This is a genomic window from Microbacterium sp. NPDC076768, assembly GCF_040687205.1.
GTDB lineage: Bacteria > Actinomycetota > Actinomycetes > Actinomycetales > Microbacteriaceae > Microbacterium.
Window position 1 is genome coordinate 172,011 of the sequence record NZ_JBFBMU010000003.1, and the last position, 56,523, is coordinate 228,533.

The window sequence follows — 56,523 nt, forward strand, 5'->3', positions numbered from 1 at the left end:
TGAGATCCATGTTTCTCAACGTTCCATTCCGCTAGTGGGGTAGCCGTGTTGTGCATCCGATTTGAGATTCATCGCGATGTCGGAATCTGCTCCGAACAGTTCCGCGCTTCGCTCTGCGAGCGTCGACATCGCTTTGTGTTGCGCTTCTGCGATTGTTTCGAGCGTGATCCGTGCCAGCACCGGTAGTGCGATACCTTCGGAGGCAGGGCCGAAATCGAGGCCAACGAGTGTGCCCCCAACCTTGGCGCGCACAATAACCTCGCCGCGCGGGCTGCGTACCGACTCGACGATCGATTCGACGTCGGTGGTGAGCGCTTGCGCTCGCTCCCGATTCTGTTGCGCCTGGCGATTGACGTTGTCGAGCAGGTTGCGAGCTGCGGCGAAGCCCTCGTCGATACCGAAGGTGTCATCGTTCACGGTGTTCTCTTTCACTTACTGGCGGTTACGCCGGTGGGTATCTCTGGGGCATCTCCCGGCCAGGGACCGAGCCGATCACGGTTGTGAGCGCCCCATTCTTTGTCTGCCGTCAATACGATCGCCACGTCGCTGAAATCCTGCGGGTTCGGCTCGCGGCTGGCGACCCAACCGGCCTCTGCGGCCGCAGCGACCACGTCGTAGCCCTCGGGTGAGGACGTGGAGACGCTTATCGAAATTTGGGAGTTAGGCATGTATCCGTCGCGTACCGACCAGACAGACTCGACGACGAAGTCAACGAAGGCCGCACCATCGACGATCGTACGATCTGGGTCGACGTCAAAGGTGAGGGAATATCCAGTATTGCCTTTGAGGTTCGGTCCATCGCTGGAACTCAGGCGAGACACATGCACGCCAGGGAAAGCTTCTACCAAAGAGGCGTTCATCTCGTCGAGGGTTTGGCCGCCGGATTCCGCATCGTGAGGGACGACGTCCCTCGAATCGCTTTTCTCGAACGAGCACCCTACGAACACGAGCAGGCTCACTGCGACGAGGGAGACAGTAAACCAACGTTTAGCGGCCATGGTGCATTATATCTTCCCGTCGATATTGCATGTCGGACCAGATGCTGACATCGGAAACGCCAGCGTACTTGCGCAGTCGCGTATCTCTAAGGTGAAGAAAGGACTCTCCGATGCAGAGTCTTTTGCTCGCCAGGGCAACGACTTCGACTTCGACTTCCTCATAGGTTAAACGGGGTGCCTTTGACGTTGTCGAGCAGGTTGCGAGCTGCGGCGAAGCCCTCGTCGATACCGAAGGTGTCATCGTTCACGGTGTTCTCTTTCACTTACTGGCGGTTACGCCGGTGGGTATCTCTGGGGCATCTCCCGGCCAGGGACCGAGCCGATCACGGTTGTGAGCGCCCCATTCTTTGTCTGCCGTCAATACGATCACAACGACGCTGAAATCCTGCGGAGACGGTTCGCGGCTGGCGACCCAACCGGCCTCTGCGGCCGCAGCGTCCACGTCGTAGCCCTCGGGTGAGGACGTGGAGACGCTTATCGAAATTTGGGAGTTAGGCATGTATCCGTCGCGTACCGACCAGACAGACTCGACGACGAAGTCAACGAAGGCCGCACCATCGACGATCGTACGATCTGGGTCGACGTCAAAGGTGAGGGAATATCCAGTATTGCCTTTGAGGTTCGGTCCATCGCTGGAGCTCAGGCGAGACACATGCACGCCAGGGAAAGCTTCTACCAAAGAGGCGTTCATCTCGTCGAGGGTTTGGCCGCCGGTTTCCGCGTCGTGAGGGATGTCGTACCTCGGACCGGGGTCCTCGAATGAGCACCCTACGAAGACGAGCAGGCTCACAGCTGCGATCGGGAGAGTAAACCAGCGTCTAGCGGCCATAGCGCATCATATCTTCCAGTCGATATTGCATGTCGGACCAGATGCTGACATCGGAAATACCGGCGTACTCCGGGTTCGTATCACCGGAAAATCCCATGCGGGAGAGGATCGTCTCGTCGTAGGCACCCGTGACCTCGAGAACTCCTCGGCCATCAACATTGCGCAGTCGAAATGCGACTTCGCCTGGGTACTCCGGATGCCCTTCCTCCGCGGCGATCACGAAGCCATCGTCTGTCACCTGCTGCACGACGATGGCACCGGACGTAACCTCGGGTATTCCTAACCCGAACAGTGACGTATCTATGACCTGACCCTTACCCGTGAGCCGCGTGTTGAGTTGTGAGTTATCACCTACGCGAGAGGGGAGGAAGATATGGCCGAATTCCCCCTGAAGCATCTTATTTAGCTCCTCTGTTGTCATATCGGTAAAACCCAAATCGTATTCATGGGAGTAACCAAGATCGTATGTGCTCTCAAATATGTGCTCGGAACCCTCGTAGGGGCGCGAATTTGGTTTGTAGGTTTCCCCCATGTCTTCGGGCAGAAACTTGCTCACTTGCTCCGCCAGAGCGTCGAGACCCTCTCCGGGAGGATATTGGTTGAGAAGTGAACCGAGTGCATTTTCAAGCGCCTGGTGGAAAGGGACAATTGCGCGGTAAAGATCGGTCATGAGCCGCACCATCTCGCGCAGTGCCTGTAAAGCGCGGTCGATGTTCGCGGTGACTTCGGCGATGACCTGAGCGCAGTTTTCAGCGAAGTCCTGGATTACCTGGGCCTTCTTTTCGAGTTCCCACGGCCAGCCCTCGAAGATGATGTCTCGGATGCTGCCACCTATCGTGGGTAAGAGCTCAAATGCCGCGCACACAAGCGATCGCATCACCTCGACGGCCCGCACGCACAGCTGTAGCGCCTGGCTCTGCACCTTGCACCAATTTGCGATCGAGTGCGTAGCGTCAATGAAAATTCTCAGGGAGAGCAGTGTCGTTTCACCGGTCATACCTTGCACTTTGCCGTCGAGCTGTGTGTGCGCCCGCTGAAGGAAATCCGAGACCGATTGCACGTCGCCGGCGTATGACTGCCAGGCATGCGACGCCTGATACAGTCCCGCAGGATCTCCCACAACCTGTTCATATAGTTGCTCCAGCGGGCGGAGGAACTGCATTAGTTCGGCGGCAAAGCCGTTTAGGCCGCTGCCGCAACCGTCGCCGGAAGACCCGCCCGCAGGGAGCTGCCTGCTCCATCCCCCTGCTGCGAGAGCGGAGGCCGCCGAGTCAGCCTCCGCGAGAAATGCAGTAGACACGTCAGCCGTCGACAGAAATGCGCTCGAGGTCGGCACGGGCGTTCTCTTCGATCGTCTCAAATCGATCCACGGCCTTTTGTACACCGTCAGCGGTACGCTGCGAGATGGTCGCGACGGAGCTGGAAGCGCCTTCTACGGCACCTCCAACTGCGTTGAGAACCGGGGGGATAAAAGCACCGATCTGGCCGAAAGCCATGCCAGGCACTGCCGAGGAGATTTTGTTTTGCGCAGATGAGAGCTGGTCTGCCGCCTCTGTAAGCGCGCTACGCGCCGCGGCGTACGCCCCGCTGTCAACCTCAATCTCTGCCATGTGATTGATTTCCTCGTGATGAACGCAGCGAGTCTGCACTATCTACGCGCTGACTTCAACAGGATGTGCTGAATGGCCCGATGGTAATCCGGCGCTGGAGCGATATCAACTCGCGCACAGACCGGTCAGGAGCGGGTGGCGTCTGCTGCTTCGGCGTGTCGCTGTGTCGGCAGTGACGCATAGACTCAGAGAGCCATGACCGAAGCTCCTCTCATCGTTCCAGGAAACGACAACCCTCGTCCCTCGGGGGCAAATAATCTCCTCGCCGGATTGAACCCTCAGCAGCTCGAAGCTGTCACCTACCGCGGGCCTGCTCTGCTGATCGTTGCAGGCGCTGGGTCGGGCAAAACCAGCGTGCTCACACGGCGGATCGCGTCGTTGCTGCGAAGCCACGAAGCATGGCCTAGCCAGATTCTTGCGATTACGTTCACGAACAAGGCCGCTGGCGAGATGCGTGAGCGCGTCGCTGGTTTGATCGGTGATGCTGCTCGGGGCATGTGGATCTCGACCTTCCACTCCGCGTGCGTCCGAATTCTGCGCCGCGAAGCTGATCAGTTTGGCTACACCAAGTCGTTCACGATCTACGACTCCGGCGACTCGCGTGCGCTGCTTAAGAGGTTGGTCAAAGACCACCAGGCAGACGCGTACGGGCTCACGCCAGCAGCGGTGCAGTCGCGCATCTCCAAACTGAAGAATGAGCTCTCAGACGCCGAGTCGTTCGCGCGTCAGGCCAACATGAGTGATCCGGCAGAGCGAGTGTTCGTCGAGGTTTTTGCCGACTACCAACGGCAGTTGCAGAAAGCTAATGCGTTTGACTTCGATGACCTCATCGGACAGACCGTGTACTTGTTCCGAGCATTCCCCCAGGTCGCCGATGCCTACCGTCGCCGGTTCCGGCATATTTTGGTCGATGAGTATCAGGACACCAACCATGCGCAGTATGCGCTGATCCACGAGCTGACGCGTCCTGTCTCGAACGCCGCTGGCGCGGCACCAGAGCCATATGCCTCCAACGGCATGATGATCTTCGAGCCTGACCCTTCGACAAGCTCAGGGACCCAGGGTGGCTCAGGGGCCCAGGGTAGCTCGACGGACGACGGGGGAGCATCGCTCACCGTCGTGGGTGACTCTGACCAGTCCATCTACGCCTTCCGGGGCGCCGACATTCGTAACATCAGCGAGTTCGAGCGTGACTTTCCCGGCGCACGCGTGGTGATGCTCGAGCAGAACTACCGCTCCACGCAGAACATCCTCTCGGCTGCCAACGCGGTGATCGGCAACAACTTCGATCGCAAAGAGAAAAAGCTCTGGAGCGATAAAGGCGACGGCGACAAGATCATCGGCTTCACCGGCTACTCGCAACACGACGAAGCGCAGTTCGTGGCGGATGAAGTCGAAGCATTACACCGCGCGGGTATGGCCTATTCAGAGATGGCGGTTTTCTACCGCACCAACTCGCAGTCTCGTGCGCTTGAAGAGATCTTCATCCGCTCGGCAGTGCCATACAAGATCATGGGCGGGACGAAGTTCTACGACCGCGCCGAGATCAAAGACGCACTCGCATACCTCGTTGCCGTCGCGAATCCGGCAGACGATATGGCTGTGCGGCGCATTCTGAATAAGCCGCGACGGGGGATCGGCGACGTCACAGAGACGGCCATTGCACGCTTTGCCGAGACGAATGACCTCAGCTTCCGCGACGCGTTGTCGATGCCAGGTCAGCTGGGTGTCGGGCCCAAGATCCAGGCAGCTATCGCACAGCTCGATGCGGTTCTTACCGAGGCAGCCTCGATCATGACCCCGGCAACGGGTGAGCTGCCGCCGCCCACAGCGGTCGCTGATGGTCTGAGCGTGCTGCTGTCGAAGAGCGGTTACCTCGATACGCTGCGTGCTAGTCGCGACCCGCAAGATGAAGCGCGCGTAGAGAACTTAGACGAATTTGTTGCCGTTGCCAGAGACTTCGCGCGCAACAATCCCGAGGGCACGATTGTCGACTTCTTGACCGAGGTGGCATTGGTCTCGGACGCCGATGATCTCGATGACGAATCCGGCTCGGTGTCGATGATGACGATGCACACCGCTAAGGGGCTCGAATACGACGCGGTTTTCGTTACCGGTGTCGAAGAAGACCTCATCCCGCACCGCATCTCGGCGGGCGAGCCTGGGGGACCACAGGAGGAACGTCGACTCTTCTATGTCGGCATCACTCGTGCCCGCAAGCGCCTGCACCTGTCTCTCGCGATGACACGGGCACAGTTTGGCGAGGTGACGGTGGCGATGCCGAGCCGTTTCCTGCAAGAGATTCCGGCAGGCCTCATCGACTGGCGCCAGTCTCCCGGCGACGTGAATTCGCGAGGCGGCATGCAGTCTCGCGCGCTGAACGCACGACGGCAGGGCGGCTTCGGCGGTTCGGGGAATGGTGCGAATGATCGGTTCGCGGTTAAAGCTCTCCCGGGGCGCGACAACCTCAAGCCGCTCTCGACCGCTATGGATAAGTTCCCCAACCGTGTCACCGCCAAGATGCGAGACAACGGCGACCTCGAACTGGCCACAGGAGACCGCATCCGTCACGTCGACTTTGGGGAGGGACGCGTCGATGCGGTGACCGGTGAAGGTGCCAAGCGCATCGCTCACGTGCGGTTTGACTCCGCTGGGCAGAAGAAGCTCCTCATCAAAGTTGCACCGATCGAGAAGATCTAACGACTCAGAAAACGTTGCGTCTGCGGCGGAACCTGCGCCGGATTGCCGGTTAGGCTGGCTGATATGGCCCTCTTCTCTCGCCGCAAGAAGTCCGATGACGACGCCACCGCCCCGGAAGCAGACACAAGTGTCGTAGCCGACCAGGGTGTTACCCCCGATGTTTCGTCGCAGGTCGCCGCACCGTCGATTGGCATCTCGGTGCAGGCGTTTCGTGGTGTGGGGGAAGCAGCAGGTCCAGAAGTGACCTTGCCAGACCCCGACGCACCGGCGACCACCGCGCCTCGTCAGGCACAGCAACAGCAGCCACAAGCTCAGCAGCAACCGAAAAACCCGCCAGTGCAACCAGCCGCACCTCAGGAGCGTCGTCTGCCGCTCGCGCCCGTTCTTCCGCCTGAGCAGACAGAAACTGTCGCGGGGATGAAAGACAATGTCTTGCTGCGCGAGGCGCTCACGGAGATTGAAGCGGGCGCGACGAACGACCAACTTCTCGGTGTGATGCGACAGGCATTGCAAGGGCACATGTACATCCGCGTGAACGGTGACGCGCGCGCCCAGATCAGCGAGGGCAAGCCGCTATCGGTCGCCGTCGTGCGCGACAACGACGACCGTCAGTTCATGCTCGCCTTCAGCTCTGCCCGCGCCGTGCGCGACTCTGTTCAGCAAGAGGCCGACCCCGCAGCGACTTCCGCCGTCGCGCAGCCGGTGACTTCGGTACTCCAGCAAGTAGTCTCTGGGGACTTCGCCGGTCTGATCGTTGACAATGCGTCGGCACCGAATCGTGTTGTTTTCCCGACGGAGCTGTTGCAGAAGACGCTCGAGCAGGCCGATGTCGACATGACTGTGAAGACACTTCTGGCGACTCCACGTGAGCAAGACACCGCAGCGAAGGTAGGCGAAGCGCTCGCTGTGAAGCGCATGTGGGTCGCGGTAAACGACGGCTCCGGCAGCGGTCAGGTGGGCATTGCCGAGGCGCAGACCCCCGATGGACGGCGCTTCCTCCAGCTGTTCTCGCACCCGCTGGAGGTCATTGCTCTCGGGCGCGGCGATCGTCCGCTTCCGTTCGAGCCAGACCAGCTGGCAAAGGTGCTCACCAGCCATGCCGAGATGGCTGGCGTGATCATCGACTCCGCTGGTCCGTCGATCATCGTTGAGCGGGATGCTCTCACGCCAGTGTTGGTGCTCGCCGTCGACCTCGGCGACTGACGAGAGCTGGCAGGGAACCTGGGGCGCGCGGGGGTTCCGTCTGTCCCAGGTGCGCTCTAGGGTCAGAGCATGGCTTCAGAACGGGTGACTCTCACAGTCGTTGATGCAGACGAAGAACGCGACGTGGTGCTCTCCAGCCCGAACAAAGTTGTGTGGCCAGATCTTGGCATCACCAAGGCCGAGCTCGCCGAGTACTCCCAAATCGTGGCCCCCGCCTTTCTCGCGTCAAATGGCAACAGGCCGGTGTCGCTTGAGCGGTTCCGGGATGGGGTGGGATCCGCCGAGGGGTTCTTTTCGAAGAACCCGCCTAAAGGCACGCCTGGCTACGTGGATGCGGTCACGGTGACCTACAACAGTGGGCGTAAGCATCCGCAGATCGTGCTCAATCGCACAAGTGCGATCGTTTGGGCAGTGCAGATGAACACGATCGTGTTCCACCCGTGGGCTTCGCTTGCGACCGACGTCGACAACCCGGTTGAGTTGCGAATCGATCTTGATCCGCAACCAGGAACCGACTTCGCGGATGCGGTCGTCGCCGCAAACACACTGCGAGAGGTACTGCGGGAAGCAGGGCTCGAAGCGTTCGCCAAGACCAGCGGAAACCGGGGGTTGCACGTCTTTGCGCCCATCGCGCCGACGCATGAGTTCTTAGATGTGCGGCATGCGGTAGTTGCGGCAGGGCGCGAGCTGGAACGACGAATGCCCCATCAGGTCACCACCAATTGGTGGAAAGAAGAGCGAGGCGAGCGCATCTTCGTCGACTTCAATCAGGCCAATCGAGACCGCACCATGGCCGGGGCGTATAGTCCCCGGGCGATTCCTGGCGCGACAGTTTCGACGCCGGTGCACTGGGAAGAGCTCGAAGATTTGGATCCGCACGCGTTCACGGTGCGTAGTGTTCCCGACCGCCTGCGAGACATCGGCGATCCGTGGGCCCAGATGCACGCCGAGAGTGGGCGAATCGACACTCTGCTGGAGTGGTGGGAACGCGATAAAGAGAACGGCCTGGGAGAGCTTCCTTTTCCTCCAGACTTTCCGAAGATGCCGGGGGAGCCGCCCCGAGTGCAGCCCAGCAAGAAGGTTGCCGCGCACTGGGAAGCCGATGGAACAGCTACGGGCAAGAAGTAGGCGACATCAGCGCAACACGTCGGCGAGATCGTATCCGGCGACCGTGTCTAGCTGCTCGTACGTGCATGATCTCGCATCACGGTCGGGGCGCCAGCGCTCGAACTGCACGGTGTGGCGAAAGCGGGTGCCCTCGAGTTGGTCGTACCGCACTTCTAACACGAGTTCTGGCCGAAGGGGAACGAACGAGACATCCTTCGATCCGCTGAAGCGGGACCGCTCGCCCTCTGCGGTGGCGATCTCGCCTTCTGCGTTTCGCTCCACCAGCGGTGCGAGTTCGTCGATCAGCTCCTGGCGGCGTGCATTGCTCCACGCCGCTACTCCGCCGACCTGACGCAGCACGCCTTCGTGATCGAAGAGCCCCACAAGCAGTGATCCGACGCCTGATCCGGACTTGTGGACGCGGTAGCCGAGCGCGACCACATCGGCCGTGCGTGCATGTTTGATCTTGAACAACGTGCGCTTGCCGGGAGAGTACGGCTGATCCAGCGGCTTCGCGACGACCCCATCAAGACCTGCACCCTCGAACTCAGCTAGCCAGCGCGCGGCCGTGTCGCGGTCGCGGGTCGTGCGGGTGAGGTGAAGCGGGTGGTCAACGCCCGCCATCATCGTCTCGAGTCGCGCGCGTCTCGCTTCGAAGGGGTGCGCGAGCAGGTATTCGTCATCCACCGCCAGAAGGTCGAAGGCAATGAACATGGCTGGTGTTTCGGTAGCCAGCTTTGCGATGCGTGTTGCTGCGGGGTGGATGCGCTGGCTCAGGGCCTCCCAGTCCAATCGTTCGGAGCCGGATGAGCCGCGTGCGACAACAATCTCTCCGTCGAGAAGGCATGGTCCTGGTAGGAGCTCAGGAATAGCCTCCACCAGCTCTGGGAAGTACCGGGTGAGGGGCTTCGCCCCTCGGGAGCCGATCTCAACATTCTCACCGTCCCACGCGATGAGCCCGCGAAAGCCGTCCCACTTCGGCTCATAGAGCAGGCCACCCGGGGTTTTTGTCGGGTCTGGAACCGCCGGAACCGATTTTGCGAGCATTGGCGCAGGGATTTCGTACCGCATGTTCCCATCCTGGTCGTCGGACCAGGCCGAAGGAACCCCGGCGTCGGCGTTCATATCTCAGGAAAACCCCGAGGCCGCCAGGCTGCGGAGCCGGTATCCGGCCGGTTTCCGCCGCTCCGGCAACAGAATTCCTGAGTTGTGAACCGGGGGAGATGCACACCAGCACGGATGAGCGCAGGTCAGCCGAACAGGTTCTCCAGGGTGACGGATTCTCCGGCGTCGCGCAGGGCGGTGCGGGCAGCGTGCCAGCCTGCCATCCCATTCACAGAAGGACCGGGAGGGGCCGATGCCGAGGCCAGGTAGACGCCGCGCATGGGCATTCGCCACGGGGCGGGGGAGACCACGGGGCGTCGCAAAGCCTGACGAATGTCGAAAACTCCGCCCGAAATGTCGCCTCCGATCTCCGCGGGGTTGATCGCCTCGCGTGAAGAGGCCGGTATTGCCCTGTGCGCCAGGATGAGGTCGCGGAAGCCCGGCGCGAATCGCTCGACCTGTGCGGTGATGAGTTCGGTGGGATCAAGCGTCGACCCTGCAGGCACATGGATGTAGGCCCACAGCACGGCTTTGCCGGCAGGCGCACGGGAGTCGTCCAAAACCGATGGTTGTACGGCGAGCACGTATGGGTTCTCGCTCACTCGGCCAGCAGTGACAGCGTTTTCGCTGGCCCACACCTCGGCGCGGGTGCCGCCAAGATGCACCGTCGGTGCCTTCGCAACCTCGGGGTTAGTCCAGGGCACAGGTCCGTCGAGTGCGAAATCGACCTTCGCGACCCCAGGGCCATACCGGTAGCTGTCCAGTGCACTGGCGTAGTGGGTGGGCACATCTGGATGCGTGAGGGCCAAGCGCGGCGAGGTGTTCAAGAACAGCAGATCGCCTCGACCAGGATCGCCCCAGTCCAGCGTGCTCAGATTGGAGACGGGCGTGCGCGTCTCCAGAGTGCCTCCGTGCGCCTCGATGTCGGCGACCAGAGCGTCGGCGATGCGCTGCGCACCGCCTCGGGGATACGGCCAACCGCCCGCATGTCCATACGCTGCGAGGAGGAGTCCTGCTGCAGCTCCGGCGAGAGACGGCTGCGGCGAGTTGGCATGAGCCACCACACCAGACATGAGTGCTGCCGCCTCCGCAGTGCGGAATGTGCGCGCGGCGAGTGGAGTGCCCTGATCCAACATTCTGATCGCGTAGCGCACAGCCGTCATCGGATCGCGAGGCATTCGAAGAAGCTGGTTGGTGGTGAAATCGACAACGCCGTCGATATGGACACTCAGCGGGCGCAGACGTGAAAGCCAGGCCGCCCCGTCGACCCCCAGATCGGCCGCGGTGCGATCGATATCGCGCCAGGCGATCGCCGCGCGTCCGCCATCGAGCGGATGCGCGTATGAGGCCTCAGGGTGAATCCACTCCACACGCTGATCGAGTCCGAATGCCTGATAAAACGGCGAGGCAATCGTGGCTGGATGAACGGCAGAGCACACGTCGTGCCGGAATCCAGGAAGAGTGGATTCGTGGGTGCGAACGCCGCCGCCGATGGTCTCTGCGGCCTCCAAAACGCGCACCGCGTATCCGGCGCGCGCGAGCGTCGATGCTGCTGCGAGCCCGTTCGGGCCGGAACCGATAATCGTTGCCTGCGCCATACCGCCAGTTTTGCATGTGCTGAAGGCGAAAACGGTCGAAAGGTACCCTCCGGGCGTGCGATCCTGGAACTGATGAAAGAAGTACAGGGGCCCACCCCCGCAGGCACCTCCCGTCCATATCGTTCGCTCCCGGAAGCACTTCGCGCTCACCGCATCGATCCGTCGAACCATGCGTTCATCGCATCGATTGTTGAAGCGGTCGGCATCAGCTCGTTTATCGATCGAGGTCGCTACATCGAGGCGATCCGTCGTGGTGAAGGGGCGTCTTTGCACATCGGCCGTACCTACACGAACGGCTTCACGGAAGACGAACGCCTCGTCGTCGGGTCCGCTCCACTGCGCCTACAGCCGAGTGAGGGGCGCGCGCCGTATTTCTACGTCAGCCACCCCAGCGAGTTCATTCCGCTGACGCCACCGCGTGCGGCAAAGCGTGCGACCACTCCTCGCGTCTCTGCCCCTCGTTCGCCCTCGTCGAAGCCCGTCGAAGAGCGCGACTATGGCGTCTGCGACGTCTGCTTCATGGTGAAGACGCCATCCGGCGGCTGCGGCTGCGATTGATCTAAGCGAAGGCGCTCATGCCGGTGATGTCACGGCCGAGCAACAGCGCCTGCACGCTTTCCGTGCCCTCGTAGGTGTGGATGGCTTCGATGTCGGCCATGTGCTGCATCACGCCGTTTTCCAACAGAATGCCGTTGCCCCCCAGCATGTCGCGTGCTGTTGAGGCAATGCGCCGCGCGGTGCGTGTGTTGTGGAACTTCGCGAGAGATGCCTGAGTGGGACGCAATTGGCCAGCCGTCTCGAGGTCGGCCATCCGCCGGCAGTACAACTGCATGGCGGTGAGATCTTCCAGCATGTGGGTGAGGCGTTCCTGCACCATCTGGAACTTTGCGAGTGGTTTCCCGAACTGTACCCGCTGGGTCGCGTAGGCCAGTGCAGCTTCATAGCAGGCGGTCGCGTGCCCGAGTGCCGACCACGCGACGCCAGAACGGGTGGCGTACAACACCGTTGACGCATCCTTGAAGCTCTTCGTTCCCGGCAGCACGGCATCGAGCGGCACCCGCACATCGTCGAGCACAATGTGCGCCTGATGGATCGCGCGGAGCGACGCTTTGCCGCGAATCACGGTGCCTGTGTATCCGGGAGTCTCTTGCTCGACGAGGAAGCACCGTACGGCGCCGTGCTCTTCTGCGCCATCGTCGTCGATGCGTGCCCAGACGAAGGTGATCCCTCCGGAGGCACCGTTGCCGATCCATTTCTTCGTGCCGCGGAGCACCCAACCATCGCCGTCGCGGCGAGCTACCGTCTCCAACGAAACCGAGTCCGAGCCGTGGTCTGGTTCTGTCAGCGCAAACGAGCCCAGCACAGACCCATCGGCGAGAGCGGTCAGCCACTTGGCTTGCTGCGCAGGCGATCCAAACAGTGCGAGCGTGCGTAGTGCGAGGCCGCCCTGCACCGCGAGAATCGTGCCCAGTGAGCCGTCGCCGCGGGAGATCTCCATGTTTACGAGCCCGGCTGCGAGCGGGGAAAGCTGGGTAAGAGCGGGGTGCTGAATGCCGTCGACAACCAGATCCATCTCGCCCATGCGTCGCGCCGCGTCGAGCGGATACTCCGCGCGGTCCCAGGCATCCGCCATCTGAGGAGCCACCTCGTCGATGTACGACTTCGCGCGGTCCCACGCGACTCGATCCGCCTCTGGAATGTCGGTGAAGACGGCGTAGTAATCGCTGTCTTGCCGCCCAGTGACGTCGTAAGACGAGACGCGCTCGCCGGGGAACGGGGAAGCTTCAGTGCTCATGGGTGCTCCTTCGTGACACCAAGTATCGTACGCCTTGATACTCGGTTTCACTAACCCCTTAGGTCTCGTCGAGTTCAGACTGCAATCGTCGAGTTACCTCAGCAATCGGCATCGACCGAGGAAAGACCGCCACAACGACGTCATCCGGTGCCGACTTCGCGTCTTCAGCCACGCCGTAGCGACGGCGAACGTCAGCGAGGGCCTTCTGCAGCGTCGCGAGTGGCACCTTGTTATCCCCGCGCAGAAGTTGGCGTAGTACGTGGTTGTGCACGGCGGTCACGAGGGCAGCAAATCCCACGGCGTCCACGGGATCGACTCCGGGCAGTGACTCCCGCAGGTACTCGTCGAACAGTCTTTCGTAGCGGAAAACCGTGATGATCTCGCGTTCCCGCAGCACGGGCACCTCGCGCACGATTTGGTAGCGACGGCGAGCAAGTTGCGGGTCGTCGGCGAAGTGCGCGAAGACCGACTCCGATGCCGCACAGACGGCCGTCCACGGATCGGGGTGCCCTTCATCGAGAAACTCCCTCAGCTGCTCAAGGAGTACCTCATGGTCGGCGAAGACGACATCCTCTTTGCCGCCAAACTGGCGAAAGAATGTGGAGCGGGACACACCGGCAGCCTTCGCTATCTGTTCTACCGACGTTTGGTCGAACCCCTGGGCGCTGAAAAGTTCGAGCGCGGCGGCGACAACGCCGGTGCGCAGTTCTGCGGATTCGTGCATGGCGAAAGCCTAGACCCGAGACCGTTGGGGTTTTGTCGCGACGCCCATCGGCCTATCTTTGTGGGCGCAGTCCGCTGATGCGGTTCCAGAGTTCTACCCGGTGGGTGAAGTCAGTGAGGGCGTCGTTTTCTTCGGTGAATGTGCGCAGCGAGCCGCTGATGAGTTGGGCGCGTTCGTCTTGGATCCAGGATTGGAAGCCGTTTCTCGCGGCGGAGAGAACGATGACGTTTTGTTTGCCGCGGGGGTCTTCGAAAAAGCAGTACCCGACGTACCCGCGAACCTGGAGGTCGGCCTGAACGGTATTGCGGTTCATCGGGGCACTCCGGGGATGTTGAGTTCACGGACGAGGCCGAGGCGCAGATAGAACGACAACGGCAGTGGCAGCAGGAGCTGGATCGCGCCACCGGGGTCACCGAATGCGGGAGCAACAGGGCCGCTGTAGATCGGTTCGTCCCAGCGGTAATAGCCGATTTCGACGAGGTCCTCGAGATCGCGGCGGAGGGTGGCGTCTTGAGAACGTTCATAGGCGTCACGAATTCGGACGCAGTCACCGATGACGACGAATTGGTGGTATGCCGCAGGGTTCTCGACCCAGGGGAGTGAGCGCTGGGGGTACGGGGCTGGCTGCCCGTTTTCAACGACGTACACATAGCGGGTGTTGAGGGGACCATATAGGTCCCATACCGCGGCACCTGCGGGAATGGGCTCGCGGGTGAGGACCTCTCCGTTTGGTCCGATCCATAGCTCAGTCATACGGAATCTCCTTAGATTCTTCGCACAGCGGTGGAATCTCCGCGTTTGTATCCTCGGGCGAGCTTGAGGAAGTGATCGAGCGCTTCGGCTTCTGAACCGTAGCGGCTGAAGTTGTAATGGACGGCGCGTTCGTCGGCTTCCCAGACGACCCATTCGTCTCCGTCGCGGTCAATCCATGCCGAACGATCGGAACGGCCGGTGGGGCCGTACCAGTTTGCGGTCGCGGTGAGCCACTCGTCTTTGATGATTCGTTGCACTTCGTCAGCGGTCAGATCACTCAAACGCAATCTCCTTAGATTCTTCGCACAGCGTTGGAGTCTCCGCGTTTGTATCCTCGTGCGAGTCCCAGAAATGTGCCGAGCGCTTCGGCTTCGGAGCGGTAACGCCTGAAATTGTACTGACCGGCGCGTTCGTCGGCTTCCCAGACCACCCATTCGTCGCCGTCGCGGTCGATCCATGCCGAAAGGCTGTTGCGGCCGGTGGGGCCGTACCAGTTTGCGGTCGCGGTGAGCCACTCATCTTTGATGATGCGTTGCACTTCGTCAGCGGTCAGATCACTCATACGCAATCTCCTTAGATTCTTCGCACAGCGTTGGAATCTCCGCGTTTGTACTTCCGTGCGAGCTTGAGGAAGTGGTCGAGCGCTTCGGCTTCTGAATCGTAGCGGCTGAAGTTGTAATGGACGGCGCGTTCGTCGGCTTCCCAGACGAGCCATTCGTCTCCGTCGCGGTCAATCCATGCCGAACGATCGGAACGGCCGGTGGGGCCGTACCAGTTTGCGGTCGCGGTGAGCCACTCATCTTTGATGATGCGTTGCACCTCGTCAGCGGTCAGATCACTCAAACGCAATCTCCTTAGATTCTTCGCACAGCGGTGGAATCTCCGCGTTTGTATCCTCGTGCGAGTCCCAGAAATGTGCCCAGCGCTTCGGCTTCGGAGCGGTAACGCCTGAAGTTGTAATGGACGGCGCGTTCGTCGGCTTCCCAGACCACCCATTCGTCTCCGTCGCGGTCAATCCATGCCGAACGATCGGAACGGCCGGTGGGGCCGTACCAGTTTGCGGTCGCGGTGAGCCATTCGTCTTTGATGATGCGTTGCACTTCGGCAGCGGTCAGGTCACTCACGTGATCTCCTTCAGTAGTCCCAGAATGATGAGGTGATCGGAGCGGAGGGGAAGTTGCACCTGCACTCCGCCGCCAGCCGAGCCGAAACCGGGAGCAATATCTCCACGATATCCCTGCGCTGACAGGTAGTCGGGGTTGAATTCGTTAGCCAGGAGGTCGTCTTTCACCTGCTGCGAAGCGCCCTCGTATGCCCCGCGCAGGTCGGACATATCGCCGGTCACCTCGTAGCGGTGGTACTGACTCGGGTCCTCCACGAAAGGGAGGGATCGCTGATCGTAGGCGTATGGGCTGCTATCCGGAACGGGAGAGGTGTATCGGCCATCAGACGGACCATAGCGGTCTAACACCTCCCCCACCTGTGGGGTGTACGGAGCCTGGATGGGTTTGCCGTTTGTATCGAGCACGTAGCCGCCACCGGGAACCTGGCTCCAATCGATGCTCCCGTCTGGCAGGAGTACTTCTGGCCCCTTGGGGATCTGGACGTCGGACGGGAGGGTGCCGAAATTGGCGAAGTCGTCGGCGTAATCCGGGTAGCGAAACTCGAGGTACCCCTGGAGTTGTTCGTCGGTGAGAGTGCTCTGACTGCGGATGCTCGGGCCAACGGATGTAGGCCCGTTGGTATGCGGGCTGCCCGGTGGAGAGGTACTACCGGGGTCGCGCGGCGCCCCGCTGCCGGAAGGGGTACGCCCGCCGCCGGGCCCCTGGGAGAAGAGATCGCTGAGTTGCCGAAAAAGCGCCTTGAGCTTGTCCAGATGCTTCGCGAGATCTGCCACCGCGTCAACGAGCTTGACTACCGTGCCGGAAATTCGCGCGACCATGGCTGACACACGGCTCGTGGCCTGCGCGATGACGTAGGGCGTAGCTAAACCTACCGAGACGACGAGCGTGCTCGCATAAGAAATCAGAGACCCCACCAATTGGGAAAGAGTGTCCCGAACAAGCTCATGAACAATCTGCACGATCATGGATGCCATCTCCATGCCCGTCTTCATCCCGCCAGCCCACGAGGCTGCGGCGGAGATGTGAGCTGCAACATCGCCTTGAAGCCGTCGGTAAGCATCGATAGCTTCGCCCGACATCGAGCTCACATCGGCAAGCCGGGAATCGAGCGTCGCGCCCGCCTGCGAGAGATGCTGGGAGATGTTGCCCCAGGTCGCCGCGAACCCGGCAACCTCTCCGGCATCCCCAGTCAGGTCATTGAGCCAGCCCTTGAGTGGCTCCAGATGGTCCATGAGCCAGCCGAGCCCCGCCGCGATGAGCGACCCCAGTGGATCTAACGCCGTCGCGACCGTGTTTGCAAGAGCGGAAAATGACGCGAGTCCACCCGCTATCCAGTCACCGCTCTCGATGGCGTTCACCAGTTCATAGCCGTCTTCGAGCAGCCCGGTGCCGCTGAAAGGTGTTGTCGGATCAATCGGGCCCGACACCAGAGAGGTTGGCGGAGTCACCCTCCCGCCCCATCGACAGATCTGATCAGAGCGTTAATCGTGTCAAGCTGCTGCTGCTCTCCTTCATCGAAGTCATTCGCGAGCCCGCGTAGTTGCTCTTCTGACTGCTCCAGCATCGTTGCTGCTGCGGCTATCGTGCTTGCGGCGATCGAGGAGACGAGCTGAGCGGGTGGCACAAGAAACGCGCACATTAAGCCGAACGCCCCACCGCCGACGTTCATTGATGCAGCGGCGTTCTCGGCAACTCGCACATCAGAGGCGATCTGGCCAACGCGCTGCGCGTGCCTGCGAACAGTCTCCGTGTCTACGGCGATGAGGTCTGCCATCAGCGGTACTCGATCTTCGGCTGGCCGTCTTGGCTCGGATCAGGAAGCTGCGCGATCTCGTCACGCAGGTGCTCAACGACCGCGTCTTCTGCTCCGAAGGCATCGGCCGCGATCGAGACGGCTCGCTCGCCGGCCTTGCGTTGTGCCTGCCCGGCGAGGGACACAATCAAAGCGCCCAGCGCCTCGGGAGAGCGCCCGAGTGCGGCATCTGTCAGCTTCACTTCCGCGAGCCGCCCTGAACTATCCACGGTCACAGCGACGTCGCGTCCAGGGGATGTCGCGCGCTCGCGCACACTAGCGATATCGTCGCGTACCTGGGCTGCCTGTGCAGCGCGACGCTCAGCATCTTGCACCTGTTGCAAGATGCGCTCTCGCGTCGCGATCGGATCCGAGAAGTCGAAGGTGTTGGTCATGTGGCCCCCCCCATTCTTGACATGACGGATAATACCCGCACCGAGCAGAGTGCGGTTCTGATGCACAGAAGCAGGGCCTCGTACGCCCTCCGCCCGCGCACACAGCCGTAACGAGCGCAGCTGAACTGACCTCAATCCGATATGCGCTTCCGGTGGCCGTCGGATAGCCGGAAGCCTTCAGTTCGAGGTAGTAGGCTGGGCCACTGTTCGATGTCTCGACATCGAGAGAATTACCAGACAGCAGCCCAGTGAAGGAACCACAGTGGATCTGTACGAGTACCAGGCACGAGACGTTTTCGAAAAGTACGGGGTGCCGGTTCTCGCCGGCATTGTCGCGGACACTCCTGAAGAGGTGAGGGCGGCCGCCGAGAAGATCGGTGGAGTCGTCGTCGTCAAAGCTCAGGTGAAGACCGGCGGCCGTGGAAAGGCGGGCGGCGTCAAGGTCGCTAAGACCCCAGACGAAGCATACGAAGCAGCGAAGGCCATTCTCGGCCTCGACATCAAGGGCCACGTCGTCAAGCGCGTCATGGTCGCGCAGGGTGCGCGCATCGCAGAGGAGTTCTACTTCTCCGTGTTGCTCGACCGCGCCAACCGCTCCTACCTGAGCCTGTGCTCGGTAGAGGGTGGCGTGGAGATTGAGGTGCTCGCAGTTGAGCGCCCCGACGCTCTCGCACGCATCGAAGTCAACCCACTGACGGGTATCGACAAAGAGAAGGCCGTCGAGATCGCTCGCGCGGCGAACTTCCCCGCAGAGCTCATCGAGAAGGTCTCCGACGTTTTCGTCAAGCTCTACGACGTGTACAAGGGGGAAGACGCCACACTCGTCGAGGTCAACCCGCTGGTGCGCACCGAAGATGGCGACATCATCGCGCTCGACGGCAAGGTCACCCTTGACGACAATGCCTCTGAAATTCGTCACCCAGAGCACGAAGCGCTCGAAGACAAGGACGCAGCTGACCCCCTCGAGGCCAAGGCCAAGGAGTCGGGACTCAACTACGTGAAGCTTGACGGCGAGGTCGGCATCATCGGTAACGGTGCAGGACTCGTTATGTCGACGCTCGACGTCGTCGCCTACGCGGGGGAGAACCACAACGGCGTGAAGCCGGCGAACTTCCTCGACATCGGTGGCGGAGCCTCTGCAGAGGTCATGGCGGCAGGCCTTGACGTCATCCTCGGCGACCCGCAGGTCAAGAGCGTTTTCGTCAACGTCTTCGGTGGCATCACCGCGTGTGACGCTGTTGCAAACGGCATCAAGGGTGCGCTCGAGACGCTGGGTGCCACGGCATCCAAGCCGCTCGTCGTGCGCCTCGACGGTAACCGCGTCGACGAGGGTCGCGCGATCCTTGCCGATTACGCACACCCGCTCGTGACCCTGGCCGCCACGATGGACGAGGGCGCCGACAAGGCAGCCGAGCTCGCCAACGCTTCGACAAGCTCAGCGCAAGCGATCTGATTAAGGACTAGAAGAATGTCGATTTACCTCAATAAGGACTCCAAGGTCATCGTCCAGGGCATCACCGGTGGCGAGGGCACGAAGCACACCGCGCTCATGCTCAAGGCCGGCACCCAGGTGGTCGGTGGCGTGAATGCTCGCAAGGCCGGCACCACGGTTTCGCACACGGCCCAAGACGGCAACGCCGTCGATCTGCCTGTTTTCGGATCGGTCGCTGAGGCGATGAAGGAGACCGGCGCTGATGTGTCGATCGCTTTCGTGCCTGGCGCGTTCACCAAAGACGCGATGATCGAGGCTATTGACGCCGAAATCCCGCTGCTCGTCGTCATCACCGAGGGCGTGCCCGTCGGCGACTCGGCCGAGGCATGGGCCTACGCCCAGAGCAAGGGCAACAAGACCCGCATCATCGGACCGAACTGCCCCGGCGTCATCACCCCCGGTGAGGCGCTTGTCGGCATCACGCCGGCGAACATCACAGGCAAGGGACCGATCGGCCTCGTGTCGAAGTCGGGCACCCTGACCTACCAGATGATGTTTGAGCTGCGCGACTTGGGCTTCTCAACCGCCATCGGCATCGGCGGCGACCCGGTCATCGGTACCACGCACATCGACGCGCTTGCAGCGTTCGAGGCTGACCCCGAGACCAAGGCGATCGTGATGATCGGTGAGATCGGTGGAGATGCTGAAGAGCGTGCCGCTGACTACATCAAGGCGAACGTCACGAAGCCGGTCGTCGGCTACGTCGCGGGGTTCACCGCCCCTGAGGGCAAGACCATGGGCCACGCTGGCGCCATCGTCTCGGGCTCCGCAGGTACCGCTCAGGCCAAGAAGGAGGCCCTCGAGGCCGCCGGTGTCAAGGTCGGCAAGACGCCGTCTGAGACAGCAGACCTGATGCGCGCGATCGTCGAAGCGCTCTAATCTGAGCTAAGCTGTAACTGAAGGCCCCGGACTCCACTCTGGGGCCTTCTTTTATGCCCAGGCGCATGCACCCCGGGCCCTCGTCTCTCTTCACATGCATGACTGATCCACACATGCATGACCGCCGCCGCGTGTCGGGTCATGCATCTGTGATCAGGTCATGCATTCGGTGCGGGCATCAAGCCGGGGAAGGGTGGCGGAGCGTCCGCGAGTAGTCGTCGACGAAGAGCGCGCATGTGTACTTCCGCCCAGATCGCCCAGACCGCCCAGATGATGAAGAGGGCTGACGCGCCAAACATCAGAAGGACCAGGAAGAGCCCACCACCGGCGATGTGCTCCACGATGGTGCCGATGCCCAAGACAACGAAGACGAAGACAAAGAGAACCGTGGCGAAAGCGAGCCAGAGCGCGGTGGCAACCCAGAGCAATATTGCGCCGGTTCTCCCCCGATCCAACAGCTCAGTAATCGTCAAGCGCGCGCCGGCCGGCTTCATCGGGGCGGCCGCGATGAGGTGCTCCGTCCACTGGGTGCCGTCCCACCACCGCAGCATCGATGGGTTGTGGAACGAGATCAAATACCACCCAGCCACGGGGTGCCGCTGCTGCGCAGCTAAGTGTGACTGATGTCCGTCTGAGCTAAGGCTTGTCCCGTCTAACACGGGACATAAGCTATCAGCCTCATCGTCGTCGTGGATCCTGGCGTGTTCGGCCCCATGGCCTGCCGCATGCATGACTGTCTGACGCTTGCAGGACGATACGGCCGCCGTCGGTCATGCATTTGGCGGATGCTCATGCATGTGACGCACGTGGGGGACGGAAAAGGGGCGGATGCCGCAGCATCCGCCCCTCCGGTGGGGGGGTGGGGGTGGGGTTAGATTCCGACGCCGAAGAGGGCCTCGATCGGACCCCTGGCGAAGAAGATTAGGAACCCGGCGCCGACGACCCACAGCAGCGGGCTGATGGTCTTGGCCTTGCCGGAGAACGCGTGGATGAGAACCCAGCTCACGAATCCCGCACCGATGCCGTTGGCGATCGAGTAGGTCAGCGGCATCACAGAGACCGTAAGGAACACCGGCAGCAGCACCCGGAAGTCCGCGAAGTCGATGAAGCGGATCTGCGCCATCATCATCGCACCGACGATAATCAGCGCGGCCGCGGCGATCTCGGTCGGGACGATAGAGGTCAGCGGCGTGAGGAACATCGCGATCAAGAACACGACCCCTGTCACGACGTTGGCGAGGCCGGTGCGCGCACCTTCGCCAATGCCCGCACCCGATTCGATGAAGACAGTGCTGGACGAAGAAGAGGTCGCTCCACCTGCGATAGCACCGACACCCTCGACCACCAGCGCCGACTTGATGCGGGGGAAGTCACCATTGTCGTCAGCGAGGTTCGATTCTTTCGCGAGGCCGGTCATGGTGCCCATGGCGTCGAAGAAGTTCGTGAACAGCAGCGTGAAGACGATCATCACGATCGCGACGAGGCTGACCTTGCTCAGGTCGAAGCTGAAGTCGACCGCGCCAATCAGGCTCAGGTCGGGAATGCCGACAGGTGAGCCGCTCAGCGCAGGAACGGTGAGCCCCCAGCCGCCGGGGTTGATGACGTTGCCGGCGTCGTCGAACCCGCGGGGGCCGATCTGCCAGATCGCCTCGACGAGCACCGCCAGCACCGTGCCGCCGATGAGTCCGATGAGCATGCCGCCCTTGACCTTGAGCGCGACCAGGATGCCGGTGATCAAAAGGGTGATGACGAATAGCAGGCTGGGAACGGTGGCGATCGAGCCGTTCACGCCAAGCCCGACGGGGGGAGACGAAGCGCCGGTTGCCGTAACGAACCCAGAGTTCACAAAGCCGATGAACGCGATGAACAGGCCGATGCCAACCGTGATGGCGATCTTGAGCTGGAACGGCACGGCGTCGAAGATCGCCTTGCGCAGGCCAGTGGCTGCCAGCAGAACAATCACGATGCCGTTGATCATCACCAGCGCCATGGCCTCTGGCCACGTCACCTGCCCGACCACGGAGAACGCAACGAACGCGTTGATACCGAGGCCAGCGGCGAAGCCGAACGGCAGGCGGGTGACCACTCCGAACAGAATCGTCATCACACCGGCGGTCAGCGCTGTGGCGGCACCCACAGCATTGAAGTCGAGCATGTTGCCGGCGACATCGGGCTTGCCGGACAGGATGATCGGGTTGAGGATCACGATGTAGGCCATCGTGACGAACGTCACCAGGCCTCCTCTGACCTCAGTGCCAATCGTGGATCCGCGTTTGCTGATCTCAAAGAAGCGGTCGAGTGAGTTCTTAGGCTCTGTGGATGCCGGGGTGGGCGGGGCAGTTGTCATCGGGAGACCTCCGGAGAAAACGCTATCGTGTCGCCGCGCTCGCGCGCGCCACGAGAAGGTCAGTGGCAACACGTCGTAGTCTCAAGAGGCTATGCAACGCCTCCTCGTCGCGCTCCTCGCTGCTTTCGACGCCACCATCGCCGCTGCGGTTGGTCTCGTCGCGCTTTTGGCACCGTTGACGCTGCTGTGGACGCTCGCTTTCGGAATCACAGCGGATTGGGGAGCCCTCTGGCCTCTCACCGGGACGCTGTGGGAGTTCGGTCACGGCGTACCGCTCGCCGTCACCATCCCTGACGAGTTACTGGTGGCGCTCGCGATTCCCGCTGAAGGGGCGGCCTTCGCCGTCACCGTCACGCCGCTTGCGTTCCTGCTGTTCACTCTGTTCTTCGCCGCTCGCTCTGGAGGCAGGGCGGCGACGGCGGGAACCTGGCTGCTGGGTGCGCTGTCTGGCACTGCGGTCTTCGCGCTCATCTCCGCAGCGGTCGCGCTGACGTCGGGGCTCGCGGCTGTGCAGACGCCGTTCGTGCTCGCGGTGCTGTTCCCCGCGGCGGTGTACTTCGTTGGAGCGGTATGCGGAGGCGTTCGCATCGCGTGGGAAGACGGGGACGGCGGACTGCTCGACCGTCTGCATGACTGGCTCGACTCGCATCAGGAATGGGCTCCCGTTCCCGCTGCGATCGTGCGCGGTGCGGCATTTGTGCTGGTCGCGATGGTCGGAGCATCGGCCCTCACGCTGGCTGTCGCCACGGCATTCCGCGGCGGCGAGATGGCTGCACTGTTCCAAGCGGCGCGCGTCGATGCGCTCGGGGCAACGGTCCTCACCCTCGCGCAACTGGCCTACTTGCCGACGCTGATCGTCTGGACTGCATCCTGGCTTGCTGGACCAGGTTTCGCTGTCGGCGCCGGCACTGCTGTGTCGCCCGCTGGCATCCAGCTGGGCGTCGTGCCCGGCATACCCGTGTTCGGGCTGCTGCCGGAAAACAGCTCGATGTGGATGCTGATCGTCATATTGGTCCCGGTCGCCGCCGGCGCAGTCGCTGCCTGGGCAGTGCGCTCCCGCCTCGTCTGGGAGGGCACACCGCTGCGGCTCCCGCAGCGTGCGGTCATCGCCTTCGGTATTGCGGTGGTCAGTGCGGGATTCGCTGGCTTGGCCGCAGAGCTCGCCAATGGGTCGATGGGGCCAGGCCGATTGGCTGTGGTCGGCCCTGCCGTGCTGCCGCTTGTGCTGTCGCTGGGGCTGGAAGTTCTCATCGGAGCCACGATCTTGCTGCTGTCTCCGCGCAACCGAGATGAGCTGGCGGAAGAGCGTACGGACCGCTGGATCGCCGAAATGACGGAGTTTGATGCGGATGGTGTTCCGGTGCAGCAGCCCTCATCTGCAGCACCCGACGCGCCCCGGTAGACTGGGCGCGTGCTCACGGTCGCCGTTCTTATCTCGGGCACCGGCTCGAACCTTCGTGCCCTCCTCGAGGCCGCTCGTCATCCCGATTTTCCCGCCAGGGTGATCGTTGTCGGCGCTGATCGCGAAGCTGCCGGTCTCGCCCACGCCGAAGAATTCGGCATCCCCAGTTTCACTGTGCCGTGGCGCCAACATGAGACGCGCGAGGCGTGGGGGGAAGAACTCGCAAACCAGCTCGCGGTCTGGAAACCCGACCTCGTCGTGCTCAGTGGACTGATGCGGTTGCTGCCACCGTCGCTCGTCGCCACATATTCGCCGCGTCTGATCAACACGCACCCTGCGTTCTTGCCGGAGTTCCCCGGCGCGCACGGCGTCCGCGACGCTCTTGCCTCCGGTGCCGCAGAGACGGGTGCCAGCGTGATTGTCGTCGATGACGGCGTTGACACCGGTCCGATCCTCGCTCAAGAGCGGGTGCCGATTCTCGATGGCGACACCGAGCACAGCCTGCACGAACGCATCAAACCCGTCGAGCGCCGACTGCTTATCGACGTGGTGCGCGGGATCGCCACTGGCGAACTCGCCCTCAAGCCCTCTTCCTGACCCCCCACCAGACGCCCCCGCACGAAGGAGCCCACATGGCCGGCCCCCGCCACGACCCCACGCTCTACCGCGATCGCAACACCGTGCCTATTCGGCGCGCGCTCGTTTCGGTGAGCGATAAGACTGATTTGCTCGTCCTCGCCGCCGCTCTTGCGGACTCCGGGGTAGAGATTGTCTCGACAGGTTCAACGGCCGCGACAATTCGCGATGCCGGGTTCCCCGTCACCGATGTCGCTGCGGTGACGGGTGTGGCCGAGATGCTCGATGGTCGGGTCAAGACGCTGCACCCGAAGATCCACGGTGGTCTGCTTGCCGACCTGCGTCTCGAAGAGCACGAACGTCAGCTCGCTGAACTCGACATCACCCCGTTCGAGCTCGTCGTGGTGAACCTGTATCCGTTTGTAGAGACAGTCGCTTCCGGTGCGATGGGCGATGATGTCGTCGAGCAGATCGACATTGGTGGGCCCGCGATGGTGCGTGCGGCGGCGAAGAACCACGCCAACGTCGCTATCGTCGTCTCGCCACAGTCCTACCCCGGCATCGTCTCGGCCATCGCCGACGGAGGCACCACTGTGTCGCAGCGTCGCGAGTTGGCAGCACGCGCGTTCGCCCACACCGCCGCGTACGACACCGCTGTCGCTTCCTGGTTTGCTGAAGGCACACTGCAGGACGACGGCGACCTACCCACCCACCTCACGATTCAGGCTGAGCGCCTCGCGACCCTTCGCTACGGCGAGAACTCGCACCAGCGCGGTGCGATCTACACGCGCGCCGGCGGGCACGGCATCGCTCAGGCGACGCAGCTGCAGGGCAAGGAGATGTCGTACAACAACTACGTCGACGCCGATGCGGCTCTTCGTGCCGCGTACGACATGATCAAGCCGGCCGTTGCCATTATTAAGCACGCCAACCCGTGCGGCATTGCAACGACAGCGCCCAATGCACTCGACCCCATCGCCAGTGCGCACTTGCGTGCGCACGAGTGCGACCCCGTGTCTGCATACGGAGGGGTAATTGCCGCCAACGGCACTGTCACGCTGAAGATGGCGGAGAACCTCAAAGACATTTTCACCGAGGTCATTGTCGCCCCGTCGTTTGAGCCGGCAGCACTAGAAGTTTTCAAGGCGAAGAAGAACCTGCGCCTGCTGCAGCTTCCAGAAGACTGGCGCCAGGAGCGCATGGATGTGCGTCTGGTCTCCGGTGGCTTGCTGCTGCAGGACGCAGACCGGTTCCCTGACGACATCGTTTCCGTTGCAAAGAACTGGGAACTCGTCTCCGGTGAGCGTCCGAGTGACGAAGCGATGGAGAATCTGATCTTCGCATGGAAGGCCTGCCGCGCCGTCAAGTCGAACGCCATCGTGCTCGCCAAGGACAACGCCACGGTAGGTGTCGGCATGGGGCAGGTCAACCGCGTCGATTCGTGCCGCCTCGCCGTCGAGCGAGCAGGGGAGCGCGCGACCGGATCGGTGGCGGCCTCTGATGCCTTCTTCCCGTTTGCCGACGGCGCTCAGGTGTTGATCGATGCGGGCGTGACCGCGATCGTGCAGCCGGGCGGATCGGTGCGCGATGAAGAGGTGGTCGACGCTGCCCGCAAGGCCGGTGTCACGATGTTCTTCACGGGTGAGCGCCACTTCTTCCACTGAGAACAGTCGTGTCCGATTTCCGCTAGTCGAGGTCGGTGGCGCGTGACAGAGTGGAGGCATGAGCCTTCCCGTCACCGACTTCGATGAGCGGTACCGTGCCATCAGCGCACGCGATACGCGCTTCGATGGGCAGTTTGTTACGGCTGTGAGCTCGACGCGAATCTACTGTCGTCCCAGTTGCCCTGCGCGCACACCCAAGCCGCAAAACGTGACCTTTTATCCCACGAGCGCGGCCGCGCACGAAGCGGGCTACCGTGCGTGCAAGCGGTGTCTGCCAGAGGCCGCGCCGGGCTCTCCCGCATGGGACGTGCGCGGCGACACGGCAGCGCGAGCGATGCGTCTGATCTCCGACGGCGTTGTCGAGCGCGAGGGCGTCTCGGGCCTTGCCGCACGACTTGGCTACTCCTCCAGACACCTCACCCGTGTGCTGGCCGCCGAACTCGGCGCTGGCCCGCTCGCGCTCGCCAGGGCGCACAGGGCGCATACGGCGCGGATGCTTTTAGTCGGAACAGATCTCTCTGTTTCTGACGTGGCGTTTTCTGCTGGCTTTGCCAGCATCCGCCAGTGCAACGACACGATTCGTGAAGTGTTCGGTCTTACCCCCGGCCAGCTGAGGGAGCGTCGGCGCACCTCATCCGTGGCAGCGCCTGGTGCCATCGAGCTTGTGCTCCCGTACCGAGGGCCGCTGGATGCGCGTGGAATCTTCGCGTGGATGGCTGCTCGCACAGTGCCGGGTATTGAAGAGGCCACAGCTTCTTCGTTCTCGCGCCACCTGCAGATGCCGGGTGGTCCCGCGTGGTTCGAAGTGAGACAAGACGAAGACAATCGATTGCGACTCCGCGCCAAAGTTGCGCGGCTGGGCGATCTGGCGCCGCTGGTATCGACGGTGCGTCGCATCTTCGACCTGGACGCCGATCCGTTAGCAATTGACGAGGCGCTGTCCGCTCACGCCGAGCTCGCCCCACTCATCGCGCAGACCCCCGGCATGCGAGTGCCAGGGTCGGCCAATCCGCACGAGATGCTGATCCGGGCGATGATCGGACAGCAGATCACCGTCGTCGCCGCTCGCACTGCTCTCATTTCCCTCGCCGAGGCGCTGGGGGAGCGGACGGAACAAGGGCTCCTGTTTCCCACGATGCCTGCCATCGCCGCGCATGGGGCTGAAGTGTTGCGAGGCCCTACCGCGCGCATTCGTGCGATCACTGGCGCGGCCGCAGCACTGGCAGACGGCTCGCTCCGACTGACAGTCGGGGATGACAGCAGAGAGCAACGCGAAGCGCTTCTGGCAATGCCGGGCATCGGTCCGTGGACGGCAGACTACGTCCGCATGCGAGTGCTCGGCGATCCAGACATCCTCCTCCCAGGAGACGTCGCACTTCGCGCAGGAGCCGCAGCTGTCGGGTTGCCAGCAGAAGCGCGCACGCTCACCGCGTGGGCGGAACGCGCGGCACCCTGGCGGAGCTATCTGAGCGCGCACCTCTGGCGGTCAGCGCCACTGCGACCTTCTCGCGCTCGCCGCGCCGAACAGACGACACCGAAGGAAATCCCATGACTGCCACTGTCCAGACCATCGACACCCAGGATGGCCCTTTCACTGTGCTCGTCGATGAGCGCCAACGAGTGTTGGCCTCCGGGTGGACGGCCGACGTCGAGGCTCTTCTCGGCCGTCTCACGCGGGCGGACTCCCTCGAACGTGTCACCGAGGGAGAGACCGATGCCGCTGCCGCCGCATTGGCGTACTACGCGGGCGATCTTTCCGCGATCGGATCTGTGGAGGTCACGCAGAAGGGCACAGCTTTGCAGGTTGCCGGATGGTCTGCGCTTCGAGCGATCGAACCGGGGGAGCCGCTGACCTACACCGGATTCGCGGCGCGGTTCGGTAATCCGAATGCGGTGCGCGCGGCAGCATCTATCTGTGCACGAAACGCATCGGCTCTTTTTGTGCCCTGCCACAGGGTGCTCCGTGCCGATGGCAGCCTTGGTGGTTTTGCCTGGGGAGTAGGCGTAAAAGAGAGCCTGCTGCAGCGCGAAGCTGCAGCAGGCTCAGGCGCCAGCTAACGGAGGTCGTTACGGACGCGGAGGGCCGCCCATGCCTTCCTGGCTGGCGCTTGCGACACCCTCGACGACGGTGCCAGCGGACTGGCCGCCTACGGTGATCGAGTACGTCGCCGCGTCTTCGAGACCCGCGTCGGAGAGCACCACAGACTGGAAGGTCTTCACCGACGTGAACTCCGCAATGACTGAGCCGCTCTCATCGAGCACCTGCACGTCTTCTCCTGCACCGTAAGTCTGGTCGAGGGCCGCAGAGAACCATCCCTGGGCAGAGGAGTCATCCGGGAAGACGGCCATCCCCGTGGTGCCGACGGCGAGGACAGTTCCGCCATCGACAACGATCGAGCCGTTGGCGTCGAGTGCGCCCTCCCTGTCGCCCGAAGAGCCGAACGCCGTGAGCGTGCCGCCCGTCACGAGGGCGGAGCCATTGGTGTCTACTCCATCGCCCTCGGCGGAAACGGTGATCTCACCGCCGGTGACGGCAAACATCGCTCCATCGTCTTCTTCGACGACGCCGCCGATATCGGTGGTCGTGCTCGTGCCGCTGGTGGCGTTGATGCCGTCGTCTGTCGCCTCGACGCCGAGTGTGCCGTCTTCCACGGTGATGTAGTAAGACTCGACGCCCTCGTAGGAGCCGTTCACGGCGGTGGCTCCGCCAGAGACCACCAGGTTCACCTCTGACTTGAGCCCATCGTCTTCGGCGACCAGAGCGGTTTCGCCTCCGGTGATTACGAGGTCGGTCTGCGCTTGCATGCCATCATCGCCGGCGGTCAGGTTGAGCGTGCCCCCGGAGATATGGATGTACCCGCGGGTCTCGTCTTCTTCCTGATCTGACTTCAGCGCGTCACCTGCGGCATCGACAGTGAGCGTGCCGCCCTCGATCACGAGGGAGTCTTTGCCGCGGACTCCGTCATCTCCGGCAGTGACGGCAATGTTGCCAGACAGGATCACCAGGTCGTCGTGGCTTGTAATGCCGTCATTCACGCTGTTCACCGTGAGAGACCCGTCACCGGAGATCGTCAGATCGGCGTCGCTGAACAGGGCGGCATTTGCTTCTTCGTCCTCACCGGTGGAGGTCAGGGTGCTGGAGCCTGCGAGTGAGACGGCGACATCTTCGGCGTTCATAATCGCGATGGCAGCGCCTGTCGAGTTCGTGATGTCGACGCCATCGAGCACGAGCGCAACGACCTCCTCATCATCGGTGTCGACCACGATCTGACCGTCGAACTGCCCGGATATAACGTATGTTCCCGCGGCCGAGATGGTCACGGTCGAATCGGCGACCGTCACCCCCTCGCCGTCGGCCGAGGCGGTGGTTCCGTCGAGAGAGATCGCGACAGCTCCGTCCATGCTCCATTCGTCACTGTTCACGGTGGTGGAGTTCGCGTTGGCGGCCAGGACCTCAGCCGCGACGACTCCCATCGTGGAGCCAGAGGTGTCGGCAGTGGTTTCGGTGGTGACGACAGGGGAGGAAGTGTCGGTCGTTGCCGCCGTCGAGGCGCACCCCGCAAGCAGGAGCCCGCCGATCAAGAGCGAGCTGCTCGTGGCGGTGAGGAGGTACTTCTTGGTCTTCATGCTGTGCTCCTTGTGGATCGTCGTCGCAGGATTACCACTGTGCAGGTGCTTGCTACGCTCGTCCTTTGGGTAAGCAATGAGCTTCCTATGTGTCCTGAGGTGTAGGAGTTTTTCCAAGGTCGGAAATAACTCTTGTGTCCAGCTGGTTCACAGCAATAAGCTGATGGGCTGTCGCGCCAACCGGACGACATAGCCGAGCCCCTGAGGAGGACACCATGATTACGATCGCCGCTGCGCAGATCGCCACCCTCGGCTCGGCCCTCGCGCGCTCGCTCTCTTAGAGCCCCCGCGACCTCTTCGCCGGATGCCGGACTCTTTGAGTCCGCTCTGACATCCGCCCACTTCCGCAACCGCGTTCCTAAGAAATTCGTCTGAGAGACATGTCTTCCTCGCCCTCCGCGCAAAATTCCTCGCCCTCTTCTTCCCTATCAACGCCCGCTGCCCTGTGGCGGCTGAAGCCCTTCGTGTTGCCCGTCATTTGGCGGCTCGCTGGCGGGGCTGCCAGTGCTCTGGTCGCCGCGATCATTGCGCTGATGATCCCGATCGTCCTCGAACAGATCATCAGCGGCCCGGTGCGCACTGGCGAGATCAGTGCCATCGCGTGGGGCGCCGGTGCCGTCTTTGCTTTGGCGCTGGGTGAGGCGCTGATGGTCTGGTTGCGTCGTCAGTTTGTGCTCAATCCTTCGACCCAGGTCGAGTACAAGATGCGCACGGAGCTGTACTCGCGCCTGCAGTCGCTGCCGGTCTCGTTCCATGACCGCTGGGGATCAGGCCAGCTGCTCAGCCGCATGATGCAAGACATCGGCCTCATCCGCCGCTGGCTGGCGTTCGGGCTCGTCTTGCTCGTTGTCAATATCCTCACCATCGTCATCGGATCGCTGTTGTTGTTCCGGTGGCACTGGCTGCTGGGGACAATCTTCCTTGTCACCGCGATCCCGCTGTGGATTCGGGGATACCTTTTCGAGAAGCGCTACGGCGCGCTCACTCGTCGCAGCCAAGACCAGGCCGGCGACCTCGCCACCAGCGTGGAAGAGAGTGTGCACGGCATCCGAGTGTTGAAAGCATTCGGTCGGGGCTCCCACGCGCTTGGACGCTTTAGCCGTCAGGCCGAAACGCTGCGTGAGACGGAGATGAGCAAGGCCAGGGCAATCTCCTCGATCTGGTTCTGGCTCGACCTCATGCCGCAAATCGCGTTCGGACTGAGCCTGATATCTGGCATCTGGTTGATCTCCCAGGGGCAGATCGACGAGGCCGAACTGTTCGCGTTCTTCGCGATGGCTGTCGTGCTGCGTTGGCCGATCGAATCGATTGGCTTCCTCTTCTCTTTCATGCTGGATGCGCGCACGGCGACAGACCGAGTGTTCGACATCTTCTCGGAGATCAATACCATCACCGACCCGGAACACCCGGTACACATCGAGCAACCGCGCGGCGAACTCGCCTTCGAAAATGCGCACTTCCGCTACCAAGACGCCACAGCGCACGAGCGGGATCTGCTCGACGGCATCGACCTGGTACTGCGTCCTGGTGAGACCATGGCGCTGGTCGGACTCACAGGCAGCGGCAAGACGACACTCACCACGCTCCCGACCAGGCTGTACGACGTGACGGGCGGCAAGGTCACCCTCGATGGTGTGGACGTGCGCGATCTCTCGCTTTCTGAGCTCCGCACGCACATTGCGATGGCGTTCGAAGACGCCACGCTGTTTTCAGCCACGGTACGAGAGAACGTGTTGCTGGGCCGTGCCGACCTCGACGTGCATAGCGAAGAGGGAGAGCGCGTGTTGCGTGAGGCGCTTGACGTCGCGCAGGCCGCGTTCGTTGACCAACTGCCTGAGGGCGTGGAGACCGTGATCGGTGAGGAGGGGCTGAGCCTCTCCGGCGGACAGCGCCAACGGCTTGCTCTGGCACGCGCGGTGGCGGCGAACCCCAAGGTGCTGGTGCTGGATGACCCGCTATCGGCGCTCGATGTCGACACCGAAGCTCTGGTCGAGGAGGCGCTGCGACGCGTTCTGGCCGAAACCACCGCCCTGATCGTGGCGCACCGTCCTTCGACCGTCGCGCTCGCAGACCGGGTCGCTCTGCTGGAAGCCGGAAGGGTGACAGCGGTAGGAACGCATTCGGAGCTTCTGAAAACCAGTCGGCACTACCGTCACGTCATTTCCAGCCTGGAGGCGGAAGAGGCGGCGCGCACCGGCGCGATCCCCGTGATTCGAGATGAACAGGTTCAGGACGAAAAGGAGGTGCAGCGATGAGCTCCGCCATCACCGGTACTCAAAATGAAGACCGCTCGCAGTACACCCGCGAAGAGAGCAAGACGATCCGTCGACGGTCGCTCCGCTTGCTCGGGTCCCTGGTCAGCCCTCTGAAGCCGCAGATCATCCTGGCCGCGACGGTTCTCGTCATCTCTACCGCTTTGCAGGTTGCCGGGCCGATTTTGATCAGCTTGGGTCTTGACCGCGCGCTTCCTGCGGTGCTGGACGATGCCGATTGGATGCCCACGTTCATGATCGGCGGGATCTACCTTGCCGCAGGAGCGTTGGCCGCCGTGATGATCGCGTGGTACGTGCTCATCGCCGCCAAGCTCACCCAGGCCGTGCTGCTGGATCTGCGCAAGCGCATCTTCTTGCACACCCAGCGGTTGAGCTTGGAATTTCACGAGTCGTACACCTCTGGCCGCATCATTTCTCGCCAGACCAGTGATCTTGACTCGATCAAAGAGCTCCTCGACGGCGGACTGAACGAGCTCGTTTCGGGAGTGCTGTTCGGCCTCTTCACCTTCATCGCCCTGTGCTTCTGGGACTGGCAGTCAGGGTTGATTCTCGCCATCGGCGGCATCCCGCTGTTCTTCTTGATGCGGTGGTTCTATTCGCGTTCGCAACTGGTCTACCGCGAGTCGCGGGTGATCAGTGCCAAGGTCATCGTGCAGTTCGTGGAGACGATGACAGGAATCCGCGCCGTGAAGGCATTCCGCAAGGAGCCCCGCAACGACGAGGCCTTCCAAGACATCGCGGGGGAGTATCGCAACGTCAACCGCCGGTCGATGCTACTGTTCGGAACCTTCGAACCTGGCCTGATGGGGGTGGCGGCGCTCGTGCTCGGCGTCGTGGTGCTCTGGGGCGGTATTCGTGTCTCTGAGGGGGTGCTCACGGTTGGTGTGCTGCTTTCTGCTGTCCTCTATGTGCGTAACTTCTTTGCTCCGATGCAAGAGATCGCGATGTTCTTGAACTCCTACCAGTCGGCAACCGCTGCGCTGGAAAAGGTATCTGGTGTGCTGGAAGAGGAGCCGAGCGTTCCTGACCCTGAAAAGCCTGTCGACCTTTGGGAGGCGCAGGGGCACGTCGAGTTTGACGAGGTGACTTTCGGGTACAACGGCGAGAAGACGATTCTTCCGAACTTCTCGCTCGACATTCCGGCAGGGCAGACGATCGCCCTGGTGGGGACGACGGGGGCAGGCAAGTCCACGCTCGCGAAGCTCATCTCGCGCTTCTATGACCCTTCTGCTGGCAAGGTCACCCTCGATGGGGTGGACCTTCGCTCGCTGCACCCGAAGGATCTCCGTCGCGCCATCGTCATGGTCACGCAAGAGGCCTATCTGTTCAGCGGAACGGTCGCAGATAACATCGCCCTCGGAAAGCCAGAAGCGACGATCGAGGAGATCAAAGCCGCGGCGCGTGCCGTTGGCGCCGATCAGTTCATCGCTGCGCTGCCCGATGGGTATGCCACTGACGTCAATAAACGAGGTGGACGAGTTTCTGCTGGCCAGCGTCAGCTCATCTCGTTTGCGCGCGCATTCCTGGCTGATCCTGCAGTGCTGATTCTCGATGAGGCGACGGCCTCGCTCGACATCCCCTCAGAGCGCCTGATTCAGGACGCACTGCAGACGCTGTTGAAAGACCGGACGGCGATTATCATCGCCCACCGACTCTCGACAGTGGCAATCGCCGACCGCGTTCTGGTGATGGAGCACGGCAAGATCATTGAAGACGATCTTCCAGCCACCCTCATCAGCGGCACAGGCAAGTTCGCTCAGCTACACGCGGCCTGGCAGGAGACACTGGTCTGAGAATGCGAAGTCCGAGACATGAGGGAGCGCGCGGGGTGTCAAGCGTAGGTAGCATCGACCTATGGATCCCTTATTGCTCGCCGCGGAGTGGTGGTGGGCTGTGCCAGCAGCTGTCGCCGCTGGCACGGTGGGTGTGATGGGGATTCGTCGGCGGAGTAGTACGACAAGCGGGCGCCGGCTTGCGGTTGATGCTGCTCGTCATGACCTCAGAGCAGCGCAGATCGCCGCGGCAGAGCGGCGCACTGCGGTGAAAGTGGCGCGTGCTGACCTCGCCAGAGTCTCGGCTGAACGGTCAGCTCAGCGCGCGACTGCGGAGCAGGTTGCCAGCGCGCGGCGAATGTTGCGCGAGCGGGAACGCGATGCCAAGGCCGCGTTCGCCGATATGCGGGCCAGGCAGGTCAGGCTCAACGCCGCACGCGCAGCCATCCCTTCGTCTTCTGAGCCGCGTCCGTTGGAGCGTCTGTATGCCGCTCACGACTCGGTAACCGCACGGTGGATGCGGTACGAGACCGACCCGGCGCTGCAGATCGCCTACCCGGCGATGACAGACGTCAAGTGGCCGGCAACCGCCGCCTACCTTCGCGCCTCTGGCCACGCCACAGACATGCGACGCGCAGCGTCTGGGCGGATCACGCCGGCGGAGTTCGCCGCGTACCGGGATGCCGTGGGAGAGCTCGAGCGCGCCTTCGAATCGGCGGAATACGCCGCCAAGGTTCAGGCGGGGGAGCTGCCGCCGACAGCCGCGTGGCAAGACGCCGCGCAAGACATGTTCAGTCGCTCTGCCGAAGCGATTGACCGCGCAGCGACGGCAGCGGCTGCGGCACTATCTACGTGGACAAATCGTCGCAAGCCCGATAACACCGAGTAGGCGATCCTCGTCGCTCGGCCGCCGATCGGATTACGGCGTGATCTCGCTGCGGCGTGATCTCGCTGCGGCGTGATCTCGCTACGACGTGATCGAGCTACGACGCGATTTCGATGGACGCGATGACCTCGGAGTACTCGGTTTCCCCTACCGGGGTGAAACCCACGCGGTGGAAGAAGCTCTCTGGGCCGTCTGTCCCTGCTTCGTAGATAACGTCAACGTGATCGACGCCACGCGTGCGTGCTTCATCGATGAGGCGCTCGACGGCGTAGCGGCCGACGCCGCGGCCCTGGTCGTCTGCGTCAACGTTGATGCGCCACAGCACTGAGCGGAAGTGTTCTTCCGGCGCCTCCGAGTCGAAGTTTGCACTCACGAAGCCGACGACCTCTTCGCCATCGAGGATGACTCGCTGCCACGACGTCTGAGGATTGATGACGGTCGCTGCGATCCCGTACGAGACGGGAGCGAGAAACTGCTCCTGTCCGGGCTTGAGCGACAGGTTGTTTACCGCAACGATCGTTGCGGCGGAGAGTTCGACCATGCGCAGTTCGGACATGCTCCCAGGCTAACCCCTCTTGGCGAATCGAACACGTATCCGTTGAAGATTTCACCGCAAAGTGGACTTTTGTTACCCCACAGTGGCCGGCTCAGAAACATCCGAGGCCGCAGGCGCGAAGCGGCTCAGGTATCTTGGTATCGAGACAAATAGCCCCGCGAACGGAGAACCTCCTGGTGACCGACGACGCCATCATCTACACGTACACAGACGAGGCACCGGCACTGGCCACTGCCTCTTTCCTCCCGATCATTCAGGCTTATACCGGCCAGGCCGGTATCGAAGTCGAGACGCGCGACATCTCACTCGGTGGCCGCATCCTCGCCGCATTCCCGCAGAAGCTCTCCCCGGAGCAGCAGGTGAGCGACTCGCTCGCCGAGCTCGGCGGATTGGCCACGCTGCCAGAGGCGAACATCATCAAGCTGCCGAACATCTCGGCATCGATCCCGCAGCTGAAGGCCGCTATCGCCGAGCTGCAGAAGCAGGGATACGACATCCCCGACTTCCCAGACGACCCTTCGTCGATGGAAGAGAAAGACGCGCGTGCGCGCTACGACCGCATCAAGGGTTCCGCCGTGAACCCGGTGCTGCGTGAAGGCAACAGCGACCGCCGTGCTCCGCTCGCGGTGAAGAACTACGCCAAGAAGCACCCGCACCGCAACAAGCCCTTCGTCGAGGGGTCTAAGACTCGCGTGGCCACCCTCGGGCACGACGACTTCAAGAACAACGAGCGCTCCTGGGTCGCCGCCCACGACGACGTGCTGAGCTTCCGTCACATCGCAGAAGACGGCACCGTCACGGTGCTCAAGGAGGGCCTGAAGGTTCTTCCGCGCGAGATCATCGACGCGACCTTCCTCTCTGCCAAAGAGCTCGATGCCTTCTTGGCCGAGACACTGCAGGCGGCGAAGGCCGACGATGTGCTGTACTCCGTGCATCTGAAGGCCACGATGATGAAGGTCAGCGACCCGATCATCTTCGGTCACGTCGTCAAGGCATTCTTCGCCGATGTGTTTGCGCAGTACGGTGACAAGCTCGCCGCCGCTGGCCTCAGTGCGAACGACGGCCTCGGCTCGATTCTCACCGGTCTGTCCAACGTCGCGGACGGCGCAGAGATCGCCGCCGCGTTCGAAAAGGCGATCGCCGAAGGCCCGCGTCTTGCCTACGTCAACTCCGACAAGGGCATCACCAACCTGCACGTGCCAAGCGACGTGATTGTCGATGCGTCGATGCCAGCACTCGTGCGCAACGGTGGCCGGATGTGGGGCGCAGAGGGTGAAGAGGCAGACACACTTGCCGTCATCCCCGACTCGTCGTACGCGAGCGTCTACCAGGCAGTCATCGACGATGTGATCGCGAATGGTCCGCTGGACCCTGCCACGATCGGCACCGTCCCCAACGTGGGACTGATGGCGCAGGCTGCTGAGGAGTATGGCAGCCACGACAAGACCTTCGAGATTGCGGACGCAGGCGTCGTGCAGGTTCTCGACAGCGAAGGCACGGTGCTCATCGAGCACACTGTCGGCGCTGGCGACATCTGGCGTGCCACCCAGACCAAGCACATCCCCGTGATGGACTGGGTCAAGCTTGCCGTCACCCGCGCACGGGCGACCGGCGACCCCGCGGTGTTCTGGCTCGACGCTAACCGCTCGCACGATGCGCAGATCATCGCCAAGGTGCACCAGGGTCTCGCGACGCTGGACACCAAGGGGCTCACGATCACGATCCTCGCGCCGGAAGAGGCGACGCGTTACACGCTGGCGCGCATGCGTCACGGGCTCGACACGATCTCTGTCACCGGCAACGTGCTGCGTGACTACCTGACCGACCTGTTCCCGATCCTCGAGGTCGGTACCAGCGCCAAGATGCTGTCAATCGTTCCGCTTCTCGCGGGCGGAGGACTCTTCGAGACCGGCGCAGGCGGGTCTGCCCCGAAGCACGTACAGCAGCTCGTTGAGCAGAACTACCTCCGGTGGGACTCGCTGGGCGAGTTCTTCGCGCTCGCCGCGTCGCTGGAGCACTTCGCAGATCGCAACGGCAACGAAAAGGCTCGTGTGCTGGCTGAGACGCTCGACGCGGCCACCGGCACCTTCCTCGAAGAGGACCGTTCGCCTGGGCGTGCGCTTGGCACGATTGACAACCGCGGTAGCCACTTCTACCTGGGGCTGTACTGGGCCGAGGAGCTGGCGAAGCAGACGAAGGACAGCGAGCTCGCTGCGGCCTTCTCTTCTATCGCTGCCACTCTGTCGGAAAACGAAGAGACGATCGTCTCTGAGCTCAACGCCGTGCAGGGCAAGCCGGTGGAGATCGGCGGATACTACCGTCCGGACGATGCACTCGTCGTTGCGGCGATGCGTCCGTCTGAGACGCTGAACGGTATCGTCGACGCGCTTCGCTGATCTAGGGGCATGTTGATCTAGACATAAAGAAAGGGGCGGATGCTATGGCATCCGCCCCTTTTTCGTGCCCCAGCGAGAGTGGGTTAGTTGTAGACCGAGATCTCCAGCCCCACGGGGGACCAGTCGTAGACGTACTTGGCGAGATCAATGGGGAGGTTGACGCAACCGTGGCTCATCCGCTGCCCGAAGTTGTTGTGCCAGTAGGTGCCGTGGAAGCCGATGTTCGGAGCGAACCAGGTGATCCATGGCACGTCTTCTGTGCAATACGGTGCGCCTTCGAAGCAGCCCATGTCTTGCATCTCTGTGTGCGCAAAGACCTTGAAGTTGCCGGTGGGGGTCAACGTTCCAGGTAGGCCGGTAGATACGGCCCAAGAGTTGACGACCGAGTCGTTCTCGAACAGGTACGCACGCTGGGCGCCCAGGTCGATCTCGATACGGCGGAACACGTTGACGGTTTCGAAAGCTGTTTCAGTAACCGGCAGCGCAAATGCTCCGTCGCCCGCTGTCAGTTGCAGGGCAAACTGGTCTGCCGTCTCAGATGTGTCGCCCAATGCTCGCCCGGCGACACCTTCCTTTTCTGTGCGCAGGTTTGTGCCAGCAGAGTCGACGATGTTGCTGGCATTCACTGCTGCCCGGTCAACCAGCTTCGGCAGGGTGTCGACGGTGGCCTGAATGACCTGGGGGTCGGCATCGATGCGCAGCTGGCCATTGTCATCAACCACCGTGATCCATGTCGCAACGACGGCGGGGGCGACCGGTACTGTGCGCTCTTCGCCGACGTAGAAGCCGACGGTGGGGAGCATCGTGTTGAGGGTAGAGGCGGTGGCAGTCGCGGCATCGTCTGAAATCGCAGGAAGTGCCTGCGCGGGATCACCGGAGTACTCCAGTGCCGTATCTCCGTCGGCAACGGCGGAGGTGAATGCCGTGCTCAGATCTTCGACATCGATTCCTGTGCCGGTTTCGGATGGCGTGATGACGTAGTTCCCGCCAGCGGAATCGAAGACGACTCCCGCGTTGACCGGTTCGGTGAAGCTCGCGGGCACTGCACTGCGCAAGGCGGCTGATGCTTGTTCGGGCGCGAACGTGATGTCGGCCGGGACAGGGTCGCCCATCCACGTGCTGAGGTTCCACAGTGGCCGTTCGGCGAACGCTGCCTCTGCGAGCGCCGTGGCGTCGGCGCTCACACCCAGGTCGGCCCCGGTGAGGACGGCGCCTTCTCCCGCACCCGTCAGGGTGACTGTTGTCTCATTGAGGTGAGAGCCGACCGCTTCTGCGGCGGCCCCAGGAGTCATAAAGCCGACAGGGATTCCTGCAACCGTCGTGCCTGGGGCGATGAGGATCATCGAAGCAGCTCCGGCACCGAGAGCGATGACGCCAGCGCCGAGACCGAGCCAAAGGCCGAGGCGGCGCTTCTTGGGCGCGGGTTCGATCGGTGCCCAAGCCAGCGGCTGCTCGCCGGTGTGCAGCGGAGCAGTTTCCATGCTCACGGAGTCGTCTCCGTGTGTACCGTCTGCTGTGCCCGGTGCGGAAATCAAATCGGTCACGAACTTCACCCCCCGGGCTCTTAAACGTGCCTTGACTCTTTATGGTACGTGATCGGAGGTAACGAGAAGGCAACGGTCCGTGATATTGTGCCTCCCCGCGCTGAAGACTTAGTCGATGATGGCGATGCCGTCGATCTCGACGAGCATCTCTTCGCGCGGCAGACCGGTGAAGACCGTGGTGCGTGAGGGAAGAACGCCGTTGCTGGTGTGTGCCGTGACAAAAGCGCCATATGCCTCGTTCATCACAGCGAAGTCTTCGCGCTTTGTGAGGTAGACGCGCAACATCACGACGTCGTCGAATGTCGCGCCAGATGCCTCGACGATGGCCTTGACGTTTTCGAGAGTGCGCGTCGTCTGCGCGGCGACGTCTCCCGGAAAAAGGTACTCGTTCGTTGCGGGGTCTACCGGGCCCTGGCCCGAAACCTGCACGAAGGGTCCCTTTCGAATACCCTGCGAAAAGGTGTGGGCTGGCGCGGGGGCTGCGTCGGTAAAAACGCGGATCTTCTCGGTCATCCCGTCAGCCTAGTAGCCTTGTTAGATGCCTCTACAAATTCCGGATCCCGTCATCGGCGCCTGGACGAAGGGCTTCCAGGCGAACGCCGCTGGGCTCCGCCTTTCGGAGGTTGGTGCGGCTGGCCTCCATCTCTCCGACCTGGGTACCCCCGTGCTGACGGTGCACAGCGATGCGCTCAGGCACAACGAGGAGACCGTCTTCGCCTGGGCGCGAGAGCAGGGCGTTTCTCTTGCGCCGCACGGCAAGACCACCATGGCTCCTGCTCTGTGGCAGCGGCTTTTGGATGCGGGGGCGTGGGGAATTTCCGTAGCCACGCCATGGCAAGCAGAGGTGGCCATCGACGCCGGTGTGCAAACGGTATTGATTGCGAACGCCGTCACCGATGCCGTAGCTGCCGGACGACTGGTCGGATTGCTCTCTGCCAATGAGGGACTCCGGGTGCTCTGCTGGGCTGACTCGCTTGAGGGTGTGGCGATCCTCGAAAAAGCGGTGCGTGAAGCGCAGAACGCTGGACACTCACACTCTGGCCACTCTCGGCCGCTCGATGTGTTGGTGGAGCTGGGCGGCGCACAGGGCCGAACGGGAGCGCGCACTGTCGACGAAGGCCAAGAGATTGCACAGGCGATCGCACGCGCGGCTGGGCTGCGGCTCGCAGGGGTCGCGGGGTACGAGGGGCCATTTGGCCCTGACCGATCGGACACGTCTATTGCAGCCGTTGATGCCTATCTCCAGACGATCGTCGAGCTGCACACCCTGTTGCACTACCCGGCGGATGTGAAGCCGGTAGTGAGTGCGGGCGGCAGCGCCTTCCCTGACCGCGCGGCTGCTGTTCTCGGGCGGCTCGGCGGCGAGGCAGAGGTTGTGCTCCGTTCCGGTGCATTCCAGATTCACGACGATGGTTTCTACTCTCGGATGTCGCCGTTCGGCCCCGAGATCGGTACCGAACCGCTGCGCTCCGCGATGCACGCATGGTCGCGAGTCGTCTCTCAGCCAGAGGCGGGCCTTGCGCTCCTCGATGCAGGACGTCGCGATGTGCCCTTTGATCTGGGGCTTCCGGTTCCGCAATCGACGGAGGGGGAGATTACCGCACTGAACGATCAACATGCTTTTCTCCGCCTCGCCGACGGTGCGTCAGTGCGCGTGGGGGATGTGGTGCGACTCGGACTTTCGCACCCCTGCACTGCATTTGATAAGTGGCGGGTGGTAGCGGTGATTGACGATCCAGATGCCGCAGACCCCCGGGTGATTGACGCGGTCGCCACATGCTTCTAAGCGCAGAGAAAGCAGCGAATGGTCTCGTGCGGGTCTACCGCGATGCAACCGTCATCGATGGCACGGGGGCGCAGCGCTACGTCGCCGATGTTGCCGTTGAGGGCGCCAGAGTGGTCGCAATCCTGCCACGAGGGGAGAACAGGGTTGATCTCGGGCTTCCTGATGGCGCGGTAGAAATTGATGCCACAGGGCTGTTCCTGGCCCCCGGGTTCATCGACATGCACGCGCACAGCGAGCTCGCCGTCCTGAGGGGGGCCGCCCATGAGGCGAAGATCCGCCAGGGGGTTACCACCGAGGTAGTTGGACAAGACGGCTTGGGCTATGCGCCACTGGATGATGCCTCTGCTGCGGTGATTCCGGCGCAGATCGCCGGGTGGAACGGCACGCCGACCGACGCTCCGTGGCGCACAATGGATGATCTGCTTGCCGCAATCGATGCGGCAACGGTCGCGCACGTTGCCGTGTTGGTGCCGCAGGGAAACCTTCGCATGATGGTCGTCGGCCATGAGAACCGACAAGCGACTCCTGCCGAAGTGTCATCGATGGCGGAGCTGCTGGGCCATGCGCTGGATGCGGGCGCATTCGGTATGTCAAGCGGTCTCACCTACACGCCGGGAATGTACGCAGACACCGCAGAACTCGAAGCGCTGTGCCGTGTCGTTGCCGAGCGCGGGGGGTACTGGTCGCCGCACACGCGCAGCTACGGCGGGGGAGCGCTGGACGCGTATCGCGAGGCGCTCGACATCGGGCGCCGCACCGGCTGCCCCGTGCACCTCACCCACGCCACCATGAACTTCGTCCCGAATCGAGGGCGGGCAGACGAGCTTCTCGGGCTGATCGATGAGGCCATCGCGGATGGAGCGGATGTCACCCTCGACAGTTATCCGTACCTCCCAGGGGCGACGACCCTTGCTGCGCTGTTACCCAGCGCACTGGCTGCGACAGGCGACCTGCTCGGAGCCATTGCGAACCTGGATGAGACAGGCAGGGAACACGTACGTGTCGAGTTGGAGGAAGTGGGCTGCGACGGCTTCCACGGAGAAAAAGCGGATTGGACGCAGATCCAAATCTCCGGCGTCGTGAACCCCACCCTTGCGGGACTTGTCGGGCGCACCATCGCAGAGATCGCGCACGAAGGCGGACGCCGCGCCATCGACGTGGTCCTTGACACCATCGTTGCTGATGCCGGGGCCACCGGCATCCTGATGCACGTAGGTGACGAGCAGAACGTGCGCACCATCATGCGCCACCCGCAGCACGCGGGCGGCAGCGATGGGATTCTGATCGGAGCACGCCCGCATCCGCGCGGAAGAGGCACTTTTGCCCGGTACCTCGGGCACTACGTGCGAGACCTCGGCATCCTCTCCTGGGAGGAGGCGGTGCGGCACCTCTCGGCCACTCCCGCAAGGCGCTTGGGACTGGACAGAGGAGATGCACCGCGGGGTGTGATCCAGCAGCACGCTGCCGCCGATCTGGTGCTCTTCGATCCGGCGCGTGTCGCCGCCGGTGCGACCTTTGACGAGCCGTTTGCTGCCCCGCACGGAATCATCGAAGTACTGGTGAGCGGGGTGCCCGTCGTCGCTGATGGTGAGGTGACAGGACGCACACCAGGACGCGCGTTGCGGATGCCACCGCCGCCACACCGCGCGACCGTTCCGCTCATCGCCTCCGTCATCGAACCGGCTTCTGAGGGGTTCACCTGGTCGGACGAGACGCCAATCCAGGCCGCAGCGGGACTTGAAGCGTCGGTCGCACGGTTGGGGCCGCCCACGGGAGCACGAACGATGCCCCCTCTACGTTTGCGTATAGACGAAGCCCTCGCGCACGCGGCCGAGGCCCAGGGCCGAGTCGGCGAAGAAGCATTCAGGGTGAGCGTCAGTGCCTCCTCGATCGACATCAGCGGCGCGAGTGCTGCTGGCGTGTACCGCGGCGCGACCATGCTGCGCCAGCTGCGCGCTCCTGAGGAAACGGCGACGCTTATCCCCGCCGGAGTGTGGGAAGGATCGCCCGCTCACCGCTGGCGCGGGGTGATGCTCGACGTAGCCAGGCACTTCCGCCCGGTCGATGAAGTGCGCCGCGTGATTGATCTCCTCGCCGACCACCAGCTGAATGTGTTGCACCTGCACCTCACAGACGACCAAGGATGGCGCTTCGAGGTGCCGGGCTTTCCTCGGCTCACCGAAATCGGATCGCGACGGAACGCAACACAGCTCGGCCATGGTCCTCTCGCCACCGTAGAACCAGGAGTGCACGAGGGGTTTTACACAACCGCCGAGCTGCGTGACTTGGTCGCCTACGCGCGCGACCGATATGTGACGTTGGTGCCTGAGGTCGAGCTCCCTGGGCATATCCAGGCAGCGCTCGCCGCGTACCCGGAGTTGGGAAACCTCGATGTTAGCGAACCGGCGGTTGGCCCCTGGGAGCAGTTTGGGGTGAACGCCCGCACATTGGCTCCGACGGAGGCTTCGCTGGCGTTTGGTCGGGCAGTGATCGATGCGCTCTGCGAGGTGTTCGACTCGCCCTGGATCGGGATCGGCGGAGATGAGGTGCCTGTAACCGAATGGGCCCAGAGTCCCGCAGCGGCAGGCCAGATGCAGGTACTCGGCCTCGCAGGCCCGCACGACATTCAGCCGTGGTTTACGAGGCATTTCGTTGCGCATCTTCGAGACCGTGGTCGCACGGCGCTGGCTTGGGACGAAGTACTAGAAGGAGATGTGCCAGACGGGGTGCGGATTCTCGCGTGGCGCGGCCCCGTCGCCCTGCGCAATGCTCTGCGTCGTGGCATTGAGGTTGTGGCGTGCCCTGACCTTGAGGTGTATCTGGATTATCCGCAGTCTGAGTCGACGGAGGAGCCGATTAGGGTCGGTCCGCCGCTGACGATGGAGCGCGCCTACGCGCTGCGCATTGAAGATGGCGCTGTGGGTGGCCAGGCGAATGTCTGGAGCGAGCATCTGCCCACGCGGGATCGCGTGGATTTCGCGATGTTTCCTCGGCTGACGGCGATTGCCGAACGGCTGTGGGAAGGGGGCGAGCCGGCAGCGTATGCAGACTTCGAACGTCGGCTCACTACTCATCTGCGGCGTCTCGCTGCTGCCGGCGTGCGGTATCGCCCGATCGATGGCCCGACGCCAGAACAGCGCCGCCCTGGAGTGCCGGGAAAGCCGCTCACTGTGCAGGCGCGACAGCAGATTGTGGCCGGGTTGGTGGAGCGGTTGGTTGCACGTTCCCGCTCCGCCGACATGGGGGACGCAATGTAATGTAACGTTTCGATAAACCTCGCCCAGCGCTCGCGAGCCTGGGTTGCGCAAATCTATGTTCGTAAGGTCTACTAACAAACATGTCCGTATCGGGTGAACCGCGTTCCGCATCGTCTTCAGAGCATGCGGGCGCGAATACGCATGCCTTCGGCCCAGGCCGACACCTGCGCTCACGGTCCAAAGTTCTTCCCGAGCAGGCACGCGGACACAACCGCGCTCTTGTGCTGCAGACGCTCTATCACGCGGGGGCGATGAGCCGCGCCGACCTGTCTCGCGAGACGGGCCTCACCCGGGTCACCATCTCAGATCTGGTCGCGGAGTTCATTGCCGATGGCATCGTCATCGAGATGGGCGTGCGCGAGGCCGTCGGTCCGGGGAAGCCGCCCATCCTGATCGACATCGATCGCGCGGGCCATCAGATTGTGGGGCTCGACCTCTCCGGCCCCAACGCCTTCACAGGGGCAGTGCTCAGCCTCGATGGCGACGTGATCGAGCGGCGAGAGATTGCACGCCCGGTATCTCCCGATGGTGAGGCGGCGTACGCCGCGTTGCGCCAGCTTGCAGAGCAGCTCGTGGCTGCAGCCACTCGTCCAGTGCTGGGCGTGGGAATCGGAAGCCCCGGTGTTGTGCGCCCCGACGGTGTCGTGCTGAGTTCTCCGAACCTCGGATGGACGAACTTTCGCCTCGAAGCAAAACTGGGCGTCGATCTAGACCTGCCGGTGCTCGCGCGCAACGACGCGAACGCTGCTGTGCTTGCCGAATACACCTTTGGCGAGGCCAAAGCAGACTTCATGCTGATCAAGATCGAACGCGGCGTGGGCGCAGGCCTCATCACCGGCAGCCAGCCGCTGCTGGGGAGCCGCTTCGCCGCCGGAGAGATCGGTCACGTCGTTGTCGGCACCGACGGCGGTCCGCGCTGCGCATGCGGCAAAGACGGATGCCTCGAAGCCTGGCTCAGCGTGACCAGACTCCGCGAAGCGATCGACGCTGACCCCACGGCAAAAGACGAGATTCTTCGCGATGCGGGAACACGGATGGCCATCGCGATTGCGCCGATCGTGGCCGCACTCGATCTCTCAGAGGTCGTGCTCTCCGGTCCAGCAGACCTGCTTGACGGCGCCCTGATCGACGCGGCGATCGACACGCTTCATGCACGCACGCTCGAGGGCGTCTTCGAAGACGTTGTTGTGCGATTGACACACCAAGAAGACATCGTTCTGCGCGGAGCGGCTGTGATGGTGCTCTCCGGACAGCTAGGAGTGTCGTGAGCGACATCTCTTGCACTGTCGGCGCCATGCGGAGCGGTATCTGATGACGAATATCAGTCTGGCCGACCCTTCAGGTCGGCCGATTCGCGTCGGCCTGGATGTCGGCGGCACCAAGATCGATGCGGTGGCGGTCGACGCGTCTGGACGCATCATCGGCCGACTTCGCCGTCCCACAGGGTGGGGCGATGACGCGGTCGTGGAGAGCATCGTGCTGGCTGTCGCTGCGCTCGCTGACGAAAACAGTTTTGCGATATCCGAGGTCGGCTCTGTCGGAGTGGGGATCCCAGGACTCGTCGATGCGGGAGCAGGCAGAGTCGATCACGCTGTGAACCTCGGGGTGGAGTCGCTGGATCTCGCCGCCCGCTCCGAAGAGGTCCTTGGAGTGCAGTTTCGGGTCGAGAACGACGTCAAGGCTGCTGCCCTTGGCGCCGCAGCGCTCAACGGCGTCGCAGGGTCGATGGCCTATCTGAATCTCGGGACGGGCGTTGCCGCTGGCATCGTCATTGACGGACAGATCTGGCGCGGATCTCGCGGAACGGCCGGCGAGGTGGGCCACCTCTCGGTTGATCCGCGTGGCCGCCTGTGTGGGTGCGGGCAGCATGGCTGCATCGAAACATTCTGCGGCGGCGGTGCCCTCACGAAGGCCTGGGGGCGGCCAGGGGCTCTTCCCATCAAAGATCTATTCGATGCGGCAGACGCGGGTGACCCTCTCGCGCTCTCGCTCCGCAACGATCTGTACCACGGTGCCGCTGCCGCCGTACGAGCACTTGTGCTCTCGGCTGATGTGGAGACTGTCGTTATCGGCGGCGGACTCACAGCGCTCGGCGAGCGACTGGAAAACGGCGTTCGTGCTGCGCTGCGTGCCGGGGCAGAGGCATCGCCGTTCATGCGTTCGCTTCGCCTGGATGAGAGAATTGAACTACTCCCGGCGGGGTCTCCCGCTGCGGCTTTCGGCGCCGCACTTGTCGGCGCATCCATCACCGAGAAGGAGATCGTTTCGCATGGCTGAGGTTGTCATCGTCAAAAATGCCGAGGCCGCTGGCGCGTTGGTCGCTACAGAAATCCTTGAGCTGATCGAACGTCGTCCAGACGCCGTTCTTGGCCTTGCTACCGGCTCCACGCCGTTGCCTGTCTATCAAGCACTGCGCACGACACTCGCGGGCCATGACGTATCCCAGGTGCGCGGCTTTGCGCTCGACGAGTACGTCGGCATCGACCCAGCGCACCCCGAAAGCTACAGGTCTGTGATCACCCGCGAAGTGGTGGAGCCGCTGGGACTCGATCCGCAGCGGATTCATGTTCCGAACGGCGCTCAGGCGACGATTCAGCATGCGGGTGACGACTATGAGAAGGCCATCGAGGGTGCAGGCGGTGTGGATCTGCAGATTCTCGGAATCGGCACGGATGGACACATCGGCTTCAATGAGCCTGGATCGTCGTTTGCGTCTCGCACGCGCGTAAAGACGCTCACCGAGCAGACCCGTGAAGACAACGCGCGCTTCTTCGACACCATCGATGACGTGCCAATGCACTGCATCACGCAGGGGCTCGGCACCATCTTGAAGGCACGCCACCTTGTGCTCCTCGCATTCGGTGAAGGCAAGGCCGAAGCCGTCGCCGCCGCGGTCGAAGGCCCGCTCACGGCGCTTCTGCCCGGATCTGCTATTCAGCTGCACCCGCATGCGACGATCGTGGTCGATGAAGCGGCGGCCTCGCGCCTCACGCTTAGCGATTACTACCGCTACACGTTTGCGAACAAGCCAGCATGGCAGGGCATTTAGGCAAGCTCTCGCGCCTGATTTAGGCCGATTGCGTACCCCACGCAAGCGGCAACAAGTGCTCGGTGCTCAGCGGTGCCAGCGGCAAAGTCGCAAGATCAGCGGCAGTGATCCAACGCAGTTCAGCGATCTCTGCCTGAACAGCGACGCCTACTGGATCGATGGTGACGGCAAAAGCTGCAGCGACCACCCGGTGCCCAGGTTCGTTGGCCGCCGCGGAAACAAAGGTGCCCAGCGGTGCGAGATCTGACTCCTCGAGGACGAGTCCTAGCTCCTCGTGTAGTTCGCGGATCAATGTCTGGGCAGCGGACTCGCCTGGCTCCGGCTTGCCGCCTGGTTGCATGAACCGGGTGGTTCCGCGCTTGCGAACGACAAGCACGCGGCGTTCTTCGTCGACGATCACCGCCGCACTCACATGGATATCAGGCACCAGTGACGAACACCTTTCCGGGGTTCATGAGGCCGAGGGGGTCGAACACAGCCGCGATCTGACGTTGGAGCTGCCACTGGTCGTCGCCCAACTCGTCTGCGAGCCAGCGCCTTTTCAAGACGCCGATGCCGTGCTCGCCGGTCAGCGTGCCGCCCAGAAGAATCGCGGCGCGGAAAAGCTCATCTGCCGCGGCCCACACGTGATCTGGGGTCTCTGGGCCCTCAAAGATGAAGTTCGGGTGCAGGTTTCCGTCTCCCGCATGCGCCACTGTAGGGATCGTGAGTCCGTACGCCGATTCAATGCGGGCGATCTCGTCGAACATCGCTGGCATTGCGCTCCGTGGCACAGAGACGTCTTCGATGAGCGTTGTTCCGAGCGAGGCCATCGCCGCGTGCATCGAGCGTCGAATCGCGAGCAGACGATCCCCCTCTTCGCGGTCGTGGGAGACGGTGGTCACTCCGTCGTGCGTGCGGAGTATCGCCGCGATGGCATCTGCCTCCGCCGCAGCCGCTGGGCCGTCGGTCTGAATTGTCAGCTGCGCGGCACCTGGCGCGGGAACCGGCAAAGAAAGAAGCGCGTGCACGGCGGAGAGGCTGGCAGCATCCATCAGCTCCATGATCGCTGGTTGCACGCCGGCAGCAGTCACCGCCGCTGCGGCAGCAGCAGCGCTTCGTACTCCAGGAAAAACGGCGGTAACAGTGCAGGTCTCACCCTGCACGAGCCTGCGGAGCTTGAGAGTGGCACCCACGACAACGCCGAGTGTCCCTTCGGAACCAATCACGAGAGCGGTGAGATCAAGGCCAGTGACGCCTTTGACGCTGCGATGACCGAGATGCATCAGTCGTCCATCCGCGAGCACAAGGTCGACCCCCAGGACGGCGTCGCGCACGACGCCGTACTTCGCACACAGCAGACCGCCCGCTCCGGTGGCGATGTTGCCGCCGACGGTTGAGATGTCGCGGCTGGCGGGGTCCGGCGCCCACCACAGGCCGTGCGTGGCGAGCTCTCTGTTGAGATCGGCGTTCAGAATGCCCGGCTCCACCACGGCAAGGAGATCGTCGGAGCTCACCTCGTGGATAGCGGTCATCCGGGCAAGCGACAGCACGATTTCGCCGGTGCCCGCGTTTGCGGCGCCTGCGAGGCCGGTGCCTGCGCCGCGCACAACCACAGGTGTGCGGGTGGCGGTGGCGATGCGCATCGTTTCCTGGACATGCTCGACGCTCTCTGCGTGCACAACGGCGAGCGGTGTGCCCTCAGCGGCGTGACCAGAGCGATCGGCTCTTGCGACTTCAAGCGAATCGTCACTTACATCGACGATCGGTCCTAAGGACTCGCGCAGGAGTGACAACACCTTCATCGGCGCACTCATCATGAAGCTCTCACGATGAATCGCTTAGGACAGTGCGCGTCGGCCGCTGAGCACCCCGGCGACGACGGCGACGAGCGCGAACGCAGTACCGATCAGCGCCTGTCCCATCGACCACCAGGCGATAGTGACACCGACGTAGATCATGAGTTCAACGACGGCGCGAAGAAAAGGGTGCACCCGGAGTACAGGTCGTGGTGACAAAAACAGTGCCCAAATGAGGATGACGACGACCGGAGCGCCGATGCCGACAACAATGCTCCACGGGGTATCCCAGCTTGCGAAGCCCCACAGGGCGAGCGAAGCCACCGCCGCGATCAGCACGACAGCGCGCACGATATCGAGGGCAGAGAAAGCGGGGCGGTCGACGCCGGGAACAGGAGCGGAATCCGAAGTCATGGATTCAGTCTATTCGGCGGTTTCTGCGCCTTCCGCCGACTCGAGAACAACTGGCTCTGGTGCTGCGGAACGAGCTGCCTCTTCGACGGGTACTTCTTCAAGAATCTCATCCTCGCCCGGCGGGGTCTCGCCGGGCGGGGGAGTGTCGTCGGTCGCCGGTGTTGCATCGTCCGCAGGTGGAGCGACGTCCTCCGGCGGCGTGATGTCCTCTGGAGACGTGCCGTCCTCGGGAGATGTGCCGTCCTCGGGTGCTGTGCCGTCACCTGGGGGTGGAACGTCCGGGAGGCCGGAGTCGATGGGTAGCTCGCCGAGTCCGCCCTCGGGAGCAATCTCGTAGAGCGTCGTCTCCACCGACGGGCCAACGCCGGAATCGAGCAAGTATTGGATGATGACGCCGACAAACTGTGCGCTCGCCTGCTGGGGTTCGCTCACCTCGAAAACAATCACTCCGGTCCCGGCTGCATCGAGCACGACGCTACCGCCGCTTACATAGCTTCTGCCGAAGTCGAAGACGTCCTGGATCAGCACCTCGACGGTGCTTCCTGCGACACCTTCGACCGGCATGGTGTAGATGTAAAGAGCGTCGAGGCCGACCGGCGGCTCGACGGTCGCTTGCGACCAGCCGGGAGGGTCAGTGGGCACTACCGGCTCTGGATCCGGCTCTGGTTCGGGCTCGGGCTCTGGCTCCACGGGTGTGGTGGGCGCGACAGGAACAGCGGGCGCGACCGGTGCTGTCTGCGGCGGCGTCACATTCGGAGCGGCCTGCTCGGCAATCGGCGCAGGAGCAACCTCTTCGACGGGAGGAGCAGGTACGACCTCGGGCTCCTTGATGGGAGCCTCGACGGCGACAGGCTCATCTTCCTTCATCGCCTCATCCGGACCTACCTCGGCGGCGATCGCCGAAGAATCTTCACTTGCGGCGCTGGCGAGGGAGGCCGCAGACTCTGCGCCTACGAGGCCGGGAACAATCGCCGCTGCGGCGACGACACCCGCGACGACCAGTGCGGCAGAGCCAACACCTACGAGGGCGCCGATACCTGTGAAAACTCCCCCTGATGCGGCGGCGCCGCCCGCTCCGCCTGCTGCGCCACCGGCGGATCCGCCAGCGCCAGCACCGGAACCAGCACCGGAGCTAGCACCAGATCCTGCGCCGCTGCCCGCGCCGCCACCGGCGACGGTGAGGCTCGTCGCAGCGCTTCCTGCGCCCATGTCTCCGCCAGCGAAGACAGCGCCGGGAATGCTGGAAGAACCTCCCGCAAGTGCAACGATCGGTGCGCCGGAACCCTGCAGTGCGGCGATGTAGCCCGAAGCGCCAGTGACGCCGAGTACCAGAGGCAGCAGCACCATCGCGAGACGCATCGACACGTCTTTTGCTTCGGCTGCGACGATGATGCACCGTGCACAGTCTTCGAGGTGTAGCTCAAGTCGCTTGTGGTCTCGGGTGCTGAGGTTGCCGCGCGAATACGCACCCAGGTGTTCAATCGACCACTGGCAATCTGAGCCTTCTCCTGCGCTTCGCAGATGCGCCTGAATCCAGGATTCGCGCAGACCCTCTCGGGCACGGAAAGCCAACTGCGACACCGCTCCGGCCTTCATCCCGAGAAGCGGGCCGACTTCTTGCGGCTTCATCTGTTCGATCTCGGTGTACCACAGCACTTCTTGCCAACGGGTGGGCAGGCTACGGAATGCCTGCGCCGTCAGGCTGCGGTCGAGAGCTTCGCTCGTGGCCTGGTCTGTGGTCTCTGGGTCTGCCACCGTGTCGAGTTCGTCGATGGCTGTTTCACGACGCGCACGCCCCCACCCAGCTGCGGTGTTGCGGATGCTGGTGAACAGGTAGGCGCGGAAGGAACCGTTCGGCCCGCCGCCTTTGAGGATCGCCTGGTAGATGCGGGTGTACGACTCTTGCACCAGGTCATCCGGGTCGATCGAAGAAGTGATCGACCGGGCGACGGTGAGTCCAGAGGGATAGTGCCGTCGCCAGAGCTCACCGAACGCCTCCGTGTCGCCGGAGCGGGTGCGGAGGATTAGGTCGGCATCGCCGATCAGTTCTTCGTGAGTCGTGTTCTCTTCTTGCACAATCATCCATCTGTCGTGGGGCGTTCATACGCCTTCACATGAAGAGACGCATCTAATCGCCTCTCATCACGCGGATATTCGATTCTCTCGCGAATCTCCCAGGTAAACCACCCTCCCCGCGGAACTCCAAGCCGATACCCGGGTTCAAGTGGGGTGGCACCGAGTGTATCCGGGGGCGCATGAGGATCTTCTGAAAAGTTTTTTGGGAAGTTGCGTAATAAATCCCGTGGCGCATCGTCTCATCCCATAGAGACAGCCGTACGAATTCCACCGGGGGGCGGAATTCAGGCGCTGGTGCGGGGGGTATCTGCACCGGCCGGGTGGGTCTGGAGCCTCGGGGGAGGAATACCAGACCCGCCCAGTCTCAAGAGGGGAAAAGAGGCCGCCGGTCTGGGGAGCGGCGGCCTCCCACACTTTCGATCTGGGGAGATCGAGGAAATTTCGAGAAGTTTTCGGAAGTTGCGTAATGAATCGGGATGAGCATCGTCTCATCCCATAGAGACAGCCGTACGAATTCCGCCGGGGGGCGGAGTTCAGGCGCTGGTGCGGGGGGTATCTGCACCGGTTGGGTGGGTCTGGAGCGCCTGGGGAGGAGTACCAGGCCCATCTGTTTCACGAGGGGAATGAGGCCGCCGGTCTGGGGAACGGCGGCCTCCCACCCTCAGCAACTGAACGACTGGAGAGCGCAGAGCTGCGCGTCGCGCGCCTTGTTGTTGCTTAGGGGAGCAACCGTGGGCCTGACCATACGCGCGCGACGTGCAGTTTCGAATCCAGGAGCACGGCGTCACCGAGCATGCCTGGTCGCAGGCTGCCCAGAGTGGCGTTGCGGCCGATCGCCCGCGCCGGTGTTTCCGTAAGAGCGCGCACCGCCTCAGGGAGGTCGGCACCCGCGGCTACGGCACGTTGCAGCGCAACGTCTTGGGTGAGTGTGGAACCGGCGATGGATCCGGTGTCGTCAGCTCTCGCCACACCGTTGTCTACCGTCACGCTCACCGTGCCGAGGTCGTAGTGCCCATCGGCGCTGCCTGCGGCCGCCATCGCATCGGTGATGAGGGCGACACGGCCAGGAGCCGAATCGAACACCAGCTTGATGACGTGCGGATCGAGGTGCACATTGTCGGCGATAGCTTCCAGCACGACGCGATGATCTGCGGCGGCGGCCAGCACCGGCCCCGGCGCTCTGTGGTGGATTCCTGGCATCGCATTGAACGCATGGGTCAAGATCGATGCGCCGGCTTCGAACGCAGAGACTGCCGTCTGCGCATCCGCGTCCGTGTGGCCGACGGCGGCCGCGCAGCCGGCGGCGACGATCTGCCGAATAGCGTCGAGGCCGCCGGGGAGCTCTGGCGCGATCGTTACCTGGCGGATTGTGCCGCGCCCTGCTTCCAGCAAGAAGGCGACGTCGGCCGCGACAGGATGGCGGAGCAGCGACAGCTCGTGCGCCCCATGATGGCCGGGGTCAAGGAACGGGCCCTCGAGGTGCGAACCGAGGATGTCGGGGTCCGTCTCTGTCAGGTCGGCAATAACCGCGACGTTGCGGGCCAAAGAATCAAGAGATGCCGTCACCAACGAGATCACCGCGCGGGTAGTTCCGTGCGCTCTGTGCAGCTCTCGACCGGTACGGATCGCATCGACGCCGTCATCAAACGCCGCTCCTGCGCCGCCATGCCCGTGAATGTCGATGAAGCCGGGGGTGAGGATCGCTCCAGCTCCGGCAGTCTGCGCGGCGTCGACGACGGTATCTGCGGGCAGCCAACCTGATCCGGTTCCACGATCGGCAACCGTGCCGTTTTCGATGCGCACCCAGCCGTTCTCCACCACTTCGCCGCAATCAATGATTCTGGCGGAGTGAATAACCAGCGAACCGGTCACAGAGGAATGGGTGCTCAAAGTGCGCTCCAGGAGATCTCGTCTGCAGGGTAGAAGTCGACACCCTCAGCTTTCCACAGAGGAGCGAGCGAGCCGAGCCGTACGCGGAATGACTCCCAGCTGCGCTGTGGTGCTTCCCGCGGCGACCACGCCACTTCGGCCTGGGCCGCAGCGCGTGGAAAGACAAGCTGTTCCACATCGGCAAACGTGCGAGTGGTTTCCGACCATAGTGGGGCCTCAATGCCAAGAATCGCTGCCTCAGGGACGTCGAGCACGGCTGTTGGCTCCCACTCGTAAGCGGACCGAACATCGATAGTCCCTGCCCACGTGAGGCCGAGCGGAAAGCTGTCGTCGTACTTCATGTCGAGGTAGGTGGCGTTTGCTGCCGACATGATCAGTGCACCGCCGCGCTCGACGAAATGAGCGGCCTCCGCGGCATGCGAGCCACCGGGAGTCGTCATGCCCCAGTACTGTCCGACGGTGCCTTCAGCGATGAGAGGAGCCGCGCCCATCTCGTGCCAGGCGACGGGCACCTTGCCTGCTTCGACGACGATCGCCGTTGCTCGCTCGGCGAACAGATCGAAGTCGGACGGCGATGTGCCCAACGACTCGTCGCCGCCGATGTGGATATACGGCCCCGGGGTCATCTCGGCGAGTTCGCGCACCACATCACGCACGAAATCGTAGGTGCGCGCTTCATGAATACGCACGCTGGAATGTCCAACGCCCCAGCCGGTGTACGGCTCGCCTGCAACCGGAAGTTGCTGACCAAGGCGGGCAGATTCTGCCACCAGGCTGTCGTTCAGCACCGGGGGCTCGACCAGTTCGGGATACGCCACACCGATCGCGTGCGTGTGACCAGGCAGATCGATCTCTGGAATGACGACCATGTGGCGGGAGGAGGCGTACGCGACGATCTCCTGGTAGTCCGCTTTCGTGTAGAAGCCGCCAGCGTCTCCGCTGGCGGCTGTCGCTGCAGCGCGTTCCGTCAGCAGCGGCCAGGAGTCGATGTGCACGCGCCAGCCCTGATCGTCGCTGAGGTGAAGATGCAGATGGTTGAACTTGAGTGCGCTCGTGCTGTCGATGAAACTCTTGACCTCATCGACTCCGAAGAAATGCCGCGCTACGTCGAGCATCACGCCGCGTCGAGCGAAACGCGGGGCGTCTTCGATGTGAGCGGTGAGAAGCGACCATCCTGAATCGTCTGGGCGCAGCAGCTGCAAGAGCGTGTGGGTGCCGTAGAAGAGGCCAGCCTCGTCCGCGCCGACGATGAGGGCGCGGTCATTGACGGTGAGGACGTATCCCTCTGGTGCGGCAACAGAGGAGTCAATCCGCAGTTCAATCTCGGTGGCTTTGGTCGGCGTGCGCGCACCCGCTTCTGTACTGATTGCAGCTTCGGGGGACAGGCGCATGCCAGTGCGGCGCGCGACAGCCTCGACGAAGACGGTTGTCGCGGCGGAAGGGCCAGAGACGCGGGTCGCTGCAGTGATCGGCATTCGCCCTTCGCCTGCCGTTGCCGATGCGGGCAGGGGCACGAGTGGAAGCGCATGAGGAAGGACCATGAACAAAACCTACCGGTCCTGCCGGCTCGACGGTATGAGATTGTAGAGACGAGTTGGTCCGCCGGAGCAATTCGTCCCTTCGTGCGGGGGCTCGTATCCGCTATGCTCGTAAGCGTCGCGACTGGCGTCTGGGTGGACTACCACCGGGGAGCGACTGACCACGGAATTCGACCGCGCGCCTGGGCCGATTGGAACACCCCTTTCGAATCCGTAGTCAGAGGAGCATGTCACTATGACCGACCGTTACTTCAACGCCCCGCTTTCCGAGGTTGACCCGGAGATTGCCGACGTTCTTGACCGTGAGCTGAAGCGTCAGCAGACGTTCCTCGAGATGATCGCGTCTGAGAACTTCGTCCCTGTCTCGGTGCTGCAGTCGCAGGGATCCGTTCTCACCAACAAGTACGCCGAGGGATACCCCGGCCGTCGTTACTACGGCGGCTGCGAAGAGGTTGACGTCGCAGAGTCGCTCGCGATCGAGCGGGCGAAGAGCCTGTTCGGTGCCGAGTTCGCGAACGTTCAGCCGCACTCCGGTGCGTCGGCAAACGCCGCAGTACTGCACGCGATTGCGCGTCCTGGCGACAAGCTTCTCGGTCTTTCGCTCGACCACGGTGGTCACCTCACCCACGGCATGAAGATCAACTTCTCCGGGCGGCTGTACGACATCGTCGCTTACGGGGTTGACCCTGAGACCTCGACCATCGATATGGCGGAGGTGCGTCGACTTGCTGTCGAGCACAGGCCGAAGGTCATCATCGCTGGCTGGTCGGCGTATCCGCGCACGATGGACTTTGCGGCTTTCCGGGCAATCGCTGATGAGGTCGGAGCGCTGCTCTGGGTAGACATGGCACACTTCGCTGGCCTCGTTGCCGCGGGGCTGCACCCGAACCCGGTGCCTCACGCTCATGTGGTTTCTTCGACGGTGCACAAGACGATCGGTGGTCCCCGTTCGGGCTTCATCCTCACCAACGATGCCGATATCGCGAAGAAGATCAACACCGCTGTGTTCCCTGGGCAGCAGGGTGGACCGCTCATGCATGTGATTGCGGCGAAGGCGACAGCGTTCAAGCTCGCGGGTACTCCCGAGTTCAAGGAGCGTCAGGAGCGAGTGCTGCGCGGAGCTGCACTGCTCGCAGAGCGCCTGTCACAGCAGGATGTCAAGGACGCCGGTATTGCGGTGCGCTCTGGTGGCACCGATGTGCACCTGGTGCTGGTTGATCTGCGTGACGCCGAGATCGATGGCAAGCAGGCAGAGGATCTCCTGCACGATATCCACATCACGGTGAACCGCAACGCAGTGCCGAACGACCCTCGCCCGCCGATGGTCACCTCCGGTCTGCGCATTGGTACGCCGGCTCTCGCTACACGCGGCTTTGGCGATGCCGAGTTCACCGAGGTGGCTGACATCATCGCCCTCGCCCTTCTCCCCGGCGCTGACGCAGCGGCGCTGCGCACCCGCGTAGACTCCCTCGCCGCCGCCTTCCCCCTCTACCCCCACCTCCAGCAGTAACCCCCCCACCCCCCCCACACCCCCGCACCCCCCGCACCCCCCACCCACACCTCCGCCGAGTGCACGGGTTCGTGCCGAG

General features: G+C 63.0%; 53 protein-coding genes and 1 riboswitch (1 of these 54 cut by a window edge). Of the genes, 22 read left to right on the forward strand and 31 right to left on the reverse strand.

Annotated elements, in window-relative coordinates; translation table 11 throughout:
• The 3 genes in view from AB0O87_RS12995 to AB0O87_RS13005 are tightly spaced (at most 11 nt apart) and all read right to left on the reverse strand, a layout consistent with a single transcriptional unit that may run on beyond the window.
• Positions 1 to 10, reverse strand: the 5' end (the start) of a protein-coding gene (locus AB0O87_RS12995; RefSeq protein ID WP_363516701.1) for a WXG100 family type VII secretion target. It extends 281 nt beyond the left edge of the window; the window shows 10 of its 291 coding nt (coding positions 1–10); the start codon lies at positions 8 to 10; its stop codon lies off the left edge, out of view.
• A 5-nt stretch (positions 11 to 15) separates the two neighbouring features.
• Entirely contained in the window at positions 16 to 417 is a 402-nt protein-coding gene (locus AB0O87_RS13000) for a hypothetical protein (RefSeq protein ID WP_363516704.1), read from the reverse strand.
• An 11-nt stretch (positions 418 to 428) separates the two neighbouring features.
• Positions 429 to 998 carry a hypothetical protein gene (locus tag AB0O87_RS13005; protein ID WP_363516707.1) on the reverse strand — a complete coding sequence of 190 codons (570 nt, stop codon included), beginning with the start codon at positions 996 to 998 and terminating at the stop codon, positions 429 to 431.
• On the opposite strand from AB0O87_RS13005, the gene AB0O87_RS13010 reads away from it, so the two are divergent.
• Positions 997 to 1,167, forward strand: coding sequence for a hypothetical protein (locus AB0O87_RS13010; protein ID WP_363516710.1), 171 nt, complete (start codon positions 997 to 999; stop codon positions 1,165 to 1,167). The two genes, AB0O87_RS13005 and AB0O87_RS13010, sit on opposite strands and share 2 nt — an antisense overlap.
• Before the next feature lie 90 nt (positions 1,168 to 1,257).
• Here the strand turns inward: AB0O87_RS13010 and AB0O87_RS13015 are convergent, their stop codons facing one another.
• From AB0O87_RS13015 to AB0O87_RS13025, 3 genes are read right to left on the reverse strand one after another with little or no spacing between them, the layout of a single operon-like run.
• Positions 1,258 to 1,827: a hypothetical protein gene (locus tag AB0O87_RS13015; protein WP_363516713.1), complete on the reverse strand. Its 570-nt coding sequence runs from the start codon at positions 1,825 to 1,827 to the stop codon at positions 1,258 to 1,260.
• Positions 1,817 to 3,163, reverse strand: coding sequence for a hypothetical protein (locus tag AB0O87_RS13020; RefSeq protein ID WP_363516716.1), 1,347 nt, complete (start codon positions 3,161 to 3,163; stop codon positions 1,817 to 1,819). The genes AB0O87_RS13015 and AB0O87_RS13020 overlap by 11 nt, the downstream gene beginning before the upstream one ends.
• On the reverse strand, positions 3,129 to 3,437 hold the full coding sequence (locus AB0O87_RS13025) for a hypothetical protein (protein ID WP_363516719.1): 309 nt from the start codon (positions 3,435 to 3,437) through the stop codon (positions 3,129 to 3,131). The genes AB0O87_RS13020 and AB0O87_RS13025 overlap by 35 nt, the downstream gene beginning before the upstream one ends.
• Before the next feature lie 195 nt (positions 3,438 to 3,632).
• Between AB0O87_RS13025 and AB0O87_RS13030 the strand changes: the two genes are divergently transcribed.
• The 3 genes from AB0O87_RS13030 to ligD all read left to right on the forward strand — a co-directional run bounded on the left by AB0O87_RS13030 (position 3,633) and on the right by ligD (position 8,468).
• Positions 3,633 to 6,137, forward strand: a complete 2,505-nt coding sequence (locus tag AB0O87_RS13030; RefSeq protein WP_363516722.1) for a UvrD-helicase domain-containing protein — start codon at positions 3,633 to 3,635, stop codon at positions 6,135 to 6,137.
• Between the two features lie 63 nt (positions 6,138 to 6,200).
• Complete coding sequence (locus AB0O87_RS13035) at positions 6,201 to 7,340, forward strand: SseB family protein (RefSeq protein WP_363516725.1); 1,140 nt, start codon at positions 6,201 to 6,203, stop codon at positions 7,338 to 7,340.
• A 69-nt stretch (positions 7,341 to 7,409) separates the two neighbouring features.
• The gene (gene ligD / locus AB0O87_RS13040) at positions 7,410 to 8,468 is read left to right on the forward strand and encodes a non-homologous end-joining DNA ligase (RefSeq protein ID WP_363516728.1); all 1,059 of its coding nucleotides are present in this window, start codon (positions 7,410 to 7,412) and stop codon (positions 8,466 to 8,468) included.
• Between the two features lie 6 nt (positions 8,469 to 8,474).
• Here the strand turns inward: ligD and AB0O87_RS13045 are convergent, their stop codons facing one another.
• Positions 8,475 to 9,518 carry an ATP-dependent DNA ligase gene (locus AB0O87_RS13045; protein WP_363516732.1) on the reverse strand — a complete coding sequence of 348 codons (1,044 nt, stop codon included), beginning with the start codon at positions 9,516 to 9,518 and terminating at the stop codon, positions 8,475 to 8,477.
• Positions 9,519 to 9,697: 179 nt separating this feature from the next.
• Entirely contained in the window at positions 9,698 to 11,149 is a 1,452-nt protein-coding gene (locus AB0O87_RS13050; RefSeq protein WP_363516735.1) for an NAD(P)/FAD-dependent oxidoreductase, read from the reverse strand.
• A 72-nt stretch (positions 11,150 to 11,221) separates the two neighbouring features.
• Between AB0O87_RS13050 and AB0O87_RS13055 the strand changes: the two genes are divergently transcribed.
• Entirely contained in the window at positions 11,222 to 11,707 is a 486-nt protein-coding gene (locus tag AB0O87_RS13055; RefSeq protein WP_363516738.1) for a hypothetical protein, read from the forward strand.
• A gap of 1 nt (position 11,708) precedes the next feature.
• Here the strand turns inward: AB0O87_RS13055 and AB0O87_RS13060 are convergent, their stop codons facing one another.
• The 11 genes from AB0O87_RS13060 to AB0O87_RS13110 are packed head-to-tail and all read right to left on the reverse strand — an operon-like array spanning position 11,709 to position 17,732.
• The gene (locus AB0O87_RS13060) at positions 11,709 to 12,944 is read right to left on the reverse strand and encodes an acyl-CoA dehydrogenase family protein (RefSeq protein ID WP_363516741.1); all 1,236 of its coding nucleotides are present in this window, start codon (positions 12,942 to 12,944) and stop codon (positions 11,709 to 11,711) included.
• A gap of 58 nt (positions 12,945 to 13,002) precedes the next feature.
• Positions 13,003 to 13,668, reverse strand: a complete 666-nt coding sequence (locus AB0O87_RS13065) for a TetR family transcriptional regulator (RefSeq protein WP_363516744.1) — start codon at positions 13,666 to 13,668, stop codon at positions 13,003 to 13,005.
• 52 nt (positions 13,669 to 13,720) lie between these two features.
• Positions 13,721 to 13,981, reverse strand: a complete 261-nt coding sequence (locus AB0O87_RS13070; RefSeq protein ID WP_363516747.1) for a hypothetical protein — start codon at positions 13,979 to 13,981, stop codon at positions 13,721 to 13,723.
• The gene (locus AB0O87_RS13075) at positions 13,978 to 14,421 is read right to left on the reverse strand and encodes a hypothetical protein (RefSeq protein ID WP_363516750.1); all 444 of its coding nucleotides are present in this window, start codon (positions 14,419 to 14,421) and stop codon (positions 13,978 to 13,980) included. The genes AB0O87_RS13070 and AB0O87_RS13075 overlap by 4 nt, the downstream gene beginning before the upstream one ends.
• A gap of 11 nt (positions 14,422 to 14,432) precedes the next feature.
• Positions 14,433 to 14,702, reverse strand: a complete 270-nt coding sequence (locus tag AB0O87_RS13080) for a hypothetical protein (protein WP_363516753.1) — start codon at positions 14,700 to 14,702, stop codon at positions 14,433 to 14,435.
• Positions 14,703 to 14,713: 11 nt separating this feature from the next.
• Positions 14,714 to 14,983: a hypothetical protein gene (locus AB0O87_RS13085; protein ID WP_363516756.1), complete on the reverse strand. Its 270-nt coding sequence runs from the start codon at positions 14,981 to 14,983 to the stop codon at positions 14,714 to 14,716.
• A gap of 11 nt (positions 14,984 to 14,994) precedes the next feature.
• Positions 14,995 to 15,264, reverse strand: a complete 270-nt coding sequence (locus AB0O87_RS13090) for a hypothetical protein (protein ID WP_363516759.1) — start codon at positions 15,262 to 15,264, stop codon at positions 14,995 to 14,997.
• A gap of 11 nt (positions 15,265 to 15,275) precedes the next feature.
• Positions 15,276 to 15,545: a hypothetical protein gene (locus AB0O87_RS13095; protein ID WP_363516761.1), complete on the reverse strand. Its 270-nt coding sequence runs from the start codon at positions 15,543 to 15,545 to the stop codon at positions 15,276 to 15,278.
• Positions 15,542 to 16,972, reverse strand: a complete 1,431-nt coding sequence (locus AB0O87_RS13100; protein WP_363516764.1) for a TNT domain-containing protein — start codon at positions 16,970 to 16,972, stop codon at positions 15,542 to 15,544. Before AB0O87_RS13100 ends, AB0O87_RS13095 begins: the two co-directional genes overlap by 4 nt.
• Positions 16,973 to 16,989: 17 nt before the next feature.
• Positions 16,990 to 17,319 (reverse strand): type VII secretion target, encoded by a 330-nt coding sequence (locus tag AB0O87_RS13105; RefSeq protein WP_363516767.1) that lies wholly within the window; start codon positions 17,317 to 17,319, stop codon positions 16,990 to 16,992.
• Positions 17,319 to 17,732: a YbaB/EbfC family nucleoid-associated protein gene (locus AB0O87_RS13110; protein WP_363516770.1), complete on the reverse strand. Its 414-nt coding sequence runs from the start codon at positions 17,730 to 17,732 to the stop codon at positions 17,319 to 17,321. The genes AB0O87_RS13105 and AB0O87_RS13110 overlap by 1 nt, the downstream gene beginning before the upstream one ends.
• 262 nt (positions 17,733 to 17,994) lie before the next feature.
• Here AB0O87_RS13110 and sucC point away from each other — a divergent pair, with 262 nt between their 5' ends.
• Both sucC and sucD read left to right on the forward strand, forming a co-directional pair.
• Complete coding sequence (gene sucC / locus AB0O87_RS13115; protein ID WP_363516773.1) at positions 17,995 to 19,185, forward strand: ADP-forming succinate--CoA ligase subunit beta; 1,191 nt, start codon at positions 17,995 to 17,997, stop codon at positions 19,183 to 19,185.
• A 15-nt stretch (positions 19,186 to 19,200) separates the two neighbouring features.
• Complete coding sequence (gene sucD, locus AB0O87_RS13120) at positions 19,201 to 20,103, forward strand: succinate--CoA ligase subunit alpha (RefSeq protein WP_363516776.1); 903 nt, start codon at positions 19,201 to 19,203, stop codon at positions 20,101 to 20,103.
• A 158-nt stretch (positions 20,104 to 20,261) separates the two neighbouring features.
• On the opposite strand, the gene AB0O87_RS13125 is transcribed toward sucD, so the two are convergent.
• Positions 20,262 to 20,693 carry a DUF2510 domain-containing protein gene (locus tag AB0O87_RS13125; protein ID WP_363516779.1) on the reverse strand — a complete coding sequence of 144 codons (432 nt, stop codon included), beginning with the start codon at positions 20,691 to 20,693 and terminating at the stop codon, positions 20,262 to 20,264.
• Positions 20,694 to 20,974: 281 nt separating this feature from the next.
• A complete protein-coding gene (locus AB0O87_RS13130; protein WP_363516782.1) occupies positions 20,975 to 22,450 on the reverse strand; it encodes an NCS2 family permease in 1,476 nt (491 codons plus the stop codon).
• 91 nt (positions 22,451 to 22,541) lie between these two features.
• On the opposite strand from AB0O87_RS13130, the gene AB0O87_RS13135 reads away from it, so the two are divergent.
• From AB0O87_RS13135 to AB0O87_RS13155, 5 genes are read left to right on the forward strand one after another with little or no spacing between them, the layout of a single operon-like run.
• Positions 22,542 to 23,852, forward strand: a complete 1,311-nt coding sequence (locus AB0O87_RS13135) for a DUF6350 family protein (RefSeq protein ID WP_363516785.1) — start codon at positions 22,542 to 22,544, stop codon at positions 23,850 to 23,852.
• Between the two features lie 9 nt (positions 23,853 to 23,861).
• Positions 23,862 to 24,449 (forward strand): phosphoribosylglycinamide formyltransferase, encoded by a 588-nt coding sequence (gene purN, locus AB0O87_RS13140; RefSeq protein WP_363516788.1) that lies wholly within the window; start codon positions 23,862 to 23,864, stop codon positions 24,447 to 24,449.
• Between the two features lie 35 nt (positions 24,450 to 24,484).
• Entirely contained in the window at positions 24,485 to 26,092 is a 1,608-nt protein-coding gene (gene purH, locus AB0O87_RS13145; RefSeq protein WP_363516790.1) for a bifunctional phosphoribosylaminoimidazolecarboxamide formyltransferase/IMP cyclohydrolase, read from the forward strand.
• A gap of 58 nt (positions 26,093 to 26,150) precedes the next feature.
• On the forward strand, positions 26,151 to 27,644 hold the full coding sequence (locus AB0O87_RS13150; RefSeq protein WP_363516793.1) for an AlkA N-terminal domain-containing protein: 1,494 nt from the start codon (positions 26,151 to 26,153) through the stop codon (positions 27,642 to 27,644).
• Positions 27,641 to 28,150 (forward strand): methylated-DNA--[protein]-cysteine S-methyltransferase, encoded by a 510-nt coding sequence (locus AB0O87_RS13155; protein WP_363516796.1) that lies wholly within the window; start codon positions 27,641 to 27,643, stop codon positions 28,148 to 28,150. The genes AB0O87_RS13150 and AB0O87_RS13155 overlap by 4 nt, the downstream gene beginning before the upstream one ends.
• A gap of 9 nt (positions 28,151 to 28,159) precedes the next feature.
• Here AB0O87_RS13155 and AB0O87_RS13160 read toward each other — a convergent pair whose 3' ends face one another.
• Positions 28,160 to 29,719, reverse strand: coding sequence for a carbohydrate-binding domain-containing protein (locus AB0O87_RS13160; protein ID WP_363516799.1), 1,560 nt, complete (start codon positions 29,717 to 29,719; stop codon positions 28,160 to 28,162).
• Positions 29,720 to 30,099: 380 nt separating this feature from the next.
• On the opposite strand from AB0O87_RS13160, the gene AB0O87_RS13165 reads away from it, so the two are divergent.
• The 3 genes from AB0O87_RS13165 to AB0O87_RS13175 all read left to right on the forward strand — a co-directional run bounded on the left by AB0O87_RS13165 (position 30,100) and on the right by AB0O87_RS13175 (position 34,653).
• The gene (locus tag AB0O87_RS13165) at positions 30,100 to 31,974 is read left to right on the forward strand and encodes an ABC transporter ATP-binding protein (RefSeq protein WP_363516802.1); all 1,875 of its coding nucleotides are present in this window, start codon (positions 30,100 to 30,102) and stop codon (positions 31,972 to 31,974) included.
• The gene (locus tag AB0O87_RS13170; RefSeq protein ID WP_363516805.1) at positions 31,971 to 33,785 is read left to right on the forward strand and encodes an ABC transporter ATP-binding protein; all 1,815 of its coding nucleotides are present in this window, start codon (positions 31,971 to 31,973) and stop codon (positions 33,783 to 33,785) included. Before AB0O87_RS13165 ends, AB0O87_RS13170 begins: the two co-directional genes overlap by 4 nt.
• Positions 33,786 to 33,846: 61 nt before the next feature.
• Positions 33,847 to 34,653, forward strand: a complete 807-nt coding sequence (locus AB0O87_RS13175; RefSeq protein ID WP_363516808.1) for a hypothetical protein — start codon at positions 33,847 to 33,849, stop codon at positions 34,651 to 34,653.
• A gap of 94 nt (positions 34,654 to 34,747) precedes the next feature.
• Here AB0O87_RS13175 and AB0O87_RS13180 read toward each other — a convergent pair whose 3' ends face one another.
• A complete protein-coding gene (locus tag AB0O87_RS13180) occupies positions 34,748 to 35,206 on the reverse strand; it encodes a GNAT family N-acetyltransferase (RefSeq protein ID WP_363516811.1) in 459 nt (152 codons plus the stop codon).
• 176 nt (positions 35,207 to 35,382) lie between these two features.
• On the opposite strand from AB0O87_RS13180, the gene AB0O87_RS13185 reads away from it, so the two are divergent.
• Entirely contained in the window at positions 35,383 to 37,602 is a 2,220-nt protein-coding gene (locus AB0O87_RS13185) for an NADP-dependent isocitrate dehydrogenase (RefSeq protein ID WP_363516814.1), read from the forward strand.
• An 83-nt stretch (positions 37,603 to 37,685) separates the two neighbouring features.
• Here the strand turns inward: AB0O87_RS13185 and AB0O87_RS13190 are convergent, their stop codons facing one another.
• Together AB0O87_RS13190 and AB0O87_RS13195 are read right to left on the reverse strand one after the other, a co-directional pair.
• Positions 37,686 to 39,146 carry a L,D-transpeptidase family protein gene (locus AB0O87_RS13190; RefSeq protein ID WP_363516817.1) on the reverse strand — a complete coding sequence of 487 codons (1,461 nt, stop codon included), beginning with the start codon at positions 39,144 to 39,146 and terminating at the stop codon, positions 37,686 to 37,688.
• Positions 39,147 to 39,254: 108 nt separating this feature from the next.
• Entirely contained in the window at positions 39,255 to 39,659 is a 405-nt protein-coding gene (locus AB0O87_RS13195) for a RidA family protein (RefSeq protein ID WP_363516820.1), read from the reverse strand.
• 25 nt (positions 39,660 to 39,684) lie between these two features.
• On the opposite strand from AB0O87_RS13195, the gene AB0O87_RS13200 reads away from it, so the two are divergent.
• The 5 genes from AB0O87_RS13200 to nagB all read left to right on the forward strand — a co-directional run bounded on the left by AB0O87_RS13200 (position 39,685) and on the right by nagB (position 47,238).
• Positions 39,685 to 40,932: an amino acid deaminase gene (locus AB0O87_RS13200; RefSeq protein ID WP_363516823.1), complete on the forward strand. Its 1,248-nt coding sequence runs from the start codon at positions 39,685 to 39,687 to the stop codon at positions 40,930 to 40,932.
• Positions 40,923 to 44,189, forward strand: coding sequence for a family 20 glycosylhydrolase (locus tag AB0O87_RS13205; protein WP_363516826.1), 3,267 nt, complete (start codon positions 40,923 to 40,925; stop codon positions 44,187 to 44,189). The genes AB0O87_RS13200 and AB0O87_RS13205 overlap by 10 nt, the downstream gene beginning before the upstream one ends.
• A gap of 80 nt (positions 44,190 to 44,269) precedes the next feature.
• A complete protein-coding gene (locus tag AB0O87_RS13210) occupies positions 44,270 to 45,457 on the forward strand; it encodes an ROK family transcriptional regulator (RefSeq protein WP_363516829.1) in 1,188 nt (395 codons plus the stop codon).
• Between the two features lie 43 nt (positions 45,458 to 45,500).
• Positions 45,501 to 46,466, forward strand: coding sequence for an ROK family protein (locus AB0O87_RS13215; protein ID WP_363516832.1), 966 nt, complete (start codon positions 45,501 to 45,503; stop codon positions 46,464 to 46,466).
• On the forward strand, positions 46,459 to 47,238 hold the full coding sequence (nagB, locus tag AB0O87_RS13220) for a glucosamine-6-phosphate deaminase (RefSeq protein ID WP_363516835.1): 780 nt from the start codon (positions 46,459 to 46,461) through the stop codon (positions 47,236 to 47,238). The genes AB0O87_RS13215 and nagB overlap by 8 nt, the downstream gene beginning before the upstream one ends.
• 19 nt (positions 47,239 to 47,257) lie before the next feature.
• On the opposite strand, the gene AB0O87_RS13225 is transcribed toward nagB, so the two are convergent.
• The 6 genes from AB0O87_RS13225 to AB0O87_RS13250 all read right to left on the reverse strand — a co-directional run bounded on the left by AB0O87_RS13225 (position 47,258) and on the right by AB0O87_RS13250 (position 54,937).
• Positions 47,258 to 47,665, reverse strand: a complete 408-nt coding sequence (locus AB0O87_RS13225) for an NUDIX domain-containing protein (RefSeq protein ID WP_363516838.1) — start codon at positions 47,663 to 47,665, stop codon at positions 47,258 to 47,260.
• Complete coding sequence (locus AB0O87_RS13230) at positions 47,658 to 49,022, reverse strand: FAD-linked oxidase C-terminal domain-containing protein (RefSeq protein WP_363516841.1); 1,365 nt, start codon at positions 49,020 to 49,022, stop codon at positions 47,658 to 47,660. The genes AB0O87_RS13225 and AB0O87_RS13230 overlap by 8 nt, the downstream gene beginning before the upstream one ends.
• Positions 49,023 to 49,058: 36 nt before the next feature.
• On the reverse strand, positions 49,059 to 49,430 hold the full coding sequence (locus AB0O87_RS13235) for a YrdB family protein (RefSeq protein WP_363516844.1): 372 nt from the start codon (positions 49,428 to 49,430) through the stop codon (positions 49,059 to 49,061).
• Positions 49,431 to 49,439: 9 nt separating this feature from the next.
• On the reverse strand, positions 49,440 to 51,512 hold the full coding sequence (locus AB0O87_RS13240; RefSeq protein ID WP_363516847.1) for a sigma-70 family RNA polymerase sigma factor: 2,073 nt from the start codon (positions 51,510 to 51,512) through the stop codon (positions 49,440 to 49,442).
• A 711-nt stretch (positions 51,513 to 52,223) separates the two neighbouring features.
• Entirely contained in the window at positions 52,224 to 53,396 is a 1,173-nt protein-coding gene (locus tag AB0O87_RS13245; RefSeq protein WP_363516850.1) for an amidohydrolase family protein, read from the reverse strand.
• Positions 53,393 to 54,937, reverse strand: a complete 1,545-nt coding sequence (locus AB0O87_RS13250) for a family 20 glycosylhydrolase (protein ID WP_363516854.1) — start codon at positions 54,935 to 54,937, stop codon at positions 53,393 to 53,395. The genes AB0O87_RS13245 and AB0O87_RS13250 overlap by 4 nt, the downstream gene beginning before the upstream one ends.
• Before the next feature lie 107 nt (positions 54,938 to 55,044).
• Positions 55,045 to 55,129: riboswitch (ZMP/ZTP riboswitch) on the forward strand.
• A gap of 40 nt (positions 55,130 to 55,169) precedes the next feature.
• Here AB0O87_RS13250 and glyA point away from each other — a divergent pair.
• Positions 55,170 to 56,444 (forward strand): serine hydroxymethyltransferase, encoded by a 1,275-nt coding sequence (glyA, locus tag AB0O87_RS13255; protein WP_363516857.1) that lies wholly within the window; start codon positions 55,170 to 55,172, stop codon positions 56,442 to 56,444.
• The last annotated feature ends 79 nt before the right edge of the window (positions 56,445 to 56,523 follow it).

Coding starts and splice junctions, on each gene's coding strand:
- AB0O87_RS13010 (WP_363516710.1), top strand. CDS start 997: ATGGTGCATTATATCTTCCCGTCGATATTGCATGTCGGACCAGATGCT.
- AB0O87_RS13005 (WP_363516707.1), bottom strand. CDS start 998: ATGGCCGCTAAACGTTGGTTTACTGTCTCCCTCGTCGCAGTGAGCCTG.
- AB0O87_RS13015 (WP_363516713.1), bottom strand. CDS start 1,827: ATGGCCGCTAGACGCTGGTTTACTCTCCCGATCGCAGCTGTGAGCCTG.
- AB0O87_RS13025 (WP_363516719.1), bottom strand. CDS start 3,437: ATGGCAGAGATTGAGGTTGACAGCGGGGCGTACGCCGCGGCGCGTAGC.
- AB0O87_RS13030 (WP_363516722.1), top strand. CDS start 3,633: ATGACCGAAGCTCCTCTCATCGTTCCAGGAAACGACAACCCTCGTCCC.
- AB0O87_RS13035 (WP_363516725.1), top strand. CDS start 6,201: ATGGCCCTCTTCTCTCGCCGCAAGAAGTCCGATGACGACGCCACCGCC.
- ligD (WP_363516728.1), top strand. CDS start 7,410: ATGGCTTCAGAACGGGTGACTCTCACAGTCGTTGATGCAGACGAAGAA.
- AB0O87_RS13045 (WP_363516732.1), bottom strand. CDS start 9,518: ATGCGGTACGAAATCCCTGCGCCAATGCTCGCAAAATCGGTTCCGGCG.
- AB0O87_RS13050 (WP_363516735.1), bottom strand. CDS start 11,149: ATGGCGCAGGCAACGATTATCGGTTCCGGCCCGAACGGGCTCGCAGCA.
- AB0O87_RS13055 (WP_363516738.1), top strand. CDS start 11,222: ATGAAAGAAGTACAGGGGCCCACCCCCGCAGGCACCTCCCGTCCATAT.
- AB0O87_RS13060 (WP_363516741.1), bottom strand. CDS start 12,944: ATGAGCACTGAAGCTTCCCCGTTCCCCGGCGAGCGCGTCTCGTCTTAC.
- AB0O87_RS13065 (WP_363516744.1), bottom strand. CDS start 13,668: ATGCACGAATCCGCAGAACTGCGCACCGGCGTTGTCGCCGCCGCGCTC.
- AB0O87_RS13070 (WP_363516747.1), bottom strand. CDS start 13,981: ATGAACCGCAATACCGTTCAGGCCGACCTCCAGGTTCGCGGGTACGTC.
- AB0O87_RS13075 (WP_363516750.1), bottom strand. CDS start 14,421: ATGACTGAGCTATGGATCGGACCAAACGGAGAGGTCCTCACCCGCGAG.
- AB0O87_RS13085 (WP_363516756.1), bottom strand. CDS start 14,983: ATGAGTGATCTGACCGCTGACGAAGTGCAACGCATCATCAAAGATGAG.
- AB0O87_RS13105 (WP_363516767.1), bottom strand. CDS start 17,319: ATGGCAGACCTCATCGCCGTAGACACGGAGACTGTTCGCAGGCACGCG.
- AB0O87_RS13110 (WP_363516770.1), bottom strand. CDS start 17,732: ATGACCAACACCTTCGACTTCTCGGATCCGATCGCGACGCGAGAGCGC.
- sucD (WP_363516776.1), top strand. CDS start 19,201: ATGTCGATTTACCTCAATAAGGACTCCAAGGTCATCGTCCAGGGCATC.
- AB0O87_RS13130 (WP_363516782.1), bottom strand. CDS start 22,450: ATGACAACTGCCCCGCCCACCCCGGCATCCACAGAGCCTAAGAACTCA.
- AB0O87_RS13135 (WP_363516785.1), top strand. CDS start 22,542: ATGCAACGCCTCCTCGTCGCGCTCCTCGCTGCTTTCGACGCCACCATC.
- purH (WP_363516790.1), top strand. CDS start 24,485: ATGGCCGGCCCCCGCCACGACCCCACGCTCTACCGCGATCGCAACACC.
- AB0O87_RS13150 (WP_363516793.1), top strand. CDS start 26,151: ATGAGCCTTCCCGTCACCGACTTCGATGAGCGGTACCGTGCCATCAGC.
- AB0O87_RS13155 (WP_363516796.1), top strand. CDS start 27,641: ATGACTGCCACTGTCCAGACCATCGACACCCAGGATGGCCCTTTCACT.
- AB0O87_RS13160 (WP_363516799.1), bottom strand. CDS start 29,719: ATGAAGACCAAGAAGTACCTCCTCACCGCCACGAGCAGCTCGCTCTTG.
- AB0O87_RS13165 (WP_363516802.1), top strand. CDS start 30,100: ATGTCTTCCTCGCCCTCCGCGCAAAATTCCTCGCCCTCTTCTTCCCTA.
- AB0O87_RS13170 (WP_363516805.1), top strand. CDS start 31,971: ATGAGCTCCGCCATCACCGGTACTCAAAATGAAGACCGCTCGCAGTAC.
- AB0O87_RS13175 (WP_363516808.1), top strand. CDS start 33,847: ATGGATCCCTTATTGCTCGCCGCGGAGTGGTGGTGGGCTGTGCCAGCA.
- AB0O87_RS13180 (WP_363516811.1), bottom strand. CDS start 35,206: ATGTCCGAACTGCGCATGGTCGAACTCTCCGCCGCAACGATCGTTGCG.
- AB0O87_RS13195 (WP_363516820.1), bottom strand. CDS start 39,659: ATGACCGAGAAGATCCGCGTTTTTACCGACGCAGCCCCCGCGCCAGCC.
- AB0O87_RS13200 (WP_363516823.1), top strand. CDS start 39,685: ATGCCTCTACAAATTCCGGATCCCGTCATCGGCGCCTGGACGAAGGGC.
- AB0O87_RS13205 (WP_363516826.1), top strand. CDS start 40,923: ATGCTTCTAAGCGCAGAGAAAGCAGCGAATGGTCTCGTGCGGGTCTAC.
- AB0O87_RS13210 (WP_363516829.1), top strand. CDS start 44,270: ATGTCCGTATCGGGTGAACCGCGTTCCGCATCGTCTTCAGAGCATGCG.
- AB0O87_RS13215 (WP_363516832.1), top strand. CDS start 45,501: ATGACGAATATCAGTCTGGCCGACCCTTCAGGTCGGCCGATTCGCGTC.
- nagB (WP_363516835.1), top strand. CDS start 46,459: ATGGCTGAGGTTGTCATCGTCAAAAATGCCGAGGCCGCTGGCGCGTTG.
- AB0O87_RS13230 (WP_363516841.1), bottom strand. CDS start 49,022: ATGAAGGTGTTGTCACTCCTGCGCGAGTCCTTAGGACCGATCGTCGAT.
- AB0O87_RS13235 (WP_363516844.1), bottom strand. CDS start 49,430: ATGACTTCGGATTCCGCTCCTGTTCCCGGCGTCGACCGCCCCGCTTTC.
- AB0O87_RS13240 (WP_363516847.1), bottom strand. CDS start 51,512: ATGATTGTGCAAGAAGAGAACACGACTCACGAAGAACTGATCGGCGAT.
- AB0O87_RS13250 (WP_363516854.1), bottom strand. CDS start 54,937: ATGGTCCTTCCTCATGCGCTTCCACTCGTGCCCCTGCCCGCATCGGCA.
- glyA (WP_363516857.1), top strand. CDS start 55,170: ATGACCGACCGTTACTTCAACGCCCCGCTTTCCGAGGTTGACCCGGAG.